The organism is Mesorhizobium sp. P2_C4, from assembly GCF_056404575.1.
This window is the reverse complement of record NZ_JBFUDT010000004.1, coordinates 564,828-622,498: the sequence shown is the minus strand read 5'-3', so window position 1 is coordinate 622,498 and position 57,671 is coordinate 564,828. Positions and strand designations below refer to the sequence as shown.

The window sequence follows — 57,671 nt, the reverse complement described above, 5'->3', positions numbered from 1 at the left end:
GGGCGACGAAGGTGGCGTCGGCGGTCGAGACGATGGCGACGTCCTTCATGCCGATGGCCGAGAGCAGCCGGCCATCGCTGCGGATGTAGGAGTTTTCGCAATCGATGGCGACGACGTCGCCGACGATGACATTGCCTGCGCTGTCCGACGGACCGACATCGAGCAGCGACTGCCAGGAGCCGAGATCGTTCCAGCGGAAGCCGGCCGGCACCATCGCAATGTCCTTGGCGTGCTCCATGATCGCATAGTCGATCGAGTTCGACGGAATGGCGCCATAGAGCTCCAGCGGCATGTAGAGACCGGACAGGTCAGATGTCGCGGCCTTGTAGGCGGCCTCTGTCGTGTTCCAGATATCCGGCCGAAAAGCGGCGAAAGCGTCGCGCATGGCGCTGGCGCGAAACAGGAAGATGCCGGTGTTCCAGTAGAAATTTCCAGCCTTGAGATAGTTCTGCGCCGTCGCAAGGTCGGGCTTTTCGACGAAACGCGACACGTCGAAGACGCCACCCTTCTCGCCAGCGACCTCGATATAGCCGTAACCGGTTTCGGGCTGGGTCGGCTTGATGCCGAACACCACCAACCGGCCCGCACGCGCCGCCGCGCTGCCGGCCTCGACGCTCTGCCAGAATTGCCGCGCCGTCGCGATCTCATGGTCCGACGGCACCACCAGCACCAGGCTGTCGCCGAAGTCGGACAGCGTGCGCAGCGTCGCCAGCGCTACCGCTGCAGCGGTGTTGCGGCCGGTCGGCTCGAACAGCGGGCCGCCGCCGGACAGGTCGATACCGGCGAGGTCGGCACGAACGCGCTCGGCATGCCTTTCCGAGGCGATCAGGAAGATCGGCGTTTCGCCGCTGGGCCTGTCCGTCAGCCGGCGCAGCGTCTTGACCAGCATCGAGCCGTCGCCCGACAGGTCATGGAATTGCTTCGGGTTGTCCTCGCGCGACAGCGGCCACAGCCGCGAGCCGACGCCGCCGCTCATGACAAAACTGACGATCCGCTCGGTCATTCAGGTCTCGCGCTCAGGAATTGGTTGTGGCCGACTGCTTATTGCACATGCCTTTAAGCTGTGTTTAGCCGATTGGAAATGCGCTCGGCCGCCAGCTCGATGAAAGCCTTGACCAAAGGCGAAAGGTGCCGGCTGCTCGGATAGAGAACGTGGAGGCCACCGGCCGGTGTCGTGTAGTCCCCAAGGACGCGGTGCAACCGCCCCTCATTGATCAACCCCTCGGCAATTGCCTGGGGCAATTGGGCGACGCCGAAGCCCGCAAGCGCGGCCGCAACGACCGCCTGCATTTCATTGGCGGCGAAGCGCCCGGCCACCATGACCGTTTCCTGGCCGCCTGGCCCGTCCAACACCCAATGAGCGGCCGAGGTCGAAGGACCTGCGATGACGCACAGATGGTGCGTGAGGTCCGCCGGGCCTTCCGGCACCCCATTGCGCGCGAGATAGTCCGGGCTAGCGCAGAGCAGCCTGTGCGTGGAGCCGAGCTTGCGGCCAATCAGCGTCGAATCCTGCAGTACCCCGGTGCGGAAAGCGAGATCGATGCCGTCCTCGACCAGATTGAGCCTGTCGTCAGTCAGGCGGAGCTCGACCTTGGTCTTTGGATAGATCTCAAGAAAGGCGACCACGGCACTGTTGAGGAAATAGGCGCCGAAACCGACGGGCGCCGAAATGCGGATCGTGCCGGATGGTTCCGCCCTCGCCTCGGCAAGGCGCAGATTTGCCTCCTCGATCGTCCGCAGCGCCTGGCTGCTCTGCTCATAGTAGAGGCGACCGGCGTCGGTCATGTTGAGGCTGCGTGTCGTGCGCTGCAGCAGGCGGACGCCGACCTCGCGCTCGAGCGCGGCTATGCGGCGGCTCACTGTCGTCTTTGGCATGGCCAGCAGACGCGCGGCAGCTGTGAAACTGCCGGCTTCCACAACACGGGCAAAGATCGCGACGTCGTTAAGGTCGAACATTATATCCATGAATGGGACAAAGTTTTCCAATTATAGGCAATTATGCATCAATTCGACAGACCCTAACTTTGCTCCACACGAACAAAAGGAGCAAACGAGATGACCAGCAAACGAAGCATTTTGGTGACTGGCGCTACCGGCCAGCAAGGCGGCGCCGTTGCGCGCGCCCTGATGGCCAAGGGGCATCGCGTCAGGGCGCTGACGCGCAAGCCGGACAGCGATAGTGCGCGGCAGCTGGCATCAGCGGGTGCCGATGTCGTGGTTGGCGATCTTGCTGACGCAGCCTCTGTCGTGAAGGCCGCAAAAGACGTCGACACAATGTTCCTGATGGGCAACAGCTACGAGGCCGGGCTGGAAGCGGAAACTCGCCAGGGGATTCTTGCGGCCGACGCAGCAAAGGCTGCCGGCGTCGGACATCTGATCTATTCGTCCGTTGCCGACGCCGACAAGAAGACCGGCATCCCGCATTTCGAAAGCAAATATCTCGTCGAGAAACATGTCGTTGGGCTGGGCATCCCCTACACGATCAGTGCGCCGGTTGCGTTCATGGAGAATGTCGTCGCGCCATGGTCGATCGGTGCGCTCAGCCAGGGCACCTATGCCTTTGCAATGCCACAAATGCGCATCCTGCAACTGGTCGCCCTCACGGACATCGGCGCCTTCGTTGCCACTTTGGCCGAACGGCGAGAGCAGGTGTTCGGCAAGCGCTTCGATTTCGCCGGCGACGAATTGTCCGGCGAAGCGCAAGCGAAGATCCTGTCCGAGGCCATCGGCCGCCCGATCGGCTACCAGGAAATCCCGATCGCCGCGGCCCGTCAGCAGAGCGAGGATGCGGCCCTCATGTTCGAATGGTTCGACCGCGTCGGCTACGACGTCGACATCGCCGCCTTGCGCAGGGATTTCCCGGAGGTCCGCTGGCACAGTTTTTCTGATTGGGCGCGAGAATTCGACTGGAGCACTCTTGGGCGGACATCTTCCGCCGCCTGAGTGCCTGTAGCCCATGAAATCCTTGGGCAAGCGGACCAGCAATGCAAGGCGCGGGATCCGCTTACCCCATTTCGTTGGCCTCTCAGGATGCGATGAGATCCTCAAAAAGTCTGGTTGTAGGCGCCGACTTCCGGGCTACGGCGCAGCACGGCATTGACGGCTTCGAACATCTGCCAGCGGCGCTCGGACGATACCGGGCTCTCCACCACCACGACAAGCGCCGGCTCGTTCGACGAGGCACGCACCAGCCCCCAGGTGCCGTCCTCGGCCACGACACGCACGCCGTTGACGGTGATGAGGTCTGCGATCTTCTGGCCGGCGAAAATGGCGCCGTCCTTCTGCATGGCCTGAAAGTCGGAGACCACCCGCTCGACAACGCCATATTTCACATCGTCCGGGCAGTGCGGCGACATGGTCGGCGTGCCAAAGGTCAGCGGCAGGGCGTGATAGAGATCGGCCATCGAGCTGCCCGGGTTGCGATCCAGCATCTGGCATATGGCGATCGCCGTGATGATGCCATCGTCATAGCCGCGCCCGACCGGCGGATTGAAGAAGAAGTGGCCGGACTTTTCGAAGCCAGCGATGGCGCCGAGTTCGGCCACACGGCGCTTTATGTAGGAGTGGCCGGTTTTCCAGTAGTCGGTGACGGCGCCATTCTCCCGCAGCACGCTGTCGGTGTTGAACAGCCCGGTCGACTTGACGTCGACGACGAAGGTCGAGCCCGGGTGGAGCCGCGAAATATCCCGCGCCAGCATGACGCCCACCTTGTCGGCGAAGATCTCGTCGCCTTCATTGTCGACGACGCCGCAGCGGTCACCGTCGCCGTCGAAGCCGAGGCCAACATCGGCTCCGGCTTCCAGTACCTTGTCGCGGATGGCGTGCAGCATCCGCATGTCTTCGGGATTGGGATTGTAGCGGGGGAAGGTGTGATCGAGCTCGACGTCGAGTGGGATGACCTCGCAGCCGATCCGCGCCAGTGCTTCCGGCGCAAAAGCGCCGGCGGTGCCATTGCCACAGGCGACGACCACCTTCAGTTGTCTCGAGATGCGCTTTCCCGCAGTCAGATCGTCGAGATAAGTCTCGCGGAAGCCGGAAACGAAATCATAGGTGCCGCCGCCAACAAGGTCGAAGTCGCCGGCCAGCACGATCTTCTTCAGCGCGCCCATCTCTTCCGGGCCGAAGGTCAGCGGACGTGCCGCGCCCATCTTGACGCCGGTCCAGCCGTTCTCGTTGTGGGAGGCCGTGACCATGGCGACCGACTGGGTCCCCAGCGCGAACTGGGCGAAATAGGCCATCGGCGACAGCGCCAGGCCGACATCCTTGACCCGCGCGCCGGCGGCCATCAGCCCGGACACCAGCGCCAGCTTGATGCCAAGCGAATAGGAGCGGAAATCATGTCCGGTGACGATGTCGGGCCCGGCACCGAGGCGCCGAATCAGCGTGCCGAGCCCCATGCCGAGCGCCTGGACGCCGATCAGATTGAGCTGCGGCGGCACTTCCGAGCCCGGATGGCCGAACCACCAGCGGGCGTCATATTCGCGAAACCCGGACGCCTTGATCAGCGCCGAGGTTTCAAACTCGAAGGTGTTGTGCCGGGCGTCGCCAACGATCTTCATGGTCAAGGCAGCAAACTCCAAGCGGCTGGATTCACGTCGTTTCGAGGCGGCTGCTTAGCACACAAGCCATTAAGCCATGTTTATCCGACCTGAAAATCCCGGCTTGCCAGCGATGTCCGACGAAAGGGGACGAAATGCGACAGAAGCGCTGCCATTGGTGCTTGCAGGAACGAAGTACGGCGGCTATAAGCCCGCGGTCTGGTCACGGAGTGTAGCGCAGCCTGGTAGCGCACCTCGTTCGGGACGAGGGGGTCGCAGGTTCAAATCCTGCCACTCCGACCAGAAAAAACAGCGACTTAGCTGTTCTCCCGAAAAAGCACGATCTCCCGGAAAATGCTGCGTTTCATAGCGGCGGGCCAAGGCCGGCCGCGCAGCATCTGCTGCTGCCGCATTCGGGCACGCACTTGACAGCGCAGGATGCTTTTGACGAAACGATAGCCTGCTCTACCTCGACACTATGATCAGTTGCCGAAGTGGCAGTGCTGGAGTGAGGCTGCGGATATGACGCTGATTTCGACGGCACGGTTGCCGCTCCCTGTTTTGCTCCTGCTGCTCGTTGTCGGTGGCTGCACGTCGATGGGCGGAGCGGTCAATCCGGCGAAATACGACACGATGACCTGCGTCGAGCTCAACAATGCCGTGGGAAGCATCGCCCGTGAGATCTCCCAAACGGCCATCAGTCGCGGCAAGGTTGCTAATACCAGCGTGCCAAGCTGGCTGTGGGGCGGCACGCGCGTCAAGACTGCCGTCGCCGATCGCGAAACGGCCAGGATCGACCGGCTGAAGCAGCAGGAAGAGGCGATTGCGGCCGTCAGAGCCCGCAAGTGCCAGGCATCGCCGGAATGAACTGACACGGCCAGAATGCCTGGCTGTCGCCGTCCGCCTTAGGCACTCAATCTGAACCGCGTGACATCGATTGCCGCCGCCATCAGCGTCTGCGTGTAGATGTCCTGCGGATTGCTGAAGATCGCCTCGGTCGGCCCCTCCTCGACGATCTTGCCCTGCTTCATGACGATGATGTAGTCGGCCATCGCCCGCACCACAGCGAGATCGTGGCTGATGAAGAGATAGGACAGTTCGTGGTCGGCCTGCAGCTTGCGCAGCAGCTCGACGATCTGCTTCTGCACCGAGCGGTCGAGCGCCGAGGTCGGCTCGTCGAGCACCACCACTTTGGGCTTGAGGATCATGGCGCGCGCAATGGCGATGCGCTGGCGCTGGCCACCAGAGAATTCGTGCGGGTAGCGGTTGCGCGAATTGGGATCGAGCCCGACCTCGAGCAGGGCCTCGACCGCGCGCAGATCGCGCTGCTTGCCCGACAGGCTCGGCTCGTGCACCAGAAGCCCTTCGGTGATGACCTGGCCGATGGTCATGCGCGGCGACAGCGAGCCGAACGGATCCTGGAAGACCAGCTGCAATTCGCGCCGCAGCGGCCGCATCGCCTGACGGTCGGCGCCGGAAATATCGCGGTCGCCGAAACGGATGACGCCGTCGCTGGGCAAAAGCCGCAGCAGAGCGCGGCCGAGCGTCGATTTTCCCGAACCGGATTCACCGACGATGCCGATGGTCTGGTTGCGTTGCAGCCGGATCGAAATGTGGTCGACCGCGCGCAGCAGCAGCGGCTCGCCGGCGAGAAAACCGCCGCCGATCTTGAAGGTCACCTCGACGTTCCTGCCTTCGAGCAGGACAGGCGCCTTGGCCGGCGGCGGCGCCTTGGTGCCGGTCGGTTCGGCGGCAATCAGCATCTTGGTATAGGCATGCTGCGGGTTGGCGAACAGCGCTTGCGCCTCGCCTTCCTCGACCACCTCGCCATAGCGCATGACATAGACGCGGTCGGCAAAGCGGCGGACGATGCCGAGATCGTGGGTGATGAAGACGATCGCCATGCCGAGCTTGCGCTGCAGTTCGGCCAGCAGCATCAGAATCTGCGCCTGGATGGTGACGTCGAGCGCCGTCGTCGGTTCGTCGGCGATCAATATGTCGGGATCGTTGGCCAGCGCCATGGCGATCATGACGCGCTGGCGCTGGCCGCCCGACATTTCGTGCGGGTAGGATTTCATCCGCCGCTCGGGATCGGGAATATGCACCAGCCGCATAAGCTTGAGCGCCTCTTCGCGCGCTTCGGCCGCGTTCAGCCCGCGATGTTTGCGGATCGGCTCGATCAGCTGGTTGCCGATCGAATAAAGCGGATCGAGCGAGGTCATCGGCTCCTGGAAGATCATGCTGATCTTGGCGCCGCGGACCTTGTTCAATTCGGATTTGCTCAGCGTCAGAAGGTTGCGGCCGCGATAGTCGACACTGCCAGTGGCCTCACCGTTCGAGGCCAGCAGGCTCATCGCCGCCATCATCGTCTGGCTCTTGCCGGAACCGGATTCGCCGACGACGGCAACGGTCTCGCCCGCCTTGACATGGATGTTGATGCCCTTGACCGCTTCGACGGCGCCATCGAGCGTGCGAAACCGGACGCGCAGGTCCTTGACGCTGAGGATCGTTTCGGGAGTTTTCATCTCGGCGGTCCCCATCCTTATCGATCTCTCGGGTCGAGCGCATCGCGCAGGCCGTCGCCGACGAAATTCAGCGCAAACAGCGTCGAGACGAGGAAGAAGGCCGGAAACAGCAGCAGCCAGTTGGCGGTGCCGATGTTCTTGGCGCCGACCGAAATCAGCACACCCCAGCTGGTCATCGGTTCCTGGACGCCGAGCCCGAGGAACGACAGGAAGCTTTCCAGAATGATCACCTGCGGCACCAGCAGCGTCATGTAGATCACCACCGGGCCAAGCAGATTGGGGATGACGTGGCGGATCAGGATGCCGCGCTGGCCAACGCCCATGGCTTCGGCCGCCTGGACATATTCCTGGCGCCGGATCGACAGCGCCTGTCCGCGCACGATGCGCGCCATATCGAGCCACAGCACGGCGCCGACCGCCAAAAACATCAGCACGAAGTTGCGGCCGAAAAACACCACCAGCATGATGACGAAGAAGATGAACGGCAAGGAATAGAGCACGTCGACGATGCGCATCATCACCTCGTCGATTTTGCCGCCGGAAAATCCGGCCGCGGCCCCGTAAAGCACGCCGATGACCACGGCGACGACACCGGCAAGCAGACCGATGGCCAGCGAGATGCGCCCTGCCATCAGCGTGCGCGACAACAGATCGCGCCCGGTGTTGTCGGTGCCGAACAGGAAATACTGCTGTTTGACCGACGCAGTCATCGTCAATTCGAGCCCGTCGGGCGATTTGCTCTCTATCTTGGTATCGTCAAAGGCATCGGAGCGGTCGAGATAGCGGATGTTGCGCTCGTCGATCGGCTTGGTCGAGGTGACGGTGACGGTGACGCGATCGCCCTCCTGCTTCCACTCCTTGATGTCGACGCGCATGCGCTTGATTGCATCCTTGAGCGCCGTCTCGATCATGTCGGGCTTCGGATAGGATGAAAAGCTTGGCGGCGTGCGCACATAGTCGGCGTAGATGGTGGTGTATTGATGCGGCACGAACCAGGGCCCGAACACGCTGATGACGCCAATGAAGGCTAGATAATAGAGGCTGAACATGGCGGCGCGGTTGGCCTTGAGCCGCGCCCAGGCATCGCCCCAGAGCGAGCGGCCGACGACGGCCGGCGGGGCGGCGGTGGCTGCGATGTCAGTCATAGCGCACCCTCGGGTCGACGACCGCGTACATGACATCGACGATCAGGTTGAAGACGATGGTGAACAGCGCGATCACCACCACGGTTCCCATCACCAGCGTGTAGTCGCGGTTGAGCGCGGCATCGACGAAATAGCGGCCGACGCCGGGAATGGAGAAGATGGTCTCGACGATGACCGAACCGGTGAGCAGCGCCGCGGCTGCCGGCCCGGTGAAGGAGACGATCGGCAGTATGGCGCCGCGCAGCGCGTGCTTGACCACCACCGACCAATCCGACAGGCCAAGCGCACGCGCCGTACGAATGTGATGCGAGCGCAAGCTCTCGATCATCGAACCGCGCATCAGGCGGGCGACGATGGCGATCTGCGGCAGAGCGAGCGTCAGTACTGGGCCGACCTTGTTGATGAAGGCGCCATCACCCCAACCACCGATCGGCAACAGTTTCCAGGTCAACCCGAACACAAGCTGGATCACCGGCGCGATGACGAAGGTGGGGATGGTGCTTCCGGCAGTCGCCAGCGCAATCACCGTATAGTCGCCAAGCTTGTTCTGGTTGAGCGCGGCAATGGTGCCGAGCACCGAACCAAGCAGCAGCGCCAGGATCAGCGCGGAGGTGCCGAGCTGGACTGAAATAGGCAAGCCCTTGGCGAAGAGTTCGGTGACGGTGAAGTCAGGCAAATTGTAGCTCGGCCCGAAATTGCCGCGCAGCAGATTGCCGAGATAGTGGGCATATTGCAGCCAGAGCGGATCGCCCAGCCCGAACTGGGCTTCCAGATTGGCCCTGATCTCGGGGCTCAGGCCCCGCTCCTGATTAAACGGGCCGCCCGGTGCGACGCGTATCAGGAAGAACGCCATGGTCACGATGACGAATAGCGTCGGTATGGCGGTCAGAAGCCGCCGGAGAATATATCGCAGCATCGGCGCCCCGCTTCGGCCAGAGCGACATTACGTCCATGCAGACGCATTGCCACGCTCCGGCGCCTCCAATCTTCGCACCGGGCTAGCCAAAAATCGACCACGACTTTCGGACCGGTGCGATGACCGACCGGCCCGCCGCACCCAGATGAGGCGCGGCGGTCCAGTCAAGGGATGATTCAGTCCTTGGAGACGAAGCGGGACGGATGGATGTCCATCACATTGTCGTCGAAGCCATGCAGCTTCGAGGAAACGATATCGTGGAAGCTGTAGTAGAGAAGCGGGATCTGGCCGACATCGTCGATGAGGATGCGCTCGGCCTCAGTGAGGTCCTTCATGCGGTCTTCTGGCTTGCCGCCGGCAGCCGCAGCCTTGTCCATGGCCGCTTCATATGCCGGGCTGACATAGTCCGAATAGTTGTTGCCGCTCGCCTTGCGGGAAATGCCGAGGAAGGTTTCCGGATCCTTGTAGTCGGCGATCCAGGCGGCGCGCGCCACGTCATAGTTGCCCTTCTGCTCGAGGAAGGAATAGTGGGTCTTGGTGTCGGTGTTGAGCAGCGTCACCTCGACGCCAAGCGGCTTCAGCTGTTCCTGGATGGCAACCGCGGTGTTCTTGTGGTTCTCCGAGGTGTTGTAGCGGATCTCCATCTTCAGCGGATGCTCGGGCGTGTAGCCGAGTTTCTCGAGGATCTTCTTGGCGGCGTCCTCACGGTCGATCTGCGGCATGTCAGCAAATTTGGCCATTGCCGGTGTGTAGCCCGCGATGCCGGGAGGGACCATCGAATAGCCAGGCAGCATCGAGTTCTGCCAGACTTTCTCGGCAAGGAAGTCGCGGTCGATCGCCATCGAGACGGCGGTGCGCAGCTCGGGATTGTCCCACGGCGCCTTGTCGGTCTTGATCGCATAGTAGTAGGTGCCGAGATACGGTCCGACGCGGACCTGATCGCCGAACTTGGTCTTGAGGTCGGCAAGCTGTTCGGTCGGCAGATCGCCGTAACTGTCGAGTTCACCGGCCTCGAAGCGCTTCATCGCCGATGAGCGGTCTTCTGTCGGGATGTAGTTGACCACGTCCATCTTGACGGTCGCGGCGTCCCAGAATTTCGAATTCTTGACCAGCTTCATATGGTCGTTGGGAATCCACTCCGCCAGCGTATAAGCGCCGTTCGAAACCAGATTGCCCGGCTTGATCCACTCGGCGCCGAGCTTGTCAATCGAAGCCTTGTTGACCGGATAGGTCGCCTGGTGGGTCAGCATCTCGAGGAAGTAGGGAGTCGGCGCCTTCAGCGTCACTTCCAGGGTGTTGGCGTCGATCGCCTTGACGCCCATATCCTCGGGCTTGCCTTTCTTGGTGTTGACTTCCTCGGCGTTCTTCACGGGATAAAGCATGGAAGCGTATTCGGCGGCGGTCGCCGGATCCTCGAGCCGACGGAAGGAATAGACGAAGTCGTCCGCCGTCACCGGGCTGCCATCCGACCACAAGCCGTCCTTGCGCAGCTTGAAGGTGTAGACGGTGCCGTCATCGGACACGGTCCAGCTTTCGGCGGCGCCCGGAATGAGGTTCGTCTTCTGATCGTGCATGACCAGTCCCTGGAACAGGTCGCGGATGATATCGGCTTCATAGACGGTCGAGGTCTTGTGCGGATCGACCGTCTCCGCTTCGGCGGCGCTGCCTCTGTTATAGACAGTCTCGGCAAGGGCCGGCGTCAGGAACGTGCCGGCGGCAAAGGTCATGGTTGTGGCGACCAGCGTCGCCTTCAGCATGTTTTTCAGCATGAAGTTTCTCCCTGTGGCGCAGCCATCAGCCACGCCTTTCGAGTGTTGACGCCCCGAGACCGATATCTGGCCCCTTTGAGCGCACCGCCGGTTCCCTTTTCCGGCAGCTGGTGGCTGGAGACTAGACAGACGGAAATCTTATTTCAACCGCCCCCTGCTTGACGTAAAGTGAGTAGCTGCGCGCTAAAACAGCAAAGATTAAAGTTCAAAGCACTCTTTCAACTGGCTGCATCTTCCGGTTGCTCCACCGGTTTTCTGGTTTTGCAGCCAGGGTTTGGCGAAAGCCGCACCACGCTCGCGAACGCCAAAAGCCCTGCTTCGAGTTGACGTTTGCAGGCACACAGCCTCCGCGACGTCGGCGAGAGAATTTATCCTGCAGTGCTGCTTCTTGATACCTCCTCTGCTCGGCATGGTTGTATCGCTATACGGATCGAGGCAAACAGCGACGTTCCGTATATCGCTGCGGAAGCTGCTAGCTGACCCGCCCGAGGAAGCATCCCAACGGCGGCAGCGACAGCCGGTCCTCCTGCAACACCGCACCGGCACCGCCAAGAGCAATCGTATCTATGGCAGTCAGATCCGATGGCAATGGCCAGTTGGCTGGCTCGTCGGTGAAATTGAAAACGCAGAGCACTTTCGCGCCGCCGCCTTCGCGGATGAAGGCAAGGACATCGCCCTCCGCATCGAGAAAGCGGATCGAGCCGTCCAACAGCGCTGGATGCCGCTTGCGCAATGCGAGCATCGCCCGATAGGCGGCGAGCACAGACGCCTCCTTGCCATTCTCGACATCGACAGCCCGGGCCTGATGGCTTGCCGGCACCGGAAGCCACGGCCTGCCCGAGGAGAAGCCGGCATTCTCGGCGCCCGCCTCCCAGACCATCGGCGTGCGGCAGCCGTCCCTGCCCTTGATTCCCGGCCAGAAGCGGATGCCGAACGGATCGCGCAAATCCTCGAAGGCAAGTTCCGCTTCCTCCAGCCCAAGCTCCTCGCCCTGATAGAGGCAGATCGATCCGCGCAGGCAGGACAAAAGCACAATGGAGAACTTCGCCACGGTGTCCGGATCGCCACCAGGCCGCGTCCAGCGGCTGACATGGCGCACGACATCGTGGTTGGAAAACGCCCAGCAGACCCAGCCATCGGCAACGGCCGTCTCGAAAGCCTCGACGCAGCCGCGTACGTGCGCCGCCGAGAATTGCTGGCCGAGCAGGTCGAACGTGTAGCACATTTGCAGCGTGTCACCGCCGGACGTGTAGGCTGCCAGCGTCTGCAGCGAACGACCTTCGTCGCCGATTTCGCCGACGGCGGCGCGGCCTTCATACTCGTCGAGCAGCGCTCGGAAGCGCCGGAGGAAAGCAAGGTTTTCCGGCCGCGTCTTGTCGAACAGATGTTCCTGGTAGAGGTAAGTGTTGGTTTCGGTATTGGTGCCGGCAACGCTCGCCGCCAGCGGCGGGTTAGAGCGCAGCCAGCGGTCATGGACATAGTAGTTGACCGTATCCAGCCGGAAGCCGTCGACGCCGCGCTCGAGCCAGAACCGCACCGTCTCGAGAAGCGCGTCCTGGACCTCGGGATTGTGAAAATTCAGGTCCGGCTGCGAGGCGAGGAAATTGTGCATGTAAAACTGCCTGCGGGTCGAATCCCACTCCCAGGCCGGGCCGCCGAACACCGACAGCCAGTTGTTGGGGGCGTTGCCGTCAGGCCTGGTGTCGGCCCAGACATACCAGTCCGCTTTAGGGTTATCGCGGCTGGCGCGGCTTTCGACGAACCATTCGTGCTTGTCCGAGGAATGCGACAGGACCTGGTCGATGATGATCTTCAGGCCGAGCCGGTGCGCCTCGGCGACCAGCGCGTCGAAATCGTCAATCGTGCCGAACATCGGATCGACGTCACAATAGTCGGAGACGTCGTAGCCCATGTCGGCCATCGGCGACTTGAAGAAGGGCGACAGCCAGATAGCGTCGACGCCAAGCGATGCGACATGAGCCAGCCTCGAGGTGATACCGCTGAGATCGCCGCTGCCGTCGCCTGTCGTGTCCTGATAGGAGCGCGGGTAGATCTGGTAGATGACGCAGCCGCGCCACCACTGCGCATTGTTATCGGCCACTAAGATCTCTCCTTCGCGCCAGCCTGCCCGGCTTTGCGTTCGATCCTGAAAATCACCGTTCGCCCCGGCACCGGCCGTGCAATGTCGGCAGCGTCGGTTGGCGCCGCAGCCCACAAAAATCCGTCCCGCTGAGGCAGGGTGAAAACGCAGGCCCGGCGATCACCGTTGAAGATGACGGCAAGACGGCCATCGCCGTCGCTGGCGGCGCCGAGCACCATGACAAGGCGATGCCGATCCGGGTCGTGCCAGCTGGCTTCTTCGAGCGGCACACCAGTTTCCGTCAGCCAGGCAACATCGGGTATGGTCGGCCCCGCAGCCGGCTGGCCGCTTAGAAAGCGCGTGTCCGAGAGCGCCGCGGCGGCACGACGCATCGCGGCAAGCGCAAAGGCATGGCGTTCCAGCGCCTGATCGCGGCCGGCCCAGTCGAGCCAGATGATGTCGTTGTCCTGCGCATAGGCGTTGTTGTTGCCGCGCTGCGTGCGGCCAAATTCGTCGCCTGCTGTCAGCATGATCGTGCCGCGCGAGGCGAACAGCGTCGCCAGCAGCGCGCGCTGATCATCGAGGCGAGCCTTTGCTACTGCCTCGTCGCCACTCTCACCTTCGACGCCGTTGTTCCACGACAAATTGTCGTTGTGGCCGTCGCGGTTCTGCTCGCCATTGGCCTGGTTGTGCTTGCGCTCATAGGCGACGATGTCGGCCAGCGTCATGCCGTCATGGGCAGCGATGAAATTGACCGAGCGGCTGGTCCGCTGGTCACCTTTGGCAAAGACGTCGGACGAACCGGCCAGCCTCGTCGCCAGCGCGCCGACCATGCCGCGATCGCCGCGCCAGAAGCGGCGGATGTCGTCGCGAAACTTGTCGTTCCATTCGAGGAAGGGCGGGCGAAAATTGCCGAGCTGATAGCCGTCCGGGCCGATATCCCAAGGCTCGGCGATCAGCACGCGATCGCCCAGAACCGGATCGTTGTGCATGGCCCGCAGCAACGGCGCGTCGGCGTCGAATGTTCCCTCGACACGGCCGAGAATGGGCGCGAGATCGAACCGGAACCCATCGACGCCGGCATGACTGACAAAGTGACGAAGCGTATCGAGGACCATTTCCCGCACGACCGGATGATCGCAAGCGACCGTGTTGCCGGTGCCGGTGTCGTTGACCAGCCTGTTGTCGGCCTCGTGCCGATAGTAGGCGCGATTGTCGAGCCCACGCAGCGACAGCGTCGGGCCAAGCCTGTCGCTTTCGCCGGTGTGATTGAAGACGAGATCGAGAATGGTGCCGATGCCGGCGGCGCGCAGCGCGGCGATCGTCTCGCGCAATTCGGCCAGCCCGCCGGGCGCAAGCCGCGGATCGAGCGCCATGAAGGTGACGGGGTTGTAGCCCCAGGCGTTGCGCAGCCCGAGCGGCGGCAGGTGCCGTTCGTCGATCGACGCCGTCACCGGCATCAGTTCCACCGCTCCGACGCCAAGTTTCTTCAGGTGCTCGATGATGGCGGGGTGGGCAAGCGCTGCAATCGTGCCGCGCTGCTCCTGGGGGATATCAGGATGCAGCATGGTGAAGGCGCGCACCGGCACTTCGTAGACAAGGCCGCCCGGCTGGAACAGTGGCGGCAAGGCAGGCGCAGGCCGGGGCAAGGCGCCGGCGATGGCCTTCGGCAGCAGCGGGGCGGTGTCGGCCCCTTCGCCGCGGCGCTGGGCCAGCCGCCAGTCATAGGCGTAGGGCCTGTCGATCTCGACCGCATAGGGATCGACCAACAGCTTGTCAGGGTCGAACCACAGCCCGCGCCCCGGCGCATAGTCACCATCGGCGCGAAAGCCGTATCTGGTGCCGGCGGCGAGACCGGCAACGAACAGTGCGTAGACGCCCTCGCCTTCCGGCTGAAGTTCAAGCCGGTCGATCTCGCGGCTTCCCGCGTCGTCGAAGATTGACACCCAGAGACGCCGCGCCGCCGACGACCATGCGGCAAAGCGGATGCCTTCCGGGGTGATGGTGGCGCCGAGTTGGGTCACAGGCGCGTCCTCCACCCTCCCCCTTGTGGGGAGGGTCGCGAACGAAGTGAGCGGGGTGGGGGGCGGCGCAGGGCAAGCGCATCACGAGCACCCCCACCCCGATCCGCTACGCGGATCGACCCTCCCCCCAAGGGGGAGGGTGAAGCCACCGCCAACCTCAAGTAATCACGCTCGGCTTGTTGCGGCCGGTGTGGCTCTTGATGCCGGCGATATCATCGGCCGCCGCAATCAGGTCGGCGAGCGCCTCTTGCGTGTCGAGATCATGCCTCGCTGTGTCCGGCTCGTAGCGCTCGATATAGACGCGCAGCGTGGCGCCTGAGGTGCCGGTGCCGGAGAGGCGGAAGACGACGCGTGAGCCGCCTTCGAACAGCACCCGGATGCCCTGGTTCTTGCTGATCGAGCCGTCGACCGGATCGTGATAGGCAAAATCATCGGCACTGGCGACCTTCATGCCGCGCACGCTGGTGCCCGGCAGCGAGGCAAGCTTGGCGCGCAGTTCGTCGACCAGCGCGTTGGCGCGGTCGCTCTCGACCTCTTCGTAGTCATGGCGCGAATAGTAGTTGCGGCCATAGCTCGCCCAGTGCTCGGTGACGATCTCTCTGGCGCTTTCGCCGCGCACCGCCAGGATGTTGAGCCACAACAGTACCGCCCAAAGGCCGTCCTTTTCGCGGACATGGTTGGAGCCGGTCCCGGCACTCTCCTCGCCGCAGATCGTCGCCATATCGGCGTCGAGCAGATTGCCGAAGAACTTCCAGCCGGTCGGCGTCTCGTAGATGCCGATGCCGAGCTTTTCGGCGACGCGGTCGGCAGCGCCGCTGGTCGGCATCGAGCGGGCGATGCCTTTCAGGCCGGCTTTGTAGCCGGGCGCCAGATGCGCGTTGGCAGCGAGCATGGCCACCGAATCCGACGGGGTGACGAAAATGCCCTTGCCGATGATCAGGTTGCGGTCGCCGTCGCCATCGGAAGCGGCGCCGAAGTCCGGCGCGTCCGGTCCCATCATCTCGTCATAGAGATGCTTGGCATGGACCAGGTTGGGATCGGGATGGTGACCGCCAAAATCCTCCAAGGGCTTGAAGTTGCGGCAGGTGCCATTGGGCGCGCCGAGCCGCCGCTCGAGGATTTCCTTGGCATAGGGTCCGGTGACCGCATGCATGGCGTCGAAGCGCATGCGGAAACCGTATTTGAAGTTGGCGCGGATGGCGTCGAAGTCGAACAGGCTTTCCATCAGCTCGGCATAGTCGGTGACCGGATCGATGATCTCGACCGTCATGCCGGCGGCCTTGACCGTGCCGATCTTGTCGACATCGATCGGTTCGATGTCGGCGATCTTGAAGCTGGCAATCGTCTTGGTCTTTTCGAACATCGCGTCGGTCAGTTTTTCTGGCGCCGGCCCGCCATTGCCGGCGTTATACTTGATGCCGAAATCCTCATGCGGGCCGCCGGGATTGTGGCTGGCCGACAGGATGATGCCGCCGAAGGTCTTGTATTTGCGAATGACATTCGAGGCCGCCGGCGTCGACAGGATGCCGCCCTGCCCGACCATCACCTTGCCGAAACCGTTGGCCGCCGCCATGGCGATGGCCTTCTGGATAACCTCGCGATTGTAGAAGCGGCCGTCGCCGCCGATCACCAGCGTCTTGCCCTCAAAACCTTCCAGCGCATCGAAGATCGACTGAATGAAGTTCTCGGCATAGTGCTCCTGCTGGAACACCGGCACCTTCTTGCGCAGCCCGGAGGTGCCGGGCTTCTGGTCGGAATAGGGTTTGGTGGCGACGGTTCTTATCATGCCTCAGGCAGCCCTTTTCGAAAGCAGCAAGCGATAGAGTTGAACGTATTTTTCAGCGCTTCGATCCCACGACACATCGGCCTTCATGCCTTGCCGCTGGATCGACGTCCAGATCGCCGGGTTGGCGTGCGCCTCCACCAGCCGGCGGATGGCGTGAAGGAAGGCGCCAGCGTTGGCGGGCGCGAACTGGAAGCCGGTTGCCACGCCGGCCGAGACAGCGGCTTCATTGGCGTCGATGATCGTGTCGGCGAGGCCGCCGGTGCGGGCGACGACCGGCACGCAGCCGTAGCGTAGGCCGTAAAGCTGGGTCAGCCCGCACGGCTCGAAACGCGACGGGATGATGATGGCGTCGCAGCCGCCCTGCATGGTGTGGGACAGAACCTCGTCATAGCCGACGACGACGCCGATGCGGCCGCGGTGGCGGGCGGCGGCGGCAAGCAGCGCGCCTTCGAGGCCGGCATCGCCGGAGCCCAGGATCGCCAGCCGCGCACCGGATGCGACGATGCCGTCGACGACCGCCGCCAGTATGTCCATGCCCTTTTGCCAGGTCAGCCGGCTGATGACGCAGACGATCGGGCTGTCGTCGCGATCGAGGCTGAAGCGATCCTCGACGGCGGCCCTGTTGGGAGCGCGCGCCTTGAGTGTCTTGGCCGTGTAGGTGGAGACCAGCTGCTTGTCGGTCTCCGGGTTCCAGATGTCGGTGTCGATGCCGTTGACGATGCCGTAGAGATCGGTCGAGCGCATGTTGATGAGGCCATCGAGGCCCATGCCGAATTCCGGTGCGCGGATTTCCTGGGCATAGGTCGGGCTGACCGTGGTGATCGCCCAGGCAGCCTGCAGGCCGGCTTTCAGGAAACCGACGCCACCGTAATATTCGACGCCGTCGAGCGCCATGGCGACTGCCGGCAGGCCAAGCTCACCAAAGATACCAGCGCCGAATTGGCCCTGGAAGGCAAGGTTGTGGACGGTGATCATCGAAGGGACGCCGACCGCCTTGCCGTAGCGCATATAGGCGAGCGTCATCGCCGACTGCCAGTCATGGGCATGGACGAGGTCCGGCTGGTAGCCTGATATGGCGCCGCCGGCGATGTCGCCGCCGACCTGGCTCAAGGCCGCGAAACGCCGCCAATTGTCGGGCCAGTCAGCGCCGGCCGCATTGCCATAGGGACCGCCAGGGCGATCGAACAGATGCGGCGCGTCGAGCACGAACAGGTCGAGCCCGGCGACCTGGACGGCATGCACCGAAGCCTTGCCGCCCTGCAACAGCGGATACTGGTGCACGGCCTTCTTTTTCTTGAAGGCGTCCATCACCACGGGGAAGCCCGGGATGAGCGTTCGCATGATCACGCCCTTGGCCGCCAATGCGATGGGCAAGGCGCCGGTTACGTCGGCCAGCCCGCCGGTCTTGATCAGCGGAAAAATCTCGGGCGTGACCGACAGAACCTGCATTCACAACAATCCTAATCCGCTACAGCTTCAATTTGTCGATCATGTCCTGCGTGACAAGGCAGATGCCTTTTTCGGAAACGCGGAAGCGCTTGGCGTCGAGGATGGGGTCTTCGCCGACCACCAGCCCCTCCGGTATCCTTACGCCATGATCGATGACCACGCGCTTCAACTTTGCGTTCCGGCCGACATGAACGTCGGGCAACATGACGACTTCCTCGAGCGTCGAATAGGAGTTGATGCGCGCGCCGGTGAAGATCAGGCTTTTCTTCAGCGAAGCGCCCGACACGATGCAATCGCCTGACACCAGCGAGGACACAGCCGAACCACGGCGGCCATCCTCATCATGCACGAACTTTGCCGGCGGCTTCAGTTCGGCGTAAGTCCAGATCGGCCAGTCGCGGTCGTAGAGATCGAGCTCCGGCGTGACGTCGGTCAAGTCGATATTGGCTTCCCAATAGGCGTCGACCGTACCGACATCGCGCCAGTAGGCCTCGTTTTCCATCGTCGAGCGGACGCAGGATTTGGCGAAGCGATGGGCGATCGCCTTACCGTGCTGGACGATGTAGGGGATGATGTCCTTGCCGAAGTCGCGGCTTGAGCCCGGCTCGGCCGCATCGCGGCGCAACTGCTCCATCAGGAACTTGGTCTTGAAGACGTAGATGCCCATCGAGGCCAGCGCGAATTCCGGCTTGTCGGGAATGCCCGGTGGATCGGCCGGCTTTTCGACGAAGGCAATGATGTTGTCCTTGGCATCGACATGCATGACGCCGAAGCCGGTGGCTTCCATGCGCGGCACTTCGAGACAGCCGACGGTGACGTCGGCGCCGGCATCGACATGCTGACGAAGCATCAGCTCATAGTCCATCTTGTAGATGTGGTCGCCGGCCAGGATGACCATGTATTCGGGCCCGTAAGCCTCGATGATGTCGATGTTCTGGTAGACGGCGTCCGCCGTGCCTTCATACCACTGCGTTTCCGAAACGCGCTGGCTGGCTGGCAGGATGTCAAAGCTTTCGTTTCGCTCGGGCCGCAGGAAGTTCCAGCCACGCTGCAGGTGGCGGATCAGCGAATGCGCCTTGTACTGGGTGGCGACGCCGAGGCGGCGAATGCCGGAATTGAGCGCGTTGGAGAGCGCGAAATCGATGATGCGCGTCTTGCCGCCGAAATAGACCGCGGGCTTGGCGCGACGGTCGGTCAGTTCCTTGAGGCGACTGCCGCGGCCGCCGGCCAGCACATAGGCCATGGCATCGCGGGCCAGCGGCTGGGTTCGTTTCGTTTCTGCCATTTTTTACCCTCCCAAATCACTCAGTCTGGAACATCGCTCAGTCCGGAACAAATTCGAGCATGATCGTCGACAGCGGCGGCAAAAGCATCGTCACCGAGATGCCTCCTCCTTCCGCCCGCGCCTCGACAGTGCCGCCATTGCCCTTGCCCGAACCGCCATAGTCCGATGCATCGGTGTTGATGATCTCGCGCCATTTGCCGGCCAGCGGCAACGGCACGCGGTAATTGTCGCGCGGCACTGGCGTGAAGTTGGAAATGACGGCGACCGGATTGCCGCCCGGCGCGCTGCGCAACCAGGCAAAGACCGAGTTGGCGCTGTCGTCGACGATAAGCCAGGAGAAGCCTTCCGGCTCGCAATCGCGTGCATGCAGCGCCGGGCGTGATCGGTAGAGATAGTTGAGGTCTCGCACCGTCTGCCAGACGCCGCGGTGCAGCCGGAACTCGAGCAGGTTCCAGTCGAGCGCGCGCGCTTCGCTCCATTCGCGGCGCTGGGCAAATTCCTGGCCCATGAACAAGAGCTTCTTGCCGGGGTAGCCCCACATGAAGGCGTAGTAGGCGCGCAGCGTCGCGAATTTCTGCCAGTCGTCGCCGGCCATCTTGCCGAGAAGCGTGCCCTTGCCGTGCACGACTTCGTCATGGGAGAGCGGCAGCACGAAATTTTCTGAGAATGCGTAGGTCAGGCCAAAGGTAAGGTCGTTGTGGTGGTGCTTGCGAAAGATCGGCTCCTTGGAAAAGTACTCCAGCGTGTCGTGCATGAAGCCCATGTTCCACTTGAAGCCGAAGCCCAGCCCGCCTTCATGCACGGGTGCCGAGACCTTTGGCCATGAGGTCGATTCCTCGGCAATCGTCATCACGCCGGGATGATGGCCGTAGACCTCCTTGTTCATCTTCTGCAGGAAGCTGACCGCCTCGAGGTTTTCGCGGCCGCCCTTCTCGTTGGGGATCCATTCGCCGGCCTTGCGCGAATAATCGAGGTAGAGCATCGACGCCACCGCATCGACGCGCAAACCGTCGACATGGTATTTCTCAGCCCAGAACAGCGCGTTGTTGACGAGGAACGAGACCACCTCGCGGCGACCGAAATTGTAGATCGCTGTGTTCCAGTCGGGATGAAAACCCTTGCGCGGATCGGCATGCTCATAGAGCGCGGTGCCGTCGAAATTGGCCAGGCCGTGCGCGTCGACCGGAAAATGCGCCGGCACCCAGTCGAGGATGACGCCGAGGCCGGCGCGGTGGGCGCCGTCGACGAAACGGGCAAAACCATCGGGATCGCCGAAGCGGGCCGACGGCGCGTAAAGGCCGGTTGTCTGATAACCCCATGACGGGTCATAGGGATGTTCGGAGATCGGCATGAATTCGATATGGGTGAAACCCGTCTCGACCACATAGGGGATCAGCTGGTCGGCGAGCTCGTCCCATGACAGGAAGCTGCCGTCGTCGCGCAGCTGCCACGAGCCGGCATGGACCTCGTAAATCGACACCGCTTCGCGCCGGTGGTCGGCGTTGCGCCAGAAATTGCGGTGCGCCTCGTCGCCCCATTCATGCGCCGGCGGCACCGCCGTCACCGAAGCGGTGGCCGGGCGCAGCTCGGATTTGAAGGCGAACGGATCGGCCTTCAGCGGCAGCCTGACGCCGTCGGGTCCGATGATCTCGTATTTGTAGGGCCTGCCGGCGCCGATGTCGGGGATGAACAGCTCCCAGATGCCGGTGTCGCGGCGGTCGCGCATCGTGTGCCGGCGGCCGTCCCATTCGTTGAAGTCGCCGACCACCGACACCCGCTTGGCATTGGGCGCCCAGACGGCGAAATGCACGCCGGACGCACCCTCATGGTCGATGAGATGGGCGCCGAGCTTGTCGAACAGCCTCAGATGCGACCCTTGCGCGATGTAGTAATCGTCAAGCGGCCCAAGCACCGGGCCGAAGGAATAGGGATCGGTGAGCCACCAGTCGGCGGTGGCATTCTTGGCGTGATAGCGCAGCGGCTGGCGTTTGCGCAGCGAGAGCTTGCCCTCGAAGAAGCCGTGATCGTCGCGCCTGGACAGCTCGCCCGCCTTCTTGCCAGTCAGCGTATAGGCCGTGACGAACTCGGCATGCGGGACGAAGCAGCGGGCGGCAAAGCCCTTGCCTGCCTCCTGCACACCGAGGACTGCGAACGGATCGCCATGCGTGCCGGCAACAATTGCCGCGACATCGCTGGCTGGTGCCAGTCCGTCCGGCCCGCTTGTCGTAGCGGTCGCGCGCGGCTTCCTCATCAGGCAGTGACCCTCCCTGGGCACCTGGTCTTGTTCTTATGCATGTCGCTGTCCCAAAACCGCTACGCACTTTTGGGCGACATGCACTTCTTTGTTGTCGTGCATGTCGTTGCCCCAAAACCGCTGGGCACTTTTGGGCGACATGCACCGGACCACATTGTTCGTGGCCTCATGCAATCATATCAGACGGGCACGTTCCAGATTTCTTTCGCATATTGGCGGATCGTGCGATCGGAAGAGAACCAGCCGACACGGGCGACATTGCGGATTGCTCTCGCGTACCAGTCGGGACTGTTGCGCCAGACAGCGTCGACCTCGCGCTGGGCAGCGGCATAAGCGTCGAAATCGGCGGCGACCATGAACCAGTCGCTCTGATAGAGACCATTGATCAGCTCGCGATAGCGGTCGGGATCGTCAGGCGAGAAGACGCCCGACGAAACGGCCGACACCGCCTGCGCCAATTCCGGCGATGCCTCGATCACGGCGCGCGGATTGTAGCCATTGGCGCGCCGCTCGGCGACCTCGGCTGTGGTCAGGCCGAAGATGAAGATGTTGTCGTCGCCGACGCACTCCTTGATCTCGACATTGGCGCCGTCGAGCGTGCCGATGGTGAGCGCGCCATTGAGCGCGAACTTCATGTTGCCGGTGCCCGACGCTTCCATGCCGGCGGTCGAGATCTGCTCGGAAAGGTCGGCGGCTGGCATCATGATTTCGGCCAGGCTGACATTGTAGTTCGGCAGGAACACCACTTTCAGCAGGCCACGAACCGACGGGTCGCTGTTGATGACCTTGGCGACGTCGTTGGCGAGTTTGATGATCAGCTTGGCGTTGTGATAGCTGGGCGCCGCCTTGCCGCCGAAGAATTTTACGCGAGGCATCCAATCGCGCTCCGGATGCGAGCGGATCTGGTCATACAGCGCGATCGCTTCGAGGATGTTCAAAAGCTGGCGCTTGTATTCGTGGATGCGCTTGATCTGGATGTCGAACAGCGCCGAGGGATCGACCTTGATGCCAAGCCGGTCGGCGACGAGATTGGCCAATCGCGCCTTGTTGGTCCGCTTGACGGCGGCGAACTTGTCGCGGAAGGCGGCGTCGCCGGCGAAGGCCTCGAGGCCCTTGATGGCGTCGATGTCATCCAGGAAGCGGTCGCCGATCGTCTCGCGGGTCAGCGCCGTCAGGCCGGGATTGCACTGGATCAGCCAGCGCCGCGGCGTGATGCCGTTGGTCTTGTTGTTGATGCGATCGGGATAGAGCTTGTGAAGGTCGGCAAACACCGTCTCCTTCATCAATTCTGTATGCAGCGCCGAGACACCGTTGATCGAATGCGAGCCGACAAAGGCCAGATTGCCCATGCGCACCCGGCGGTCGCCATTTTCCTGGATCAGCGAGATGCGGCTGATCTGCTCGTCCGAGAACTGGTTGGACGCGCGCGCCTCGAGCAGCACCTCGGCATTGATGGCGTAGACGATCTGCATGTGGCGCGGCAACAGCCGTTCGAACAGCGGCACCGGCCAGCTTTCCAGCGCTTCGGGCAGCAGCGTGTGGTTGGTGTAGCCGAAGGTGCGCTTGGTGATGCTCCAGGCCTGGTCGAAATCCATGCCGTGGACATCCATCAAAAGCCGCATCAACTCGGGCACGGCGATGGCCGGATGGGTGTCGTTGAGATGGATCGCCGCCTTGTCGGGCAGCGACTGCAAATTGCCATACTGGCTGAGATGACGCTGGAGGATATCCTGCAGCGAGGCGGTGGAGAAGAAATACTCCTGCCGCAGCCGCAGTTCCTGGCCCGCCTTGTGGGAATCGGCGGGGTAAAGCACGCGCGACAAGGCATCGGCCTTGTTGCTTTCGGCAAGCGCGCCGATGTGATCGCCGGCGTTGAACTTGTCGAGCAGGATCGGATCGATCGGCATGCCCGACCACAGCCGCAGCGTGTTGACGCGGTTGGCCCGCCAGCCGACGACGGGCGTGTCGTAGGCGACAGCCTGAATATGTTCGGTCGGCTTCCAGACGTGACGCTCGAGCCGGCCGTCCTTCGAGGTGATCGATTCCACCGACCCGCCGAAACCGACCTCGAAGGCGCGTTCGCGCCGTTCGAACTCCCACGGGTTGCCGTGGTCGAGCCAGGTCTCGGGCAGTTCCACCTGCCAGCCGTCATGGATCTCCTGCCGGAACATGCCGTTGGCATAACGGATGCCGTAGCCGTGTGCCGGAATGTCGACCGTCGCCATGCTTTCCATGAAGCAGGCGGCGAGACGGCCAAGACCGCCATTGCCGAGGGCGGCATCCGGTTCGAGCGCAGCGATGATGTCGAGGTCGACGCCGAGCGACTTGAGCGCCTCGCGCATATTGTCCATCAGGCCGAGATTGGAGAAGGCATCGCGCATCAGGCGGCCGATGAGGAATTCCAGCGACAGATAGTAGACGCGCTTTTCCTGCTGAGCGTAGGCCTCCTGCGTCGCCTGCATCCAGTGATCGACGATGCGGTCGCGCACGACCTTGATTGAGGCGGTGAGCCAATCGTACTGGGTGGCGACGTTGGTGCCCTTGCCGACCCGGTATTTGAGGGCCAGCAAGACTTCGTCAGCGAGCGTCTTGGGATCTGGGTTTTCAAGAATGGGCTTGTTGGCTTGGGATGTCATCGCGCGCGTCATGCTGCCTCTCGTGCGGTTGCCATGATCATACCGGCTTTCACCATTCCTCCCAGCCCATGCTACTGCATCTTATTATATATTCAATCGATTTAGCCGGCCACGGCTCCGACCGGCCCTGCGGCAATTTGGCAATCCAGGCGGTCAGTGCCTCAGGCCGCCAGTGCCGCCTCCGGCGGAACCTTCGCCCCGGTCATGAAGGCGACGGCGTCGGACATGGTATATTGCTTGGGATCGATGACGCACAGGCGACGGCCCAGCCGGTGAATGTGGATGCGGTCCGCCACTTCGAAGACATGCGGCATGTTGTGCGAGATCAGCACGATCGGCAGGCCGCGCTTCTTCACATCGAGGATCAGTTCGAGCACGCGGCGGCTTTCCTTGACGCCAAGTGCTGCCGTCGGCTCATCCATGATCACCACTTTTGAGCCGAAGGCGGCGGCACGCGCCACCGCCACGCCCTGGCGTTGGCCGCCCGACAGCGTTTCGACCGCCTGGCTGATGTTCTGGATGGTCATCAGCCCCAGCTCGGTCAGCTTGTCACGGGCGCGCTTTTCCATCGCCGGACGGTCGAGCATGCGCAGCCAGTCGCCGAGAAAACCCGGTTTGCGGATTTCGCGGCCGAGGAACATGTTGTCGGCGATCGACAGCGCCGGCGACAGCGCCAGGTTCTGGTAGACGGTCTCGATGCCAGCTTCGCGGGCTTCCATCGGCGATTTAAAGGCGACGGCTTTGCCTTCGAGCCGGATCTCGCCTTCATCGGGCAAGGCCGCGCCGGAAATCGCCTTGATGAGCGACGACTTGCCGGCGCCATTGTCGCCGATGACAGCGAGGATTTCGCCCGGATAGAGGTCGAAATCGGCACTGTCGAGGGCGGTGACGCGGCCATAGCGTTTGATCAGACCGCGCGCGGTGAGGATGGGTTCCTGGGTCATGACTATGCCGAAACCTTTCTGATCCATTGGTCGATCGCGACGGCGCCGATGATCAGCATACCGGTGAGCAGCACTTTCCATTGCGGATCGGCGCCCAGCATGTTGAGGCCCATCGAGACGACGCCGACGATCATGGCGCCAAACAGCGTACCCAGGATCGAGCCGCGCCCGCCGAACAGGGAAATACCGCCGATCACCGTCGCGGTGATGGCCTGTAGATTGTAGTCGGTGACAGCGGCTGACGGCGAAATCGAGCCGTTGCGGCCGATGGAGACCCAGGCAGCGAAAGCGGCAATCAGCCCGGCAAGGGTGTAGACCGTCATCAACACCTTCTTGGTCTGGATGCCCGACAGCTTCGCCGCCTCCTGGTCATCGCCAACGGCGTAGACATGGCGACCCCATGCGGTGTGATTGAGCACATACCAGAGGATCAAAACGAGCACGACCGTGGCAATGACGCCGAGCGTCAGTACCGCCGAGCCGATCTTGAAGCTCATGGCAAAAAGATGCAGTAGCGGCGCCTGGGCATCGACGTCGGTGTCGCGGATCGTCTCATTGGCCGAATAGATGAAATTCGTGGCCATGACGATGTTCCAGGTGCCAAGCGTCACGATGAAGGGCGGCAGCTTCATGTAGGCGACCAGCACCCCGTTGAGCAGCCCGCAGGCCGCGCCGGCGGCAAGCCCGATTGGCACGGCGAGAATGGCCGGCATGCCGTAACTGACCGCGCAATTGCCCATGATCACGGCTGAAATCACCATGATCACGCCAATCGAAAGGTCGATGCCGGCGGTCAGGATGACCAGCGTCTGCGCGGCGCCGAGAATGCCGACAATGGCGATCTGCTGCAGGATCAGCGTCAGCGTGTAGGACGAAAAGAACCGCCCGCCGATGGTGATGCCGAAGACGATGATCGCCAGAACCAGCACGATCAGCGGCACCGCGGCCGGGGTCGAATGCAGGAAATGCTGGATGCGTTTGACGGCCGATTTGTGCTCGTCAAAAGCGGCAACGCTTGTGTCGCTGCTCGAGAGAACCTTCTCGAATTCCTGAGCTTGAGCCATGTTTCCTCCCCGTAAGGCTCAGCCGCGCGCTGAGACCCGTCCACGCCTTTCCGGTCTGCCGCCGGGATTATTCGCGTCTACAGTGACACATCGTCCACCCGAAACGGCCGGGGATCAAGCCCCCGGCCGGTCGGTTCTTTTTTGCCGGTCAGACCAGCATCAGCCCCAGCACTTGGCGAGGCCTTCCTTGGTGTCGATGGACTTCACGCCGGCGGCGGGTTTGTCGGTCACGAGGTTGACGCCGGTGTCGAAGAAGTTCTTGCCTTCGGTCGGCTTCGGCTTGGTGCCGTCCTTGGCGAAAGCGGCGATAGCCTCGATGCCGAGTGCCGCCATCTGCAGCGGATATTGCTGCGAGGTCGCACCGATCACGCCTTCGGTAACCGATTTCACGCCGGGGCAGCCGCCGTCAACCGACACGATCAACACCTGCTTTTCAAGACCGACGGCCTTGAGCGCCTGATAGGCGCCGACAGCGGCGGGCTCGTTGATGGTGTGGATTACGGTGATGCCGGAGTCCTTCTGGAGAAGGTTCTCCATAGCCTTGCGGCCGCCTTCCTCGTTGCCGTTGGTGACGTCATGGCCGACGATGCGTGCATCGTCCTCGTCGCCGATTTTGTTGGGGTCCTTCACGTCGATGCCGTAGCCCATCATGAAGCCCTGGTCGCGCAGCACGTCGACTGTCGGCTGCGAGGGAGTCAGGTCGAGGAAGCCGATCTTGGCATCCTTGGCCTTGTCGCCGAGCGTCGCCGCAGCCCATGCGCCGATCAGCTTGCCGGCTTCGAGATTGTCCGTCGCGAAGGTTGCGTCGGCAGCGTCGATCGGGTCAAGCGGCGTGTCGAGCGCGATCACCAGCAGACCGGCGTCGCGCGCCTTCTTCACCGTTGGGACGATGCCCTTGGTGTCGGACGCGGTGATCAGGATGCCCTTGGCGCCGTCGGCAATGCAGCTCTCGATTGCCGCCACCTGGCTCTCGCTGTCGCCGTCGACCTTGCCTGCGTAGGATTTGAGGTCGACGCCGAGTTCCTTGGCTTTCGCGGTGGCGCCTTCCTTCATCTTGACGAAGAAGGGATTGGTGTCGGTCTTGGTGATCAGGCAGGCGCCGACGCCGGCCGCTGATGCCGACGATGCAAATGCCATCAGACCCAACCCGGCAGCGGCAAACACGGTGGACTTCAAAAGTTTTGACTTGGTCACGATTTTCCTCCCAGTGGAACCATTCCGGATGCCGGCCAACCGGCATCTTGCAGCGCATCCAACGAAGTTCTCCCAGCGTGGACGCTGTCTCCAACAGACACCAGTCCTAAACCTCTGTCAATAATTAAATCACTCTTATTTATTATTGACACCTTTGTCCCGTTCACTCATTCTGGCCCAAAAGCATTGAGGGGAAACGACGGGAGGAAACAAGGGTGGAGACCGGCATTGCGAGGCACGGTTCGCCCGAGGCGGCTGAAAGCCATCTGCATCGCGGCACCAACCAGAGCGGCATGCGCGACCACAATGAGCGGTTGGTGCTGTCGCTGGTGCGTCAGCACGGCAGTCTGGCCAAATCCGACATTGCGCGCATGACCGGGCTTTCGGCCCAGACGGTTTCGGTGATCATGCGCGAGCTTGAGGAGGACAGCCTGCTTGTCCGGCAGGCGCCGCTGCGCGGCAAGATCGGCCAACCCTCCATCCCGATGGCGCTCAATCCCGACGGCGCCTATTTCATCGGCCTCAAGATCGGCCGCCGCAGCGCCGAGCTGGTGCTGATCGATTTCCTTGGGCATGTGCGCTCGATGCTGCAGCATTCCTACCGCTACCCGGCGCCGCGCGAGACAGTGGAATTCGTCACCTCCGGCATGAAGAAGATGCGCGGCGAGCTCACCGCGGCGCAGGACAAGCGGATTGCCGGACTTGGCATCGCCATGCCATTCGAACTTTGGAACTGGGCCGATACGGCTGGCGCGCCGCGCGACGTCATGGACGAGTGGCGCCATCGCGACATCCGCGCCGACATCCAGTCGCAATGCGAATTCCCGGTCTATCTGCAGAACGACGCCACTTCGGCCTGCGGCGCCGAGCTGGTGTTCGGCCAGGCGGGCGCGCGCGACTTCGTCTATTTCTATATTGGCGCCTTTGCCGGCGGCGGCATCGTGCTGAACGGCCGGCTTTTTGGCGGTCCGACCGGCAATGCTGGCGCGCTGGGCTCGATGCCGGTGCCTGGGCCGGACGGCAAGCCGACGCAATTGATCGACGTGGCGTCGATCGCCATGCTGGAGAAGGCGCTCAACGCGCGCGGCGTCGAAGCTTCGCATTTGTGGACCTCGCCGCAGGACTGGGGCGAGATCGGCGTCGAGCTCGATCACTGGATCACTGCCGCCGCGCAAGCGCTGGCCTATGCGATCGTTGCCGCATCATCGGTCATCGATTTCGAGGCGGCGGTGATCGACGGATGGATGCCACTGACTGTCCGCCGCCGGCTTGTCGATGCCGTCATCGAGGCCATCGCCACGATCGACGGCGAGGGCCTGAAATTGCCAACCGTTCGCGAAGGCACCGTCGGCATTCATGCGCGCGCGCTGGGCGGTGCCAGCTTGCCGCTCTCCGAACGTTTCCTCATCGGCTCGACGACCATTTCCAGGAGCACCTGAATGCTGATCGGAATCCCGGCGCTGCTCGGTCCGGAGCTTCTGGCGACGTTGCGCGCCATGGGCCATGGCGACGAGATCGCTCTTGTCGACGGAAATTACCCGGCTGAAGAACAGGCAAACCGGCTCATCCGGGCCGACGGTCATCCTCTTATCCCGGTGCTCGATGCCATATTGAGCGTCTTGCCCGTCGACGATGCCGTGCCGGAGGCGCTGTTTCGTGCCTCGGTCAAAGGCGACCCCTCGCTCGCCGATCCCGTCCATCATGAGATCGAGGCGATCTGCGCCAAGCACGCGCCGGGCCGCAAGGTGGTTGCGCTGGCCGGCGCCGACTTCTATGCACGGGTCAAGTCGGCGCATGCGATCGTCGCCACCAGCGAGCCGCGGCTCTATGCCAACATCATCATCCGCAAGGGCGTGATCTATCCGCCGGAGACCAAGAAGCCATGATCCTTTGCTGCGGCGAAGCCCTGATCGACATGCTGCCGCGCACCACGACAGAGGGCGAGCCGGCGTTTGCCCCCTATGTCGGCGGCGCCGTGTTCAACAGCGCCATTGCGCTTGGCCGGCTGGGCGCGCCCGCGGGGTTCTTTTCCGGCCTGTCGTCGGATCTGTTCGGCGGCCAGTTCCGGGACGCGCTGGGGGCGAGCAAGGTCAGCTCCACCTACGCGCACACCTCGCCCCGGCCGACCACGCTTGCCTTCGTGCGGCTGAACAACGGCCAGGCGACCTACACCTTCTATGACGAGAACACCGCCGGCCGCATGCTGACCGTCGACGACCTGCCGGAACTCGGCAGTGAGATCGAAGCCATGCTGTTCGGCGCCATCAGCCTGATCTCGGAGCCGGCCGGAGGGGCTTATGAGGAGTTCATGAAACGCGAGCATGAGCGCCGCGTGATGATGCTCGACCCCAACATCCGGCCGAACTTCATCCCCGACAAGGCCAAGCATCTGAGGCGCATCCGTTCGATGATGGCGATGGCCGACATCGTCAAACTGTCGGATGAGGATCTGAACTGGTTCGGCGAAGCCGGCTCGCACGAAGACGTCATCCGCAACTGGCTGGATCGCGGCCCGAAGCTGATCGTCGTCACCCATGGCAGCGAAGGCGCCGTCGGCTACACCAGGGATCACGCCGTCACCGTCATGCCGGAAAAGGTCAAGGTGGTCGACACAGTGGGCGCAGGCGACACATTCAACGCCGGCATTCTCGCCTCGCTGCATGAGCAGGGCCTGTTGTCGAAGACGGCGATTGCCGGCTTGTCGAAAGACGCCATTCACAAGGCGCTGGCGCTCGGCGCCAAGGCGGCGGCGGTGACCGTATCGCGGGCCGGCGCCAATCCGCCTTGGCGGCATGAAATCGCCTGACTGGAACGCGATCCGCCCAGAGCTGTGCTGCGCAAGCCGATCACTTTATGTTTCGCCGGGCGGGACAAATGCGATAAAAAGGCCCGATGATGCGTGTCGAACCCCTGATTTCCGGCATTCGGCGAGGACAGGTCGCAAATCAGGGGTAACAGCCTGCGACACCTAGGCAATTCGCGGTTTTGCTCCTGCGGCTTTCTCGGCCGCGCCAAGTCTGGTACCAGCGGCCAATTATCTGGCTAACCCGTTTTGAGGCCGACATGCAGTTCATCGATCTTGGCGCGCAGCGCGAACGAATCCGCGACCGGCTGAAGGCGGCGATCGACCGCGTCGTCGAGGAAGGCCGCTACATCCTCGGGCCGCAGGTCACCGAATTCGAGAACAAGCTCGCGGCCTATATCGGCGTCAAGCATGTCGTGGCCTGCGCCAACGGCACCGACGCGCTGCTGCTGCCGCTGTTTGCCGCCGGCATCGGCCCGGGCGACGCGGTGTTCGTGCCGAGCTTCACCTTTGCCGCCACGGCCGAAGTGGTGGCGCTGGCCAAGGCCGAGCCGGTTTTCGTCGATGTCGATCCGCGTACCTACAACATCGACATCGCCAGTCTCGAAGCGGCGATCGCCATGATCAAGAAGGAAGGCCGGCTGAAGCCGAAGGCGATCATCCCCGTCGACCTGTTCGGCCTTTCCGCCGATTACGAGGCGATCATGACCATCGCCAATCGTGAAAATCTTTTGGTGATCGAGGATGCCGCCCAGTCGATGGGCGGGTCGCTTGACGGCAGGATGTGCGGTTCATTCGGCGCGGTCGGCTCGACCAGCTTTTATCCGGCTAAGCCGCTCGGCTGCTATGGCGACGGTGGCGCGATGTTCACCAATGACGACGCGCTGGCTGAACAGCTTCGTTCGTTTGCCTTCCACGGTAAGGGTGAGACGCAGTACGACAATGTCCGCGTCGGCATCAATTCGCGGCTCGACACGATGCAGGCGGCGATCCTGATCGAAAAGCTCGCCATTCTGGAAGACGAGATGGTGGCGCGCCAGGTGGTGGCAAACCGCTACGCAGAAGGGCTCGGCGACATCGTTACCGCAGCCCGCAACCTCGATGGTAGCCGTTCGGCCTGGGCGCAATACGCCATCGAAACGCCCAAGCGTGATGGTCTGAAGGCGCATCTTGGCGAAAAGGGCATTCCGTCGGTCATCTACTACGTCAAGCCGCTGCATGCCCAGGTTGCCTATCGCGACTACCCGCGCACGCCGACCGGCCTTGCCGTGTCGGAGGAATTGCCGAAGCGCATCCTGTGCCTGCCGATGCACCCCTATCTCAGCGAAGCCGACCAGGACCGGATCATCGAGACGATCCGCAACTATATCGGCTCGAATTCGGCGCATGTCGCCGCGGCGTAGGCTTCACGCCGGCTGAGCCACCTTCCCGCTGGCGATGAAATGCGGATTGGCGAAGTCCTCGTCGTCGCTCTGTTTGCGCTTGCCATAGGCGAGCGGCTTGCCGTCGAGCGTGCGCGTCATGCCGCCGGCGGCGCGTAGCACGGCGTCGCCTGCCGCCGTGTCCCATTCCATGGTGCGGCCGAAGCGCGGATAGACGTCGGCCTCGGCGGCGGCGACGAGGCAGAATTTCAGCGACGAGCCGACCGAGACCAGTTCGGCAACGCCAAGGTCGCGGATATAGGCGTCGGTCTCCGGCGTGTTGTGCGAGCGGCTGGCGACAATGGTCAGCGGCGTTACACCGGTCCTTGCAGAAACCGACCGGCGGCCAACGATCTGGTAGTCGCCATCGATCTCGAGTGTTTCCGCCCTGCCCGGCCGGCCGGAAAAGAAGCGTCCGGTGCAAGGCGCAAAGACGACGCCGATCTCCGGCACGCCATGGCGGATCAACGCGATGTTGACGGTGAAATCGGTCCTGCGGTTGACGAATTCCTTGGTGCCATCGAGCGGATCGATCAGAAAGAAGGCGCCGTCGAGATCGGGTGGCACGATGCCGGCTGATGCTTCCTCCTCGGCCACGCAAGGAATGTCGGGGAATGCGGCGCGCAAGCCAGCGAGGATGATCTTCTCGCTTTCACGGTCGGCCTCCGTCACTGGCGAGCTGTCGGATTTGCGGTCGACCGCGCAGCCGTCGCGATAGACGCGCATGACTTCGCGTCCGGCCGCGAGCGCCAGGCGCTCGAACACGTCGAGCATCACCTCGTCGTCAGATGCCGCCGCCGTTGTCATATTGGTCTTCGGCAATGTCGCGCTCGTTCAGCCAGAGTTCCAATGCCTCTACCATCTCCTCGGCCGATCTGCCGAGTGTCTTGAGATGAATTTCGGGTTTTTCCGGAGCTTCATAGGGTGAATCGACGCCGGTGAAATTCTTGATCTCGCCATTCAGCGCCCGCGCATACAGACCCTTCGGATCGCGCCTGGCGCATTCCTCGAAGGGCGTGTCGACAAACACCTCGACGAACTCGCCGTCGGCCATCAATTCGCGCGCCATGCGCCGCTCGGCACTGAACGGCGAAATGAAGGAGACGATGACGATCAGTCCGGCATCCGCCATCAGGCGCGCCACTTCGGCGACGCGGCGAATGTTCTCGACGCGGTCGGCATCGGTGAAGCCGAGATCGCGGTTGAGACCGTGGCGGACGTTGTCGCCATCCAGGATGTAGGTATGGCGGCCGGTGGCGTAGAGCTTCTTTTCGAACAGATTGGCGATGGTCGACTTGCCCGAGCCGGAAAGCCCGGTGAACCAGAACACGGCCGGCCGCTGGTGCTTCATGTCGGCGCGGACCCGCTTGTCAACATCGAGCGACTGCCAGTGGATGTTTTCGGCGCGGCGCAGCGAATGCAGGATCATGCCGGCGCCGACTGTGGCGTTGGTGATGCGGTCGATCAGGATGAAGGCGCCGGTGGTGCGGTTGTCGGCAAAGGTGTCGAAGGCGATCGGCGCCCGCGTCGAGATGTTGCAGATGCCGACTTCGTTCATTTCCAGCGACTTGGCCGCCTCATGGGCAAAGTCGTTGACGTTGACCCGGTATTTCAGGTCGGTGACGGTGGCGCTGGTCTGGTCGGTCTCGGTGCGCAGGATGTAGGAGCGCCCCGGCAGCAGCGCATGCTCGTCGAACCAGACGATGTTGGCGGCGAACTGGTCGGCGACCTGCGGCCGCGCTGCCGGCGACACCAGCATATTGCCTCTGGAAACCTCGACCTCGTCGTCGAGGACAAGGGTGATGGCCTGGCCGGCGACTGCCTGGCTAAGGTCGCCGCCATGGGCGACGATGCGCTTGACGCGCGACGACTTGCCCGACTTGGCGACCACCACCTCGTCGCCTTGCGCGACCGAGCCGGACGCGATGGTGCCGGCAAAGCCGCGAAAGTCGAGATTGGGACGGTTGACGTATTGCACCGGAAAGCGGAACGGCAATTCGACCGCGGCCTCGTCGACCGAGATAGTTTCGAGATGCTCGATCAGCGTCGGGCCGGAATACCATTCCGTCTTGTCCGAACGGCTGCTGACGTTGTCGCCGTAGCGGGCCGACATCGGGATCGGCACAATGGTCTGGAAGCCGAGTTTTTGCGAGAACTGCCGGTAATCTTCGATGATCTGTTCGAAGACCGCCTTGTCGAAGCCGACGAGGTCGAACTTGTTGATGGCCAGAACGACGTGGCGGATGCCAAGCAGCGAGGCGATGATCGAATGGCGCCGTGTCTGGCGCAGTACGCCCTGGCGGGCATCGATCAGCACGATGGCGAGATCGGCAGTCGAGGCGCCGGTTGCCATGTTGCGTGTGTACTGTTCGTGGCCGGGCGTGTCGGCAACGATGAATTTGCGTTTCGGGGTGGCGAAGAAGCGATAGGCGACGTCGATGGTGATGCCTTGCTCACGCTCGGCCTCGAGGCCGTCGACCAGCAATGCGAAATCGATGTCGTCGCCGGTGGTGCCGTGCTTGCGCGAATCGCGTTCCAGCGCTGCAAGCTGGTCCTCGAAAATCTGCTTGGTGTCCGAGAGCAGACGGCCGATCAGCGTCGACTTGCCGTCGTCGACCGAACCGCAGGTCAGGAAGCGCAGCAGCGACTTTTTCTCCTGCGCAGCAAGATAGTCGCGGACGCCGTCGGTGGGGGCGAGGCTTTTGGCCATGATGTGGCGCATGCTCAGAAGTACCCCTCGCGCTTCTTCTTTTCCATCGAGCCAGCTTCATCGCGGTCGATCAGGCGGCCCTGCCGCTCGGAGGTGCGTGCGGTGAGCATTTCGCCAACGATGGCCTCGAGCGTATCGGCGTCGGATTCGATGGCGCCGGTCAGCGGGTAGCAGCCAAGCGTGCGGAAGCGCACCAGCCGGTTCTCCACCGTCTCGCCGGGGCGCAATACCATGCGGTCGTCGTCCTTCAGGATAAGCATGCCGTCGCGTTCGACCACCGGCCGCTCCTTGGCAAAATAGAGCGGCACGATCGGGATGTTTTCCTGGAGAATGTACTGCCAGATGTCGAGCTCGGTCCAGTTCGACAGCGGAAAGACACGGATCGATTCACCCGACGCGATGCGGGTGTTGAAGATCTTCCACATCTCCGGCCGCTGGTTCTTCGGATCCCAGACATGCTGCGCGTTGCGGAAGGAAAAGATGCGCTCCTTGGCGCGTGATTTCTCCTCGTCGCGCCGCGCCCCGCCAAAGGCGGCGTCGAAGCCGTATTTGTCGAGTGCCTGGCGCAACGCCACGGTCTTCATCACATGGGTATGGGTGTTCGAGCCGTGGTCGAAGGGATTGATGTTGTCGCGCACGCCATCTTCGTTGACATGGACGAGCAGATCGAAGCCGAGCTTTTGCGCCATCTGATCGCGAAAGGTGATCATCTCGCGGAACTTCCAGGTGGTGTCGACATGCAGGAACGGGAACGGCGGCTTGGCGGGATAGAAGGCCTTCATCGCCAGATGCATCAGCACCGACGAATCCTTGCCGACCGAATAAAGCATGACCGGCTTGGAAAACGAGGCCGCGACCTCCCGGAAGATATGGATGGATTCGGCTTCAAGCCGCTGCAGGTGCGTAAGCGCGATGTTCATGGACTGTGAGCATTCTCTCGTGCCATCCAGACCTTGTCTCGATGCATCAGGCGCGGTTTTTTCAGCCACCCGGTTCAAGCTTCACTTCTGGACAATATTTTTCGTGCCGGCGTTCTAGCAGATCGTGCTTGTTCATAACAACGCAAGACAGGCCCGCCACGGGGTGGATCGGGAATGAATTTTCCACACAACGACCAGAACTCGGAAATTTCTGCTCAACAGGCGGATGCGCTGGCGATGGCTGGGAAAATATTGCCTGGACCGGGAAAGAGGCTCGTCGGCCGGCGGCAGCGGCGCGCCATCACAGCCGCATCGGCCGCGCTGTCGATTTTTGATGACGGCCCGGCCCAGCCCGCACTATCGAAAATCGTACCCAGCGGCTATACCAATCTGGAATTCCGACGCATCAGACTTGTCCCGATCCCGAGTGAATTTCGAAGTCACGCATTCGCTGCCGCCAAATAGATCCGTCGTCCTGAAGACCCAGAAAATTGTGAATTAGAGCATTGAACCGTCTGTCGTCCCTGAAACAACATTTCACGCCTTCGCGGATCAATGTCTACTTCTCCGTGCTCTGCTTTTTTTCTCCACCTGTCCTGGGATCGGCGGTCAGTTTCGCGTTCAATGGCGGCGGCCTGTGGTCGGTGTTTCTGCTTGCCCTGAAGCGGCGGCGCTTCAATTTCGACCGGCCGATGCTTGCGATGACGGTCGCGATCTATGCCTATTGCGCGGCCTATGTCCTGGCGTCGATCGCCAACAACGCGCTGAAGGTGGATGCGCCGCATCTTGCGGCGCTGATCACCTTCCTGTTCTTCCCGATCTCCTATTCGACATGGAGCATCACTGCGAAGGCTACTCTCGCCCGCATCGTCGTGGTCGCCAGCGCGGCGGCATGTTTTGGTGCGCTCGTGCTGGCCGTCGTGCAATATTACTGGCTTGGCATGCGGGCCGAAGGCGGCGCCGGGAATGCGATCCCATTCGCGACTGTCGCCTGCCTTAGCGTCCTGATCTGCCTGGCCGGCGCGCCGTCGGGCATCGAAAAGGCCAGGGTTCTGCTCATTTCGGCGGCGCTGGCTGGAACAATCGCCATCCTTCTTTCGGGCACGCGCATCATTTGGCTGGCCATGCTGATTGCCGGCATCGCGGTTCTTCTGGTCAACCGGCGCAGACTCGCCGGCCTGAACTCGATTCGCCTGCTGCCGATCGCCGGCGCCCTCTTGATCGCGATCGTCACCGTCGGATACCCCATCATATCGGAACGCGCCGATTTCCTCTTCAGCGACTGGAACGCGCTCGCCACCAAGGGCGACCACTCGACGGCGCTTGGGCTGCGCGTGGCACTGTGGCAGATCGGTCTCGGCGCCTTCCGGGACGCTCCGATCTTTGGACATGGCATCGCCGCCAGCCAGGCGCTCATGCATCAGGGATTCCAGGACCAGTTCGGCATGGACCAGGGTTTTAGCCATTTCCACAACGGTTTCCTGACCGCGCTGGTGCAGGCCGGCCTGTTGGGCGCAATCACGCTCGCGGCGATCTTCGTCGTTGCCGCGCGGAACGCGGCAAGGGTCCTGCGTGTCAGTGACGATCCAACCGAACGCTTCGGCGCAACGATGATCGTCGTCACCGTCGTCACCTACCTCACGGCCGGCCTGACCGGCATCCTGCTCGGCCACGACATTCTCGATTCGACCTTCATGGTCTTCATGGTGTGCGGGACATATCTTGCGTCGGGCCGTCAGATGCAATTGCCGGAGGAACAGGCGTCCATGACGCCGCCGGCAAGCTCGCCGTGAAAGTGCTGGTCACAGGCGCCACGGGTTTCGTCGGGCGCCAGGTCGTCAACCAGCTTCGCGAGGCCGGGTTCGAGGTGCGCATGGCATCGCGCCACCCGGAACGGCTCGATCCCGCGAGCGATGCCGTCCAGTTGCCGGCCTTCGACGCGCCGGCCAAGGCGTTCCAGGCGCTGATGCGAGATATCACCCATGTCGTCCACTGCGCGGCTCTCAACAATGACCGCAAGGCAAGCGAGGCCGACTTCCTTGCCGCCAATGGGACACTGACAGCACAGCTGGCGCGCGCGGCCGCCTGGCGGACAAGCGGACGCTTCATCTATTTGTCTTCGATCCGGGCGGTGGTCGGTCCTGGCTTCAGCGGGACAATCAACGAGGCGACGCCCCCTGCCCCGCAATGCGCCTATGGGCGCTCGAAACGTGAAGGCGAGATCAAGATGCTGGAAGCCTATGCGTCCAGGCCCGCCGATGCCACGACCCTGCGCCTGCCGCCGATCTATGGCGAAGGCATGAAGGGAAACCTGGCGACGCTTATGCGTATGGCCGACACTGCCCTCCCGCTGCCGGTTGCCGCTCTACCCGGCATGCGCTCGCTGATGTCGCGCGAAACCGCTGCGGAGACGGTGCTGCACCTGTTGACCCGTTCGCAGCCACTTCGCCCCGCCTATGTCGCCTGCGACCTGCCGCAGCTCCCGGTCTCGGCAATCATCAGGGCATTCCGGGAAGGCTTTGGGTACTCGTTTCGGCTGTCTGCCGTGCCTGCCGGCCTGATGCGGGCAGCGTTGACCGTGCTGGGCAAACGCAAGGCATGGGAGGCGATGACAGCGACGCAGATTTGCGATCCGTCCCTGCTCGTGTCCGAAGGCTGGACGCCGCGGACCGATACGCTCGAGCGGCTGGTGGAACTCGCGCGGCGCACCAAATCAGGCGCTGCTCAACCGCGCTAGAAAATTGTTCCGACAAGAATGCGGATATCCAGACCCACCGAGGCCGTCCTGAGATATTCGGCATCGGTTTCGGCGCAGAGTTTTGGGTCGGACATGTCGATGCCTTTCATCTGCGCCAAGCCGGTGATGCCCGGCAACGCCTCGAGCACGCCCAATTGCCTGCGGCGTTCGATCAACTCGCTTTGCGTGGGCAGGCATGGACGCGGTCCGACGAGGCTCATCTCGCCCTTCAGCACGTTCCAGAGCTGCGGCAACTCGTCGATCTTGAACTTCCGCAACACTTTGCCGGCGGCGGTGACGGAATTTGCCGGCGCCTGGTGCGAGGGCAGTGACGGCGTTCCCACAAGCATCGTCCGCAGTTTGTGACAGTGAAACGGCGCCCCGTGCTGTCCGACCCGGGTTTGAGAAAACAGTGCGGGTCCCGGCGACGACAGCCTGATTGCCAGCATGGCAAGCAGGACGAAAGGCGAAGCCACCGGCAGCAGCAGCGCCGCCACGACCAGATCGAAGGCTCGCTTGGGTCCGCTCATGGCCATCTCTGCGGGATCATGCTTTAGATTCGCCGCCAGATGAATGCCAAATAGAGCCCGAGCGTACCAGCCAGCGTCTGCCGGTAGACGCCGCTTTTTCTGAGAAGGTGCAGGCGACGCAAGACCCCGCCCTTTCGCGACCTGATGAACAGGCCAAGACAGGCTGCTGCATCCTTGGTGAGGATGTCGCGATTGGCCGCCAGACCGCTGAGATTGTGGTCGGTCCAGCCGGCGAATTCGCCCCTGAACAGGCGCCCGAGCCGCGACAGCCTTGCCTTCCACGACACGTTGGCGCCGACCAGATTTGCCTCGTGCTGGCGGTATCGCACCAGCGGTCGCGGATCATAGCGGACAACGCCGCCAGCGGCGGTGACGATGAGATAGGTCCACCAGTCATGACTGACGAACTCGGTCCTTGCCGATGCCTTTGCCAGCAACTGACGCGCTGCGCGGTTGATCATCATCGTGTTGCCGCCGGCAATGCTCTGCACGAGCGCATTGCGAAACGACGGTGGCCTTTGGAAAAGCGGCGAATGCCCTAGCGCTGCTCCGGATTCGGACATGGTTGCGGTCCGGGAACAAAACAACAGCGGTATCACGGCATCCTGCGCCTGCATCCAGGCAATCGCGCTCTCCAGCCTGTCCGGCTCCCAGATGTCGTCCTGATCGCAGAAGGCGTAGTAGTCGGCCTCGATGCGCGGATCGATGATCATCGAGCGAAAATTGGCGGCGAACCCCCGGCGGGGCCCATTCACCAGGGTCAATCGACCCTTGTGCCAACGGGTTTGCCAGGAGCCGATGACGGCATCCGTGCCGTCGGTGGAGCCATCGTCGGAAACCCACAAATCGACACGCGGATACGACTGCGCAAGCAGGGAGTCCAACTGCTCGCCGATGAAGGGTGCGCCATCTTTCGTGGCCAGCAATATGGCCACGCGCTGATCTTGTTTGTTCACCGGCTTCGAATCACCTGCAATGCCCGCGAGCGGCTATCGGATTGGTTTCAATACCCAATCGCAGCCGCCCGCAACAGGCTCTAAAGCCTGTTCCATCCCGATGGAATCGGGATGGGGCTCTATCTTCTTGTTTGAGCATGATCTTTTCCGAAACCGGTTCCCACTTTTCGGGATCATGCTCTAGCTTGCTTGTCCGACTGTTTTCGCGCGTGTTTCCCGAAGCGCGTCGCCCGCAGGTGTTTCTACCTGATGGAGCCCTGCCAGGACGGCGAGTGCCAACGCCTTGTCCTGATCCCGCATTGCCGCTTGCACAGCCGTCAGCGCGGCCTGGACCCTGGACCATTCCACGACATCCGTGCTCAGGCCAAAAATCTTCGAGATGTCGAGAGCAACGACTTCCTCGTTCTCGCCATGAAGCACCTCATGCAGCTTCTCCCCCGGCCTTATGCCGGTGAAACGGATCGGAATGTCGGTGTAGGGGCTCTTGCCAGCCATGCGGATCATCGTTTCAGCAACTTCGAGGATCGGTACCGGCTTGCCCATGTCGAGCATATAGATGGCATAATCGTCCTTGCCCTGGCGGGTCTCGGCGTCGGCTGCCGCCATGATGACGAGGTCAACGGCTTCCGCCACCGTCATGAAATAGCGGGTCATGCGCCGGTCGGTAATGGTGACAGGCCCTCCAGCCACGATCTGCGCCTGGAATATGGTTGCCACCGAGCCATTGGAGCCAAAAACATTGCCGAACCGCACGGCGATGAACTTGGTGCCGGAACGATGCCCATTCGGCTCGGTCGCGTGCGTTTCGTGCAGCGAACTGACAATCTGCTCGGCTGCCCGCTTGGTCATGCCAAGCACGGAGGTCGGGTCGACCGCCTTGTCGCTTGAAATGAGCAGGAACTGCGGAACCCCGCATTTGGCGGCGACCTCGGCACAGACCAGCGTGCCAAAAATGTTGGTCTGGATCGCCGATTCCCAATTTTCCTCGAGCAGCGGGACGTGCTTGAGGGCGGCGGCATGGAAGATGATATCAGGCTTGAACTCGCTGACGACGCGGGTCATCTGGCGCCGGTCGGTGACATCGATGATGCGGCTTTTGAGACGATCGTGGTCTTTTTCGTCGATATACTGGTCGAGCTGGAAAATCCCGAACTCCGAAATGTCGGCAACCAGAACCGCCTCTGCGCCGAGTTCCAACGAGCGTTTGACCAGAATGCGGCCGATGGAACCGGCGCCGCCCGTCACCAGGACGCGCTTGCCGCTGACAAAAGCGCCGATATGCTCGATGTCGGAAGGAACCGTCGAGCGGCGCAGGATCGTTTCCATCTCGACGGCGTCGAGAACCAGCTTTCCGCCCTGCCCGAGTTCGGAAAAGCCGGAAAACTGCACAACGGCTATGCCGCTGTGGCGGGCGACTCGAACCAGCTCGGAATATTCCTCGATCTCGCGCTCGGCCCCATTGCCGAAAATCAGCATGTCGACGCTTTTGGTGCCGGTTGCATACTCTTCCAGCACCTCCACCAGACGCGGCCGGATGGCCACCACGGGAACCCCTTGGATCCTGGTGCCCAACGGCGCTCCGCTCTCGATCGCCATGATCCCGGCGATGGCGTATTCCGTCGGCTGCGCGGTGCGCGTGAAGCGGATGATCACATCGGCCTCGCCCAGCCTGCCGACAAACAGCGCCTGCTTGATCAGCTCATTGTCTGCACTGCGGCTCAGGATTCGCCAACTCGCACCGTCGCGGAGAAACCGGTAGTAGAGCCGGGGCGCCGAAATGATGGTGAAAGAGACGAGGAAAAAGACGATGAACTGGCGCTCGTTGAGGCCCATCACAGGCTGAAAAAACCGAAACGCGAGCGAGACGCCATAGAGAGTGACGGTCAAAATCGCGCAGCTCTTCAAAATATTGAAGAAGTCAGGCGTCGAGGCAAACCGCCACACGGTGTTGTAGAGGCCGCAATATCTGAACAGAAAATGGCTGAGAAGGACGATACTCACCCAGCATGCCACGCCCGGAGCAGAAAGCGCTTCGAACGACAGGTTGGACCTCGACAGCACCAGGCTGAGCGCCACCGCGACTAGGACCATGACGATGTCCTGGATCATGATAATGGCGCGCCGCAACTTCGGCCGAAGTCCGGACACGACTTCTACGTAGGATGTCATTGGGTAGTACTGAACTCCAGGCGCAAGGACATGGACACTAACGTGGCGCGAGCGCGAATATCATTCGTCACTCACTACCTGTTTAGAGTGCCATTCCTTAGCCCCGCCGCCTTGTATCGCATACCGTGGACTTGCGGTCATCGCCAGATATTTTTTTGGAAGCCTGCTTGGTTAAGGTATTGGGCGCTTGGTCGGGCGATATTTTCGTGCGGTTTGCCAAAAAGTCGAGCCACAAGGCCGACTTTCGTGCCTTCGGCCTGCAGCGGCGGCGCTGGCGAAGCGAGTGCGGCCGAGTCCGAGGATGCGCCGCCTGTTTGCGGTCGAAAATCCGCGAACTTGGTGATTCGCGCCATTTGTGAGGCGATCCGAGACGCCTCAAACGGTACTATGGCTTCTCGGCGGAGTGGTCCGGAAGGACTAGCTGGACGCACCTTCCAACAGATGGCTGTCAATTCGGCGCGGCCAAAGAGCGTGCCTTTTTCTTGCAATGCGATCGCTCTTAATACCGGCACTGTCGATGGCGCGCGGATTGCGATCAGGGGTTGCCGGCGTCGACCTGTCGCAAGAAACTCGTGTCCGATGCCGACTTCATTGCGACGCAATACGTTGCTAAATGCGCGCCGCAATGGCTATGAAGAGCAGCTTTGGTGGCCTTCAGGGCTTCGGGATATGCAAGCACAACAACCAAAGATTGCGACCCACGAGCGATGATTGCGGCACTAAGCGGCGCTGTCGACGATATCAGCAAGGCTATCCGGCTGCATCGGGTGTGGATGGCGCTTGCCCGCGAAGATATCGGCGACCAGCACAGACGCACGACGCTTGGCCCACTTTGGCTGCTGGTCAACTATGTTGCGTTCGTGGGCACATTCGTTTTCGTGTTCCAGCCCGCCGGCAAGGATGCTGCGGGCTATGCCGCCTATGTGGCCATCGGCCTTCTGGTGTGGTTCTACCTGATGGAGATCATTTCCCTGAGCGTCTCGCTCTTTCGGCGCGAAGAGAGTTTCATAGAAGGCACGACGCTGCCGTTGTTTGTGTATGTGATGCGCCTGGCGCTGCAGTCTATTATTCGCGCGGGCTATGCGATCGTGGGTTGCATAGTCATTCTGGTCCTGAGCGGTTCGGCGCTCAACGTTGCATGGCTGTGGTCGGTCGCAGGGCTATTCGTGATCCTGCTGGCCACGCCGGCCGTCATTACAGTCTTCGCTTTTGTCGGCGCTTTCTTTCCGGACAGCGAGTTCATCGTCAGCAACATGATGCGGGTCGGCATGTTTTTCACGCCCGTCTTCTGGGTATACAACGGACAAGACGGTATTCAGAAATACGCCTACCACTGGAACCCGTTCACCTATTTCCTGGAGATCGTGCGTGTTCCGATCATCGGCGGCGAAATGCCCATGCAAGCGTTCACGATAACCGGCATCATGTCGCTGGCTGTTTGGGCGATCGCATTGCTGCTGCTTGGCCGATATCGCAAGCAAGTCGTTTTCATGATTTGAGTTTTCGATGGTTTCCATCAAGCTGCAGAACATTAGCCTGGTCTACAAACTGCACGAGAAGCTGACCCTTTCCGCGCCCGACCGGCGCGTGGGCGGGCCAGGCGGCAGAATTGAAAGCTCAGGCAGAAAGCAATTCGTGCAGGCTCTCGACGGCATCAGTTTCGAACTCAAGGCGGGCGACCGATTGGGCCTGGTCGGCCCGAACGGAGCCGGGAAGACAACACTTCTCAAGGTGCTCTATGGGATCTACGAGCCATCGGGGGGAAGCATCACCATAGAAGGCAAGGTCGACGCACTGTTCAACATCAACATAGGCTTTCGTCGCGAGGCCACGGGGCGCAGGAACATCGTTCTGCGTGGGTTGATCAACGGATGGACGGAAGCTGAGATCGAAGAAAAAATGGAGAGTATCATCGCCTTCAGCGAGCTCGGCGACTTCATCGACCTGCCGTTCAAGTCCTACAGCCAGGGCATGGCCGCGCGGCTGGCATTTTCCCTGGCGACATCGCTCGAACCGGAGATCCTGCTCATGGATGAATGGATCGGAGCGGGTGACGCCTCGTTTCAGGACAAGGCCAAAAGGCGCATGGACGAGCTCGCAGAAAAGGCAGGCATAATCGTTCTGGCGAGCCACAATAAGAGCCTTATCGAAAGCGTATGCACGAAAAGACTGACGCTCAAAGGTGGTCGAGTGGATTCTCTCACAACGGTGCTCACTTGAGCACACCTAAATCTCGCGCAATTGCGTCAAGTCAACCGCAAGTGCTATTTACGGGAGTCCTCCGATGAGCCGAGATTGGGAGAATTGGGACATCAGCGGCGTTGCCAACGAGATCCAGGCGATTTGGCAGGAGTCGGCCGAGGAAGTTGCTCATCGCGAACAGTTGGTCGACATCGTCTCTCGCTATGCTAGTGGTGCTCAAACGTCCATTTTGGAAGTCGGCTCCGGAACCGGCCTTATTTACGAAAAGCTCGTGACGAATCTACCTGTGACCGCAAGGTATACGGGGGTCGATTCGTCGGTGAAGATGCTTGAGATTGCGAGGAAAAACTTCCCTCAAGGGCAATTTCTTTATGGCGACGGCTATGAACTTGTTTTTAGAGATCAGGAGTTCGATGTCGTGCTGTGCTTCGAGGTGCTTGGTCACATCCCACAGATCAAGCCGTTTGTAAGCGAATTGCTTCGCGTCGCAAAGACGACATGCATCTTCACGACTTGGCCGAGCGACGGGCGTGATGTCGTTGAAAATTACGAAAACATCGATGGCGTTCGGTTTTTACATCGTAACTATTCAGATGCATCTATTCAGAACATAGTTCGCACCGTCGGCCGAAGAAATCTGAACCAAATCGAGTTGGTGAACCTTGGTTCGGGGGGGCAAGCCTATATCGTCACATTCCACCCCTGATAGCCCCTTAACCAAAGCTTGGTTCGGCGAAAACGTCAGTAGCCCAATCGGCGGAAGGATCGAGATAATTTCTCGACACTGCCCACAATGCAAATGAGAAGAGCTGCTGCCAACCCAACCTTGGGTAGGATTTCCGATCTCGTTGGGGTAAGAGGTTTCGGGGGCAGTGATGAGAAATCGTGAGCTTGATGGTCTGCGCGGTCTGGCAGCTATGGCGGTGGCAATTGGTCACTGCATCACCGCCACTTTTGGTATCGAGGTTTGGCAGAAGAGCGTTGCCGATTTTGCTTCGATGTCCTGGCAGCAAATCGCCGGCCGTCTCGGGCACGTCCTTTTCCCAGCAGATGCTGCGGTAGTCGTATTCTTCGTTTTGAGCGGTTATGTGCTGTGGGGCTCGCTGGTGCGACGCGGCTCTGGGGATCTGACCGAGTTCCTGCCCTATGCCGTCAGCCGGGCATATCGGCTGTTGCCAGTAGCTATTGCAAGCGCGATGGCACTCGGCTTTCTGATCCCGACCGCCAGCATCGACTTGGTGAAGAACGCTCTCCTGCTCAGCTACAATATCAATGGCCCGATCTGGACGCTGCAAGTCGAGGTGATTGGCAGCCTCTTGATCTTTGCCATGTTCGCGACCGTCGTCAGAACAACACCTTTTTTACTGACCATTTTCACGGCCGGCCTGGCTATCGCTGCCATCTATAACCAGCACTCTCTCATCCTGTTCCTATCCACCTTCGCGATGGGTGCCTCTCTGCACTACCTGCCGGTGCGCTGGTTCGAGTCGAGATGGTTGATGGCCGCCTATCTCCCTCTGATCTTTGCTGACCTTCTCATAGGGCATGGCTTGATCGCCCGGTTTGTAGCGTTGCCGCCGCCTTCCTATTTGTCGGATCCGTCGCAGTCAGCCGACCGAAGTTTCTCTCTTCGCGACCAGTGCATTTTCTTGGCGAGATCAGTTACCCGTTCTATCTGTTCCATCTCACTGGCGCGACATTGGCACATCATGTCATCGATACTGCCGGGGGCATGCCCGAAAACCAGTTTGCCGCCTTCCTGTCCTACGCAGTCCTTTCGATCGCCTTCGCGTTGCCCGTTGCCTATCTGGCACACATCCTTGTGGAGAAGCCTGGCATGCACGCCGGCGCCATCTTGGTTGCTAAATTGAAGGCCGCCGCCAGCATGGGCAGCCCAACCAGTGCCATTAACAATGCGAACGAACGGTCAACTCCGATCGCCAACGTGATCGTAAACTGACAGATCGACAAGCGCCTCACCGAGAATTTTGAGTTACCCTTGACAGCGGGGCTCCACCAGTCCGCCGCCAAGCTTGTCCGCGAGGATTGCGCCAACTTAAGCCCTCCCGTATGTCCGCAGCTTTCTTAGAATGCGTACAATTACCAAAGGAACTCCGCCCTCTTCAAAGATTATGCCAAGATGAAGCTTTATTCGCTCCAGTCGCCTCCAGAATCTCTTGGCATTCAACCTGCTTTGGTAGAGAGGTTTGGCATCTGCTGAAAGGTGCTCGGCAAGCTGCTTGAAAAAGCGCGCCCACTGGTGGGAAACATGTGACACGTCATAACGCGACTTGACGTCCTCAAAGGCGGCGTTTGCCAAAGCCGCTCGCTTGTCGGGTTGCTCAAGAAGGGTTGCAAGTGCTTCGAACCAGGATGATTGGATCCCCTTGACCAGCAACCCAGTGACTGAGTGCTTCACCACATCGCTATAGGGTGGAATGTCGGAGTAAATGCCTGCGATACGGCACGCGGCATATTCGCGGTATTTGTTATCGGTTTTGCCACGATTGGCCTCGTGATCCAGTAGCGGCGCCAGTCCGATCGCCCAATTTCTCTCAGCCTGAAACTTGATGTACGCATTGTAGTCGCCAGTGTGCGGAAAAAAGCGGACGCGCGCTCCAGCCGCAACGCCCTTTGGAAGAACGCCAGCGAACTCAAATATCGCCTTTGGGAATCTGACCAGAGTCGGTTCGATAAGCGGCGATATCAAATCCAGATCGTCAATGCGTGAGGGACTTCCCGCAAAGCCGATCCGGATTTCGTCTGTGGGAGATGGCTTCACTCCCTCAATGAGAGAGAAATCGAAAAACGTCGGCAGAACTGTCACATGGTTGCTGAAACTGGAAAGAAACCGGCTCAACTCGACAGAATTGGTAACCACCGCTTGCGCGTGAGAGACCGCAAACTTTAGGGAAGCTCTCACCAGCGGATGCCGGTAATACGCGGCTAGTGGAGTATGACCAACGATACGCCAAAAATTATCATCAATATAATACGCATAGGGTCGATTTGCATCGGACAAGGCTTGCGTCCACGACAGGACCAGGGGGTCAGCGCATCTGACGAACATCGGGATGGTATCAGGCGTAATATCAGAGGCTCGCAGCCGGTCGAGAAACTGTGTTCGATGGTAAACACCGTGCGAGGCGCACGCCTTCATAATCTGCTCGATCAAATGTGTAGTGGCGATCTCTGCCTCGATTATGATCAATATGTGGGCGACGCTGGGCATGGTTTTACGCGGACCCACGGTCTATGGCAGAGGGCGTGGTGGAGGCCTGTGCATTTCCGGTTGTCTGGTTTCTGATGATCTTCTTTGCCACCTGTACCCGCTCTGCGTATTCGACCCTTGCAAACGGAGCGATGACCTGGCGGGTCCAGCCAAGCCGGGAATAGGTCGCGAATTCAAGAGCGTAGATTGGCCACTTGGAACGCGCAAATAGGCGAAGGTGCCATGTACCATCTTGTGGAATTACGATCTCCTTCAGATCAAAAGTAACCGGAAACTGGAGGTTTGTCGTTGAGTCAAGAGCAAGCGCTGTCTGGACTTCAATTCCGCCTGCAGGATTGACTAGCTCTATCCCGACAGACCCATCTTGAATGCCTTCCGACGAAAACGCACAGGAAATGCTCCTGATCGTCCCACACTTAAGAAAAATGGAATATTCAACGAACGCTCTATCCTGAATCGCATCTGACAATTCGAGATAGCTGTTCGAAGTCCGCATGTTGCTTTCTTCGATGTATTGGCGGATGTCATCGAAGGCCGACGACACATGAGGCCAAAGATCTTCGTGGGAAAGGCGCGGCTTGAAGCGGCGATAGCGCCGGATTCTTGATCTCAGTGCGGAAAGCTCATGCAGGCTCATTCTGAGTGGCTCGCTATCCGGTGAACCACCCGTGTTGACCAGCGTCTTGGAGAAATACATTTCTTTGAGTCGGGATTCCAGAAGTGTTGGACTTACGGCCGATGCGTTTTCAAGTATCTCTTTGAGCACAATCAAGCTCTGCTCGCCAGAAAAGTGCGTCCGACAGAAAGTCGCGTTAATCTGCTTATAAAGGTCCCAATCGTCGCGAATTGCGGTGATCTTTTTTAGAGCCTGAAGCCATGCTCTCGGTTCCTGCGGTGGATCTACTCTGACAGCCGCACCATCGAACGTTGGAATATCATAAGGCGGGCTATTGGGCACCGCCAGCAAGGCGTCAAGAAGGTATGCACATAGGGCGACATTAAGGGTTTTGTACTTGTTGTTAATTGTCTCGCTGGGCGCATGAATAAGAACATCAGGACGGTGTTCGGCGATCTGCAACAACGCGCGATTCCAATCCAGTTGAAGAGGTTCGAATGTCAATTTGAGGCGGTCGTTAACCTCAATTTCCGATAGCTGATTATGATCACTGGCAGAGCCGCTTATCACGAAGTGAATGCGATGACCTTCATTTACAAGACTTTGAATTGCAGGAATTACCTTCTCTCGCAGTCCTAGCTGTCGGTGACTTCCGCCGATCGAAGCAATCGTTAAGTCAGGACGCCACACCTCTCCGATACCGACGGCCTCTGCCTTAGTTGAGAAAGCAATTGGCTTCTTCGAATAACTCACCGGCAAAAGAAATAACTTACCGTGAATAAGATTCGCCGAAAAGTACTCCTCTAGTGCTTGGGTAGTCACCATAACGCCGTGGAATTTGGATAGTTTGCTCCTCAGGGCGGATATAGAAAAATCCTCTGGCATTTCAATATTTTCTTTTGCCGCCAATTCTGTTAAATTGTCGTCAATAAAATAATATACTGGAATTGACCATCCGATCGCGGTGTCGATCCACTCTCTATAGCGATCTATCAACCGAACTACAATTAGACAGGAGGCGCTGGCTAGCTCAGAAATTTTCATGCCGCTTTGCAATGAGATTACCTTAACACTTCCCCTGATTGATTTCGGAAGGTAATCAAAGCACAGTGTAGCGGATGCATTGTAGTCTAAGGTTAAAACAACTACTGTCTTGCTTCCGCGAGATGAAGAATTGGAATTTCCCTCTAACAACCAGGCCCGCTGAGCGCAGTGAATCTCAGTCAAATCAGCAATGGCAGCCTGCGTGTGAGGCGACATTCCCGGAGGAATTTCAAATATCTCAATACTGTCATAGTTTTTAGGCGTGAGGTCTCTGGTGGCCGCACGCATCCACTCCTCGCAGGATCCGGAGACCAGGGGATAAGTTCGGCCAAGAGAATCGTCCTGCGCCGGACCGGTCACTTCGGCAACATCAACGTCAATATGCTGCAATAGGTAGCGTTCACTGATCCTACGCCAAAGATCCCAGTCGCATAATCTCGCCATAAGAACATTTGGATCATACAATCCAATCTCGTCAATTATATATCTTGGCAACAGAATCGAAGAATTTGCTATGGTATTTGAGCTTCTTAAATTTAACGAGGAAAGTGATTGCCCCAAACGAGCCACTATCCCCCTGGAATCTCCAGACACAGGGACCCGCCATATGGCGTTACCATAGCAAACGCGATTTGGATACTTTAGGCTATGCTCGAGTAGCTTCTCCAGCGCGTCGGTGTAGAAGAAATCGTCATCGAAGGCGAATGCGATGAAGTCGGCGCGGGCTTTGGTGAAAGCCTCGAATTCGGAGATAGCAGGCAGTCCAATGTTGCACGGATGTCTTAGACAGCTCACGCGCCCGTCTTTGCGCATGAACTCGGCGATCTGATCGGCAGTGCCGTCAGTGCTTGCATCGTCAATGATGATAAGCTCGATGTCTTCCAGCGTTTGTTCGAGAACGGATTCAACCGCCTTGCGGAATAGCCCGCTTGCGCCCCGCCGGTAAGTTGGCAGCAAGACGGAAATGGCCGGCTTGTGATCGACCGAATACCCGGAACCCGGTGTCCAGACGGTGTCGCTAATAATGTCTCTGACTTTCATCGGAATTCAGCCAATCATGTGTTTGGTAAATTAGCGCGCGAATAGCAATCAAGGACCTCAGACGTTTCTCCATCCATGCGAACACCACCTGCCTCAAGCCAGATGGTCCGCTTGCAAAAAGATTGCAGGAGAGGCGCCGCATGGCTTGCGAAGACAAGTATCTTGCCTTGCTCCATGAATTCGTACATCCGGCGCTTGGCCTTGTCCGCGAACTTGATGTCGCCAGCGCCCATCACCTCGTCGATCAACAAAATCTCGGGGTTGATGCTGGTCGACACGGCGAAGGCGAGACGGACAAACATTCCGGCCGAATAGGTCCGAACGGGATAATCCAGAAATTCTCCGAGTTCGGTGAAGGCACCGATCTCAGGCAATTTTTCCTCGATCTCTGCGGGCGACATGCCAAGCAGCAGGCCGCGGATACGAATGTTGTCCCAACCGGACTGGTTCATCTCGAAACCGGTCGCGAATTCGAACATCGGGCAGACATGGCCCCGCACCGTGACTTTTCCGGACGTTGGAGGGTAGATCTTCGCCATGACTTTCAGCAGAGTGCTTTTGCCAGCGCCATTGAGGCCTATCAGGCCGACCCGTTCGCCGCTTCCGATCCTGAGGTTCACCTGACGAAGCGCGTCAACGCTGTAGGTGGATGGTTGCGACTTTCGACCTGTCAGCCGGCCAGCCAACCAGTCTTTCAAACCGCCTCCGTTACGCTCGCCTTGAAAACGTATCCCTACTTCATCGAGACTGATTGCAAGTTTGGTCATAGGAGAAAAACCAGCCGATTGTCGAGCCGGCGGGCGATTACGGCAGCGACCACCCACATCATAGAAATATAGAATACCGCGAACAGATAGTTTTCTAACGGAGGAAATCCACCTTCAAGAATGGGATGCCTTACAATATCTATCAGGTAGTATAGTGGATTGTATTTGTATACAAAATCGAGATGCTTCGCCTGCAACACTTGAATAGGAAACATTATCGGAGTTACAAAAAATAGGACTTGGAGGATACCTGCGAGCGCAAATGGAAGATCCCTGAAACGCGTTCCAAGATATGCCGAGATCACGATGTGGCCCAGAGCAGCAATCAACAAAAGCCCAAGTCCCGGAATAGCGATTAGCCAACCTAAAAGATGAAGACGCCCAAAGAACAATTGCATCATTATGATTGCTGAAAACCCAATCACTAAGATAATGCTATACGAGACAAGAGCACGCAAAAGATAGATCTGCTTGGGATAGGAGAATTGCTTGATATAACCCTCGGAATTGACAAACGCCGTGCCCGCTTCGGTGAATGAGGAGAGCAGCAGTCCCCAAATGACGAAGCCGGTGTTTAGGAAAGGCAAGAAATCAGCCATAGGCTGGCCGAGCATGACGCCATAGACGAGGCCGGCGCCGCCAACGAAGAACGCCAGGTTCAACAGAATCCACAACGGGCCAATAAATGAACGTCGGAAGCGCGCCTTGATGTCTTGAACGCCCAAGAAGGTCCAGACTCGCCAAAGTTTCAGCGACGCCAGCGCGTCATTGTAGAGTTGCTCGCTTGGTATCATTCGATGTCGCCTCTAGTGAGGCCCATGCGGACCAGGCCGTCGGAGCGGCTTTCCTCGACGAAGCCGCATCGAGCGTAGAGCCCGATGGCCCTTGTATTTTGCTCCATCACTTCAAGAAACACATAGGGTAATTTGAGGACATGAGTTCCGAAACGCACGAGCTCGGCACATGAGCGCGTGATATAGCCCCTCCCGGCCATGTCCGGAGCAATCAAAAATCGCCCGATTTCGGCGCTTCCGGCATCCTGATCGATGTCGTAGATGCCGCACTGACCGACCGGTCGTCCTCCCACTTCAACCAGAAAGAAGAAATCATCCTGCTTTCGCAGGTAGCTCTTGTACCAGGCAAGATGCCTGTCAAAGGCGAGTTTGTCGGATGTCTTGAACCAGACACGTGCGTCGTCCCGATTGCGCCAATCGAGGATCGTCTTGAGATCCCGCTCTTCCATGAGCCTCAAAACAATCGTGCCGTCTCCGAAGGGAGCAATTTTCTGTTTCATTGAGCGTATTTGAGAACCAGTTCAGAAACCAAATCCACATCCGCCTTGCTCATGCGAAGGTGCAGCGGCAACGATATAATTTCCTTGCTTGCCGCTGCCGCGTTCGGGCAAGTGCCCGCCGCGAAGGCGTACATCCGGTAGTCAGTGTTGTCGCGATAATGAACGCCGGGATAGACACCGTGCTCGTTGAGGGCAAGCATCAGATTGTCGCGGTTCTGAACCCGTATCTGGAGAAGATGCTGGGCGGACTCACAACCCTCCACGGTCTGGACCACATTGACATGGTTGTGGCCCTCAAGATGCTGACGATACCAAACTGCCAGCTGACGCCGGAAAGCGTTATCGACATCAAGATATTTCAGTTGAACGATAGCGATCGCAGCCATGATCGAGTTGCCGTGATATTTGTAGCCAACCTCCTCGACATCATACATCCATTTATAGGCGCCCTGGGCAGCCGTGCGGGCATATGTATCCTTGTTGATACCCAGCCAGGTCAGCTTGCGAACGCGCTCATCGTCCTCCGCTTCCTTGAAGCAGATCATTCCTGAATCGGCGGTAGGAAGGTTCTTGACGGCCTGAAAACTGAATATCGTCGCATCTGCATCACTGCCAATGTGCGTTCCGTTGACCCGCGTGCCTGACATATGGGCAGCATCGAGCACCAGCTTGATGTCATGCGCGCGACAAATCTCCAGTATCTTCTGATACCGGCCCGTATTGCCTCCCATGCCAACGAATATCAGCGCTTTTGTTTTGTCCGTAATTCGCTTGAGCACGCTTTCAGGGTCGAGGCAGAGGTATTCATCGACGTCTGCGAAGACCGGCTTGAGGCCTGCATAGAGAATGGCGTGATTGGTCGAAACGAAAGTCAACGGCGTCGTGATGACTTCATCATCGCTGCTCCATCCGTGCTTGGATTTGAAAAGCTCAAAAGCCAAGTGAAGTCCGACCGTGTTGGAATTCAGGAAGTGGGCGTGCGGAAGTCCGGTGTAGTTCTTCCAAGCCGTTTCAAACTCGGCAGTCTTGAAGCCAAGTCCTGTCCATCCTTTTTCAAGACACTCACGGATTTCCGACAGACATTCCTCAATGCGGAAATTTGGTACAAATAACTGAACAGCCATAAATTTCTCCGTGATGCCTGCTGTTTAGAAGGTCCGCGTATGTCTCGGGTCTCCGATCAGGAGACGAGATACGACCTCTTCGGTGGAAAGGTGCCAATCCGGCGCGGTCCACCCGAATGTGGCCGCGAATTTTGTCGTCGAGAGGCGCGAATTGGCGGGACGCATTGCTTTCGTCGGGTAGTCCGCCGTAGTGATATCCCGCACTCGCGCGTAAGGACCACCATGCGCCTTGCTTGTGCCTAGGATATGACGCGCAAAACCGCTCCAGTTGATATCTCCGGTCCCGGCAAGGTGGTAGATGCCGTAGCCCTCAAAGCCCCTGGCGCCATGCAGCATCGCCGCCGACAGCAGGATTGCGTCGGCGAGATCAAGCGCCGAAGTCGGATTCCCCCACTGGTCGGCCACCACGGCTATCTCGTCGCGATCGGCGGCGAGCCACAGCATGGTCTTGACGAAATTCCTGCCGAACGGGCTGTAGGCCCAGGCCGTGCGCAGGATCAGATGGAGCGGATTGGCTTTGGCCACGGCTTGTTCTCCGGCAAGCTTGGAGGCGCCGTAAACATTACGCGGAGCCGTCGCGTCGGTCTCGCCATAGGCGTCGTCCTTCGATCCGTCGAAGACATAGTCGGTCGACAGATGGATGACGGGCACGCCGAGCCGGGCCGCAGCCTCGGCGACCTTGCCGGCGCCGACAGCGTTCACCGCAAAGGCGAGATCAGGCTCGTCCTCCGCCTGGTCGACGGCGGTGTAGGCGGCAGCCGACACCACGATATCCGGCCGCACTGCTGCGAGTGCGTCGAAAACCGTGTCTGGCCGCGCCAGGTCGAGCGCCGGTCGGCCGATGGCGACGACCTCGACGCCATCGCGCCGCTGCCCGGCCTCCAGCAGGCTGGCGGCGACCTGGCCGTCGCGTCCGGTGACAACCAGCCTCACGCCACGCCCTTCCTGCCTTCAGCCTGGCCGTGGCCCAGGCGCTCGCCGGCATAGCGCTGTTCGCGGATCGGCCCCCACCACCATTTGTTGTCGAGGAACCAGTCGACCGTTCTTGCCAGGCCGCTGTCGAAACTCTCAGCCGGCGCCCAGCCGAGGTCACGGCTGATCTTGGATGCGTCTATCGCGTAGCGGCGGTCGTGGCCGGGGCGGTCGGTGACGAAATTGATCAGATCGCGATGGCTTTTGCCGCCTTTTCGAGGCCGCCTGATGTCAAGCAGGTCGCAGATGGTCTCGACGACGCTCAAATTCGTCCGTTCCGAATTGCCGCCGACATTGTAGCTTTCGCCCGGCCTTCCCTTTGTCGCGACAAGCTCCAGCGCGCGCGCATGGTCCTCGACGAAAAGCCAGTCGCGCACATTGGCGCCGGCGCCATAGACCGGCAACGGCTTCTCGTCGAGCGCGTTCAGGATCACCAGCGGGATGAGCTTTTCGGGAAAATGATAGGGCCCGTAATTGTTCGAGCAATTGGAGAGCACGACCGGCAGGCCATAGGTCTCGTGCCAGGCCCTTACCAGATGGTCCGAGGCCGCCTTCGAGGCGGAGTATGGCGAGGACGGCGCGTAGGGCGTTTCCTCGACAAACATGCCGCTGTCGAAAGGAAGATCGCCAAACACCTCGTCCGTCGAAACATGATGGAAGCGAAAGCGATCCTTCCTTTCCTCCGGAAGGCTGCGCCAATATTCCAGGGCGGAATTCAGAATTCTATAGGTTCCGACGATGTTGGTCTCGATGAAGGTGCCCGGTCCGTCGATCGAGCGGTCGACATGGCTTTCGGCGGCCAGATTCATGACGATATCGATGTCGTCGCGGCGCAAGATCTCCAGCACCGTGCGCTCGTCGCAAATGTCGGCCTGCTCGAATTTGTAGTTGTGCGCATTCTCGATCGGCCGCAGCGAGGCAAGGTTTCCCGCATAGGTAAGCTTGTCGAGGTTGGTCACCCGGTAGGCCGGATTGGCGCACAAATGCCGGCACACGGCCGAACCGATGAAGCCGGCACCGCCAGTCACCAGAAAATTCATGCTGCTCTCCTCATGCGAGCATGTCTCACACAAACACCTCCGCCATGCCAAGCGCCGGCGCCTTGAGGTCCTTGTCCGAAAGCTGAAACCCTCCAGGGATCGAAGGCCATTCGATGCCGATGGCAGGGTCGTCGAAACGGATCGATCGGTCATGCGCCGGTGAATAGGTATCGGTCACCTTATACAGAACCTCGGTGTCCGGCACGAGCGTGACAAAGCCGTGCGCGAAGCCCTTAGGCACCAGAATCTGGTTGCCCTTCTCGGCCGATATTTCGAGGGCGACCCATTTTCCAAAGCTCTTCGAGCTGCGGCGGATGTCGACCGCAACGTCGAGGATGCTGCCTCTGACAACACGCAGCAGCTTGTCCTGGGCACGAGGGGAAAGCTGGTAGTGCAGTCCGCGCAAAACACCCGCGGCGGCGGAATAGGAATGATTGTCCTGCACGAAACGCAAGTCGATGCCGGCCTCCGCAAAGCGCTCGGCATTCCAGGTTTCGATGAAGAAGCCGCGCGCGTCGCCGTGTCGCTTGGGGATGATCTCCAGCACACCGTCGAGGCCGAGTGGCCTGATCTCCAGCACCCTAGTTCTCCGTCAACTCGGTGACACGCCTGCGCAGATAGGCGGCATACTCGTTCTTCCCTAGCCGCTCAGCGCGCTGCAGGACCTTGTCCGCCGTCAGCCAGCCTTGCTCGAAAGCGATTTCTTCCGGACAGGCGACCTTGATGCCCTGGCGGTGCTCGATCGTGCGCACGAAGGAAGAGGCTTCATGCAGGCTGTCATGCGTGCCAGTGTCGAGCCAGGCATAACCACGGCCGAGCTGATGAACATGCAGCTGCCCGCGTTCAAGGTAGACGTTGTTGACCGCCGTGATCTCGAGTTCGCCGCGCTCCGAGGGGCGGATCGACGAAGCGATGTCGACGACCTGGTTGTCGTAGAAATAGAGACCGGTGACGGCCCAATTGGACTTCGGTTTCTGTGGCTTTTCCTCGATCGTCAAAGCCGTGCCGCTGGCCTTGTCGAACGAGACCACGCCGTAGCGCTGCGGGTCGTCGACATGATAGGCGAATACCGATGCACCGCCTTCGCGCGCCGCCGCGTCGCGGCAGAGCTGCGACAGGCCCTCGCCGAAATAGATATTGTCGCCAAGGATCATCGACACGCTGTCCTTGCCGATGAAGTCGCGGCCGATGATGAAGGCTTCTGCGAGTCCGTTGGGATGAGGCTGCGCGGCATAGGACAGGTCGAGCCCGAATTCCGAACCGTCGCCGAGCAACTCCCGGAAAATCGGCAAGTCTCGCGGTGTCGAGATAATCAGAATCTCGCGGATTCCCGCGAGCATCAATACGCTCAGCGGGTAATAGATCATCGGCTTGTCATATATTGGAAGAATTTGCTTAGAGATCGCTAATGTTAGCGGATAAAGACGCGTTCCACTGCCTCCAGCAAGGATTATTCCTTTCAAAAAGCTCTCCTTGAATTGCCGAGGCCCCCGCCAGGAAATCAAGTTGCTCGTGCTTAAGGTTTCGCGCCATGGCTTGTCAATCTCGACCGGCCATCATCCGCCAGATGATGGCGATTGCGAGACGGGCGTCGGCGGCCATCCTGGACCGGAGCTCGCACGCGCGAGCCGAACCATCTCCCGTTTGATCGACGGGCTCAGCAAGGCGGCGGCATGAAAAAGCCGGCAGGCTTGGCGCCCGCCGGCTTTTTTCTTGGATCGGACTTCAGGAACGCTTCGGCAGCAGCGACCAGGCGGCCGGCACGAGGCTCGCGGCGAGTGCAACTTTGATCAGGTCGCCAACGATGAAGGGCAGGACGCCGAACTGCCACGACTTTTCCGGGCCGATCAAAAACGCTAGCCAGGCGAAGCCCATCGCCATCATGACGATTTCGGCCACCAGCATCGCATTGAAGAGCTTGACCGGATGGCGATCCCAACCGCGATCGGCGGCCCAGCCGACGATCGCCGCCATGACCACGAAGCCGGCGAGATAGCCGCCGGTCGAGCCGAGCATATAGGCGATGCCGATGCCTTTTTCCGGCGTGCTCTGGAAGACCGGGAAGCCCATGGCGCCTTCGGCCATGTAGAGAAGCAGCGTGCCGACGCCAAGGCGCAGGCCGAACGCCGCAGCGATCAGCAGGACGGCGAGCGTCTGCATCGAGATGTCGACCGGTCCGAGCACAACTTTCGTCTTGGCCGACAAGGTCAGGACCAGCGTGCCGGCGATTGCCAGCAAAAGCAGCGTTGCCAGGCGGGCCGCGCCCTCTTGCGGCAGGGCGAGAGAAACAAGCGGACGCATCGTCGTTGCAATTGCCATGGTCTTCCTCATTCCGGATTGCCGCTGATTGCGGCCTCGCGTTTTCCTATATTGGCTTCCGTGCTATGCGGCAATCGGTTTTGCCGCCACCTTAAAACAGGGTTCAACGACGTCCTCATGGCCCTCAAATTCGATACGAGCTTCGATCCCTCCTACGGCCATGGC

Annotated in this window: 49 protein-coding genes and 1 tRNA gene (2 of these 50 cut by a window edge); 15 read left to right on the top strand and 35 right to left on the bottom strand. The window is 60.6% G+C overall.

What is annotated here, in order from left to right; translation table 11 throughout:
- Positions 1 to 1,003 carry the 5' portion of a mannose-1-phosphate guanylyltransferase/mannose-6-phosphate isomerase gene (locus AC1DX6_RS19340; protein ID WP_477316162.1) on the bottom strand. Its footprint begins 1,235 nt before the window's first position, so the window shows 1,003 of its 2,238 coding nt (coding positions 1–1,003); its start codon is at positions 1,001 to 1,003; the stop codon falls past the left edge of the window.
- Positions 1,004 to 1,056: 53 nt separating this feature from the next.
- Positions 1,057 to 1,956 carry a LysR family transcriptional regulator gene (locus AC1DX6_RS19335; RefSeq protein WP_477316160.1) on the bottom strand — a complete coding sequence of 300 codons (900 nt, stop codon included), beginning with the start codon at positions 1,954 to 1,956 and terminating at the stop codon, positions 1,057 to 1,059.
- 99 nt (positions 1,957 to 2,055) lie between these two features.
- Here AC1DX6_RS19335 and AC1DX6_RS19330 point away from each other — a divergent pair, with 99 nt between their 5' ends.
- Entirely contained in the window at positions 2,056 to 2,943 is an 888-nt protein-coding gene (locus tag AC1DX6_RS19330; RefSeq protein ID WP_477316158.1) for an NmrA/HSCARG family protein, read from the top strand.
- 101 nt (positions 2,944 to 3,044) lie between these two features.
- Here AC1DX6_RS19330 and AC1DX6_RS19325 read toward each other — a convergent pair whose 3' ends face one another.
- Positions 3,045 to 4,565, bottom strand: coding sequence for a phosphomannomutase/phosphoglucomutase (locus AC1DX6_RS19325; protein ID WP_477316156.1), 1,521 nt, complete (start codon positions 4,563 to 4,565; stop codon positions 3,045 to 3,047).
- 199 nt (positions 4,566 to 4,764) lie between these two features.
- On the opposite strand from AC1DX6_RS19325, the gene AC1DX6_RS19320 reads away from it, so the two are divergent.
- Together AC1DX6_RS19320 and AC1DX6_RS19315 are read left to right on the top strand one after the other, a co-directional pair.
- Positions 4,765 to 4,841 (top strand) — tRNA-Pro (locus AC1DX6_RS19320).
- 219 nt (positions 4,842 to 5,060) lie between these two features.
- On the top strand, positions 5,061 to 5,405 hold the full coding sequence (locus AC1DX6_RS19315; RefSeq protein WP_477316154.1) for a hypothetical protein: 345 nt from the start codon (positions 5,061 to 5,063) through the stop codon (positions 5,403 to 5,405).
- Between the two features lie 38 nt (positions 5,406 to 5,443).
- Here AC1DX6_RS19315 and AC1DX6_RS19310 read toward each other — a convergent pair whose 3' ends face one another.
- The 14 genes from AC1DX6_RS19310 to AC1DX6_RS19245 form a co-directional block, all read right to left on the bottom strand.
- On the bottom strand, positions 5,444 to 7,063 hold the full coding sequence (locus AC1DX6_RS19310) for an ABC transporter ATP-binding protein (RefSeq protein WP_477316152.1): 1,620 nt from the start codon (positions 7,061 to 7,063) through the stop codon (positions 5,444 to 5,446).
- Between the two features lie 17 nt (positions 7,064 to 7,080).
- Entirely contained in the window at positions 7,081 to 8,208 is a 1,128-nt protein-coding gene (locus tag AC1DX6_RS19305) for an ABC transporter permease (protein ID WP_477316150.1), read from the bottom strand.
- Complete coding sequence (locus tag AC1DX6_RS19300; protein ID WP_477316148.1) at positions 8,201 to 9,124, bottom strand: ABC transporter permease subunit; 924 nt, start codon at positions 9,122 to 9,124, stop codon at positions 8,201 to 8,203. The genes AC1DX6_RS19305 and AC1DX6_RS19300 overlap by 8 nt, the downstream gene beginning before the upstream one ends.
- 176 nt (positions 9,125 to 9,300) lie before the next feature.
- Positions 9,301 to 10,893, bottom strand: coding sequence for a peptide ABC transporter substrate-binding protein (locus tag AC1DX6_RS19295; RefSeq protein ID WP_477316146.1), 1,593 nt, complete (start codon positions 10,891 to 10,893; stop codon positions 9,301 to 9,303).
- A gap of 472 nt (positions 10,894 to 11,365) precedes the next feature.
- Positions 11,366 to 12,994 carry a beta-galactosidase BglA gene (bglA, locus tag AC1DX6_RS19290; RefSeq protein ID WP_477316144.1) on the bottom strand — a complete coding sequence of 543 codons (1,629 nt, stop codon included), beginning with the start codon at positions 12,992 to 12,994 and terminating at the stop codon, positions 11,366 to 11,368.
- The gene (gene glgX / locus AC1DX6_RS19285; protein WP_477316142.1) at positions 12,994 to 14,997 is read right to left on the bottom strand and encodes a glycogen debranching protein GlgX; all 2,004 of its coding nucleotides are present in this window, start codon (positions 14,995 to 14,997) and stop codon (positions 12,994 to 12,996) included. The genes bglA and glgX overlap by 1 nt, the downstream gene beginning before the upstream one ends.
- A 157-nt stretch (positions 14,998 to 15,154) precedes the next feature.
- Positions 15,155 to 16,783 carry an alpha-D-glucose phosphate-specific phosphoglucomutase gene (locus AC1DX6_RS19280; RefSeq protein WP_477316140.1) on the bottom strand — a complete coding sequence of 543 codons (1,629 nt, stop codon included), beginning with the start codon at positions 16,781 to 16,783 and terminating at the stop codon, positions 15,155 to 15,157.
- Positions 16,784 to 16,786: 3 nt separating this feature from the next.
- Positions 16,787 to 18,232 (bottom strand): glycogen synthase GlgA, encoded by a 1,446-nt coding sequence (gene glgA, locus AC1DX6_RS19275; protein WP_477316138.1) that lies wholly within the window; start codon positions 18,230 to 18,232, stop codon positions 16,787 to 16,789.
- Positions 18,233 to 18,251: 19 nt separating this feature from the next.
- Positions 18,252 to 19,517, bottom strand: a complete 1,266-nt coding sequence (gene glgC, locus AC1DX6_RS19270; protein ID WP_477316136.1) for a glucose-1-phosphate adenylyltransferase — start codon at positions 19,515 to 19,517, stop codon at positions 18,252 to 18,254.
- 37 nt (positions 19,518 to 19,554) lie between these two features.
- A complete protein-coding gene (gene glgB, locus AC1DX6_RS19265; RefSeq protein WP_477316134.1) occupies positions 19,555 to 21,768 on the bottom strand; it encodes a 1,4-alpha-glucan branching protein GlgB in 2,214 nt (737 codons plus the stop codon).
- A gap of 182 nt (positions 21,769 to 21,950) precedes the next feature.
- Positions 21,951 to 24,419: a glycogen/starch/alpha-glucan phosphorylase gene (locus tag AC1DX6_RS19260; protein WP_477316132.1), complete on the bottom strand. Its 2,469-nt coding sequence runs from the start codon at positions 24,417 to 24,419 to the stop codon at positions 21,951 to 21,953.
- Positions 24,420 to 24,568: 149 nt separating this feature from the next.
- Complete coding sequence (locus AC1DX6_RS19255; RefSeq protein WP_477243678.1) at positions 24,569 to 25,351, bottom strand: ATP-binding cassette domain-containing protein; 783 nt, start codon at positions 25,349 to 25,351, stop codon at positions 24,569 to 24,571.
- Between the two features lie 2 nt (positions 25,352 to 25,353).
- Positions 25,354 to 26,415, bottom strand: coding sequence for an ABC transporter permease (locus AC1DX6_RS19250; protein WP_477316130.1), 1,062 nt, complete (start codon positions 26,413 to 26,415; stop codon positions 25,354 to 25,356).
- Positions 26,416 to 26,574: 159 nt separating this feature from the next.
- Entirely contained in the window at positions 26,575 to 27,552 is a 978-nt protein-coding gene (locus AC1DX6_RS19245) for a substrate-binding domain-containing protein (RefSeq protein ID WP_477316476.1), read from the bottom strand.
- Between the two features lie 272 nt (positions 27,553 to 27,824).
- Between AC1DX6_RS19245 and AC1DX6_RS19240 the strand changes: the two genes are divergently transcribed.
- The 4 genes from AC1DX6_RS19240 to AC1DX6_RS19225 all read left to right on the top strand — a co-directional run bounded on the left by AC1DX6_RS19240 (position 27,825) and on the right by AC1DX6_RS19225 (position 31,815).
- Positions 27,825 to 29,048 carry an ROK family transcriptional regulator gene (locus tag AC1DX6_RS19240; protein WP_477316128.1) on the top strand — a complete coding sequence of 408 codons (1,224 nt, stop codon included), beginning with the start codon at positions 27,825 to 27,827 and terminating at the stop codon, positions 29,046 to 29,048.
- Positions 29,049 to 29,495 (top strand): RbsD/FucU family protein, encoded by a 447-nt coding sequence (locus tag AC1DX6_RS19235; protein WP_477316126.1) that lies wholly within the window; start codon positions 29,049 to 29,051, stop codon positions 29,493 to 29,495.
- The gene (locus tag AC1DX6_RS19230) at positions 29,492 to 30,415 is read left to right on the top strand and encodes a carbohydrate kinase family protein (RefSeq protein ID WP_477316124.1); all 924 of its coding nucleotides are present in this window, start codon (positions 29,492 to 29,494) and stop codon (positions 30,413 to 30,415) included. Before AC1DX6_RS19235 ends, AC1DX6_RS19230 begins: the two co-directional genes overlap by 4 nt.
- A gap of 257 nt (positions 30,416 to 30,672) precedes the next feature.
- Positions 30,673 to 31,815 carry a DegT/DnrJ/EryC1/StrS family aminotransferase gene (locus tag AC1DX6_RS19225; RefSeq protein WP_477316122.1) on the top strand — a complete coding sequence of 381 codons (1,143 nt, stop codon included), beginning with the start codon at positions 30,673 to 30,675 and terminating at the stop codon, positions 31,813 to 31,815.
- Between the two features lie 3 nt (positions 31,816 to 31,818).
- Here the strand turns inward: AC1DX6_RS19225 and cysQ are convergent, their stop codons facing one another.
- The 3 genes from cysQ to cysD are packed head-to-tail and all read right to left on the bottom strand — an operon-like array spanning position 31,819 to position 35,463.
- The gene (gene cysQ / locus AC1DX6_RS19220; RefSeq protein ID WP_477316474.1) at positions 31,819 to 32,607 is read right to left on the bottom strand and encodes a 3'(2'),5'-bisphosphate nucleotidase CysQ; all 789 of its coding nucleotides are present in this window, start codon (positions 32,605 to 32,607) and stop codon (positions 31,819 to 31,821) included.
- Positions 32,608 to 32,617: 10 nt separating this feature from the next.
- Complete coding sequence (cysN, locus tag AC1DX6_RS19215; protein WP_477316120.1) at positions 32,618 to 34,555, bottom strand: sulfate adenylyltransferase subunit CysN; 1,938 nt, start codon at positions 34,553 to 34,555, stop codon at positions 32,618 to 32,620.
- Positions 34,556 to 34,557: 2 nt separating this feature from the next.
- Positions 34,558 to 35,463, bottom strand: coding sequence for a sulfate adenylyltransferase subunit CysD (gene cysD / locus AC1DX6_RS19210; RefSeq protein ID WP_477316118.1), 906 nt, complete (start codon positions 35,461 to 35,463; stop codon positions 34,558 to 34,560).
- 174 nt (positions 35,464 to 35,637) lie between these two features.
- On the opposite strand from cysD, the gene AC1DX6_RS19205 reads away from it, so the two are divergent.
- From AC1DX6_RS19205 to AC1DX6_RS19195, 3 genes are read left to right on the top strand one after another with little or no spacing between them, the layout of a single operon-like run.
- Positions 35,638 to 35,928, top strand: coding sequence for a hypothetical protein (locus AC1DX6_RS19205; RefSeq protein WP_477316116.1), 291 nt, complete (start codon positions 35,638 to 35,640; stop codon positions 35,926 to 35,928).
- A 41-nt stretch (positions 35,929 to 35,969) separates the two neighbouring features.
- Positions 35,970 to 37,256 (top strand): O-antigen ligase family protein, encoded by a 1,287-nt coding sequence (locus tag AC1DX6_RS19200; protein ID WP_477316114.1) that lies wholly within the window; start codon positions 35,970 to 35,972, stop codon positions 37,254 to 37,256.
- Positions 37,253 to 38,200, top strand: coding sequence for an NAD-dependent epimerase/dehydratase family protein (locus AC1DX6_RS19195; protein WP_477316112.1), 948 nt, complete (start codon positions 37,253 to 37,255; stop codon positions 38,198 to 38,200). Before AC1DX6_RS19200 ends, AC1DX6_RS19195 begins: the two co-directional genes overlap by 4 nt.
- Here the strand turns inward: AC1DX6_RS19195 and AC1DX6_RS19190 are convergent.
- The 4 genes from AC1DX6_RS19190 to AC1DX6_RS19175 all read right to left on the bottom strand — a co-directional run bounded on the left by AC1DX6_RS19190 (position 38,197) and on the right by AC1DX6_RS19175 (position 42,208).
- Positions 38,197 to 38,730: a sugar transferase gene (locus AC1DX6_RS19190; protein WP_477316111.1), complete on the bottom strand. Its 534-nt coding sequence runs from the start codon at positions 38,728 to 38,730 to the stop codon at positions 38,197 to 38,199. The genes AC1DX6_RS19195 and AC1DX6_RS19190 overlap by 4 nt on opposite strands.
- A gap of 23 nt (positions 38,731 to 38,753) precedes the next feature.
- Entirely contained in the window at positions 38,754 to 39,665 is a 912-nt protein-coding gene (locus tag AC1DX6_RS19185; RefSeq protein ID WP_477316110.1) for a glycosyltransferase family 2 protein, read from the bottom strand.
- A gap of 201 nt (positions 39,666 to 39,866) precedes the next feature.
- Complete coding sequence (locus AC1DX6_RS19180) at positions 39,867 to 41,855, bottom strand: SDR family NAD(P)-dependent oxidoreductase (RefSeq protein ID WP_477316108.1); 1,989 nt, start codon at positions 41,853 to 41,855, stop codon at positions 39,867 to 39,869.
- A gap of 137 nt (positions 41,856 to 41,992) precedes the next feature.
- Positions 41,993 to 42,208 carry a hypothetical protein gene (locus AC1DX6_RS19175; RefSeq protein ID WP_477316106.1) on the bottom strand — a complete coding sequence of 72 codons (216 nt, stop codon included), beginning with the start codon at positions 42,206 to 42,208 and terminating at the stop codon, positions 41,993 to 41,995.
- 294 nt (positions 42,209 to 42,502) lie between these two features.
- On the opposite strand from AC1DX6_RS19175, the gene AC1DX6_RS19170 reads away from it, so the two are divergent.
- From AC1DX6_RS19170 to AC1DX6_RS19155, 4 genes are all read left to right on the top strand, one after another.
- Positions 42,503 to 43,354, top strand: a complete 852-nt coding sequence (locus tag AC1DX6_RS19170; RefSeq protein WP_477316104.1) for an ABC transporter permease — start codon at positions 42,503 to 42,505, stop codon at positions 43,352 to 43,354.
- Between the two features lie 7 nt (positions 43,355 to 43,361).
- A complete protein-coding gene (locus AC1DX6_RS19165; protein ID WP_477316102.1) occupies positions 43,362 to 44,075 on the top strand; it encodes an ABC transporter ATP-binding protein in 714 nt (237 codons plus the stop codon).
- 64 nt (positions 44,076 to 44,139) lie between these two features.
- Positions 44,140 to 44,763 carry a class I SAM-dependent methyltransferase gene (locus AC1DX6_RS19160; RefSeq protein WP_477316100.1) on the top strand — a complete coding sequence of 208 codons (624 nt, stop codon included), beginning with the start codon at positions 44,140 to 44,142 and terminating at the stop codon, positions 44,761 to 44,763.
- A gap of 169 nt (positions 44,764 to 44,932) precedes the next feature.
- Positions 44,933 to 45,928 (top strand): acyltransferase family protein, encoded by a 996-nt coding sequence (locus AC1DX6_RS19155; protein ID WP_477316098.1) that lies wholly within the window; start codon positions 44,933 to 44,935, stop codon positions 45,926 to 45,928.
- 185 nt (positions 45,929 to 46,113) lie between these two features.
- On the opposite strand, the gene AC1DX6_RS19150 is transcribed toward AC1DX6_RS19155, so the two are convergent.
- From AC1DX6_RS19150 to AC1DX6_RS19100, 11 genes are all read right to left on the bottom strand, one after another.
- Positions 46,114 to 47,289, bottom strand: a complete 1,176-nt coding sequence (locus tag AC1DX6_RS19150; RefSeq protein ID WP_477316096.1) for a glycosyltransferase — start codon at positions 47,287 to 47,289, stop codon at positions 46,114 to 46,116.
- Between the two features lie 4 nt (positions 47,290 to 47,293).
- Complete coding sequence (locus AC1DX6_RS19145) at positions 47,294 to 49,990, bottom strand: glycosyltransferase family 2 protein (RefSeq protein ID WP_477316094.1); 2,697 nt, start codon at positions 49,988 to 49,990, stop codon at positions 47,294 to 47,296.
- A gap of 14 nt (positions 49,991 to 50,004) precedes the next feature.
- Positions 50,005 to 50,757, bottom strand: a complete 753-nt coding sequence (locus AC1DX6_RS19140; protein WP_477316092.1) for an ABC transporter ATP-binding protein — start codon at positions 50,755 to 50,757, stop codon at positions 50,005 to 50,007.
- Positions 50,754 to 51,551: an ABC transporter permease gene (locus tag AC1DX6_RS19135; protein WP_477316090.1), complete on the bottom strand. Its 798-nt coding sequence runs from the start codon at positions 51,549 to 51,551 to the stop codon at positions 50,754 to 50,756. Before AC1DX6_RS19135 ends, AC1DX6_RS19140 begins: the two co-directional genes overlap by 4 nt.
- Complete coding sequence (locus AC1DX6_RS19130) at positions 51,548 to 52,051, bottom strand: GNAT family N-acetyltransferase (protein ID WP_477316088.1); 504 nt, start codon at positions 52,049 to 52,051, stop codon at positions 51,548 to 51,550. Before AC1DX6_RS19130 ends, AC1DX6_RS19135 begins: the two co-directional genes overlap by 4 nt.
- A complete protein-coding gene (locus AC1DX6_RS19125) occupies positions 52,048 to 53,175 on the bottom strand; it encodes a DegT/DnrJ/EryC1/StrS family aminotransferase (RefSeq protein ID WP_477316086.1) in 1,128 nt (375 codons plus the stop codon). The genes AC1DX6_RS19130 and AC1DX6_RS19125 overlap by 4 nt, the downstream gene beginning before the upstream one ends.
- 24 nt (positions 53,176 to 53,199) lie before the next feature.
- The gene (rfbD, locus tag AC1DX6_RS19120) at positions 53,200 to 54,108 is read right to left on the bottom strand and encodes a dTDP-4-dehydrorhamnose reductase (protein WP_477316084.1); all 909 of its coding nucleotides are present in this window, start codon (positions 54,106 to 54,108) and stop codon (positions 53,200 to 53,202) included.
- Entirely contained in the window at positions 54,105 to 55,187 is a 1,083-nt protein-coding gene (gene rfbB, locus AC1DX6_RS19115) for a dTDP-glucose 4,6-dehydratase (protein ID WP_477316082.1), read from the bottom strand. Before rfbB ends, rfbD begins: the two co-directional genes overlap by 4 nt.
- 25 nt (positions 55,188 to 55,212) lie before the next feature.
- A complete protein-coding gene (rfbC, locus tag AC1DX6_RS19110) occupies positions 55,213 to 55,767 on the bottom strand; it encodes a dTDP-4-dehydrorhamnose 3,5-epimerase (protein WP_477316080.1) in 555 nt (184 codons plus the stop codon).
- 1 nt (position 55,768) lies between these two features.
- Positions 55,769 to 56,650, bottom strand: coding sequence for a glucose-1-phosphate thymidylyltransferase RfbA (gene rfbA, locus AC1DX6_RS19105; RefSeq protein ID WP_477316078.1), 882 nt, complete (start codon positions 56,648 to 56,650; stop codon positions 55,769 to 55,771).
- 262 nt (positions 56,651 to 56,912) lie between these two features.
- Positions 56,913 to 57,506: a biotin transporter BioY gene (locus tag AC1DX6_RS19100; RefSeq protein WP_477316076.1), complete on the bottom strand. Its 594-nt coding sequence runs from the start codon at positions 57,504 to 57,506 to the stop codon at positions 56,913 to 56,915.
- Between the two features lie 117 nt (positions 57,507 to 57,623).
- Between AC1DX6_RS19100 and AC1DX6_RS19095 the strand changes: the two genes are divergently transcribed.
- A protein-coding gene (locus AC1DX6_RS19095; protein WP_477316074.1) for an MBL fold metallo-hydrolase crosses the window boundary here: on the top strand, positions 57,624 to 57,671 show its 5' end (the start). The gene runs 861 nt beyond the window's last position; only the first 48 of its 909 coding nucleotides appear in the window; its start codon is at positions 57,624 to 57,626; its stop codon lies off the right edge, out of view.

Coding starts and splice junctions, on each gene's coding strand:
- AC1DX6_RS19100 (WP_477316076.1), bottom strand. CDS start 57,506: ATGGCAATTGCAACGACGATGCGTCCGCTTGTTTCTCTCGCCCTGCCG.
- glgA (WP_477316138.1), bottom strand. CDS start 18,232: ATGCAGGTTCTGTCGGTCACGCCCGAGATTTTTCCGCTGATCAAGACC.
- AC1DX6_RS19190 (WP_477316111.1), bottom strand. CDS start 38,730: ATGAGCGGACCCAAGCGAGCCTTCGATCTGGTCGTGGCGGCGCTGCTG.
- AC1DX6_RS19230 (WP_477316124.1), top strand. CDS start 29,492: ATGATCCTTTGCTGCGGCGAAGCCCTGATCGACATGCTGCCGCGCACC.
- AC1DX6_RS19145 (WP_477316094.1), bottom strand. CDS start 49,990: ATGAAAGTCAGAGACATTATTAGCGACACCGTCTGGACACCGGGTTCC.
- glgC (WP_477316136.1), bottom strand. CDS start 19,517: ATGGCAGAAACGAAACGAACCCAGCCGCTGGCCCGCGATGCCATGGCC.
- cysN (WP_477316120.1), bottom strand. CDS start 34,555: ATGCGCCACATCATGGCCAAAAGCCTCGCCCCCACCGACGGCGTCCGC.
- AC1DX6_RS19235 (WP_477316126.1), top strand. CDS start 29,049: ATGCTGATCGGAATCCCGGCGCTGCTCGGTCCGGAGCTTCTGGCGACG.
- AC1DX6_RS19310 (WP_477316152.1), bottom strand. CDS start 7,063: ATGAAAACTCCCGAAACGATCCTCAGCGTCAAGGACCTGCGCGTCCGG.
- AC1DX6_RS19165 (WP_477316102.1), top strand. CDS start 43,362: ATGGTTTCCATCAAGCTGCAGAACATTAGCCTGGTCTACAAACTGCAC.
- AC1DX6_RS19335 (WP_477316160.1), bottom strand. CDS start 1,956: ATGTTCGACCTTAACGACGTCGCGATCTTTGCCCGTGTTGTGGAAGCC.
- rfbB (WP_477316082.1), bottom strand. CDS start 55,187: ATGAATTTTCTGGTGACTGGCGGTGCCGGCTTCATCGGTTCGGCCGTG.
- AC1DX6_RS19255 (WP_477243678.1), bottom strand. CDS start 25,351: ATGACCCAGGAACCCATCCTCACCGCGCGCGGTCTGATCAAACGCTAT.
- AC1DX6_RS19125 (WP_477316086.1), bottom strand. CDS start 53,175: ATGGCTGTTCAGTTATTTGTACCAAATTTCCGCATTGAGGAATGTCTG.
- AC1DX6_RS19280 (WP_477316140.1), bottom strand. CDS start 16,783: ATGATAAGAACCGTCGCCACCAAACCCTATTCCGACCAGAAGCCCGGC.
- AC1DX6_RS19250 (WP_477316130.1), bottom strand. CDS start 26,415: ATGGCTCAAGCTCAGGAATTCGAGAAGGTTCTCTCGAGCAGCGACACA.
- AC1DX6_RS19245 (WP_477316476.1), bottom strand. CDS start 27,552: ATGGCATTTGCATCGTCGGCATCAGCGGCCGGCGTCGGCGCCTGCCTG.
- AC1DX6_RS19130 (WP_477316088.1), bottom strand. CDS start 52,051: ATGAAACAGAAAATTGCTCCCTTCGGAGACGGCACGATTGTTTTGAGG.
- glgB (WP_477316134.1), bottom strand. CDS start 21,768: ATGAGGAAGCCGCGCGCGACCGCTACGACAAGCGGGCCGGACGGACTG.
- AC1DX6_RS19160 (WP_477316100.1), top strand. CDS start 44,140: ATGAGCCGAGATTGGGAGAATTGGGACATCAGCGGCGTTGCCAACGAG.
- AC1DX6_RS19205 (WP_477316116.1), top strand. CDS start 35,638: ATGAATTTTCCACACAACGACCAGAACTCGGAAATTTCTGCTCAACAG.
- AC1DX6_RS19175 (WP_477316106.1), bottom strand. CDS start 42,208: ATGGCGCGAATCACCAAGTTCGCGGATTTTCGACCGCAAACAGGCGGC.
- AC1DX6_RS19315 (WP_477316154.1), top strand. CDS start 5,061: ATGACGCTGATTTCGACGGCACGGTTGCCGCTCCCTGTTTTGCTCCTG.
- AC1DX6_RS19260 (WP_477316132.1), bottom strand. CDS start 24,419: ATGACGCGCGCGATGACATCCCAAGCCAACAAGCCCATTCTTGAAAAC.
- AC1DX6_RS19150 (WP_477316096.1), bottom strand. CDS start 47,289: ATGCCCAGCGTCGCCCACATATTGATCATAATCGAGGCAGAGATCGCC.
- AC1DX6_RS19135 (WP_477316090.1), bottom strand. CDS start 51,551: ATGATACCAAGCGAGCAACTCTACAATGACGCGCTGGCGTCGCTGAAA.
- AC1DX6_RS19330 (WP_477316158.1), top strand. CDS start 2,056: ATGACCAGCAAACGAAGCATTTTGGTGACTGGCGCTACCGGCCAGCAA.
- AC1DX6_RS19140 (WP_477316092.1), bottom strand. CDS start 50,757: ATGACCAAACTTGCAATCAGTCTCGATGAAGTAGGGATACGTTTTCAA.
- AC1DX6_RS19155 (WP_477316098.1), top strand. CDS start 44,933: ATGAGAAATCGTGAGCTTGATGGTCTGCGCGGTCTGGCAGCTATGGCG.
- AC1DX6_RS19305 (WP_477316150.1), bottom strand. CDS start 8,208: ATGACTGACATCGCAGCCACCGCCGCCCCGCCGGCCGTCGTCGGCCGC.
- cysQ (WP_477316474.1), bottom strand. CDS start 32,607: ATGCTCGACGTGTTCGAGCGCCTGGCGCTCGCGGCCGGACGCGAAGTC.
- AC1DX6_RS19225 (WP_477316122.1), top strand. CDS start 30,673: ATGCAGTTCATCGATCTTGGCGCGCAGCGCGAACGAATCCGCGACCGG.
- AC1DX6_RS19180 (WP_477316108.1), bottom strand. CDS start 41,855: ATGACATCCTACGTAGAAGTCGTGTCCGGACTTCGGCCGAAGTTGCGG.
- cysD (WP_477316118.1), bottom strand. CDS start 35,463: ATGAACATCGCGCTTACGCACCTGCAGCGGCTTGAAGCCGAATCCATC.
- AC1DX6_RS19295 (WP_477316146.1), bottom strand. CDS start 10,893: ATGCTGAAAAACATGCTGAAGGCGACGCTGGTCGCCACAACCATGACC.
- AC1DX6_RS19300 (WP_477316148.1), bottom strand. CDS start 9,124: ATGCTGCGATATATTCTCCGGCGGCTTCTGACCGCCATACCGACGCTA.